Annotated in this window: 56 protein-coding genes (1 of these 56 cut by a window edge); 27 read left to right on the forward strand and 29 right to left on the reverse strand. The window is 62.2% G+C overall.

What is annotated here, in order from left to right:
* Positions 1 to 293: 293 nt before the first annotated feature.
* On the reverse strand, positions 294 to 1,244 hold the full coding sequence (locus ACIPZC_RS20430) for a LysR family transcriptional regulator (protein WP_267820911.1): 951 nt from the start codon (positions 1,242 to 1,244) through the stop codon (positions 294 to 296).
* A 132-nt stretch (positions 1,245 to 1,376) separates the two neighbouring features.
* Here ACIPZC_RS20430 and ACIPZC_RS20435 point away from each other — a divergent pair, with 132 nt between their 5' ends.
* Together ACIPZC_RS20435 and mmsB are read left to right on the forward strand one after the other, a co-directional pair.
* Positions 1,377 to 2,903 (forward strand): CoA-acylating methylmalonate-semialdehyde dehydrogenase, encoded by a 1,527-nt coding sequence (locus tag ACIPZC_RS20435; RefSeq protein WP_400629164.1) that lies wholly within the window; start codon positions 1,377 to 1,379, stop codon positions 2,901 to 2,903.
* A 10-nt stretch (positions 2,904 to 2,913) separates the two neighbouring features.
* Positions 2,914 to 3,801 (forward strand): 3-hydroxyisobutyrate dehydrogenase, encoded by an 888-nt coding sequence (gene mmsB / locus ACIPZC_RS20440; RefSeq protein ID WP_267820915.1) that lies wholly within the window; start codon positions 2,914 to 2,916, stop codon positions 3,799 to 3,801.
* Between the two features lie 92 nt (positions 3,802 to 3,893).
* On the opposite strand, the gene ACIPZC_RS20445 is transcribed toward mmsB, so the two are convergent.
* The 5 genes from ACIPZC_RS20445 to ACIPZC_RS20465 form a co-directional block, all read right to left on the reverse strand.
* Complete coding sequence (locus tag ACIPZC_RS20445) at positions 3,894 to 4,250, reverse strand: hypothetical protein (RefSeq protein WP_267820917.1); 357 nt, start codon at positions 4,248 to 4,250, stop codon at positions 3,894 to 3,896.
* A gap of 32 nt (positions 4,251 to 4,282) precedes the next feature.
* Complete coding sequence (locus ACIPZC_RS20450) at positions 4,283 to 5,260, reverse strand: hypothetical protein (protein ID WP_400629305.1); 978 nt, start codon at positions 5,258 to 5,260, stop codon at positions 4,283 to 4,285.
* Between the two features lie 10 nt (positions 5,261 to 5,270).
* Positions 5,271 to 5,759, reverse strand: coding sequence for an Hcp family type VI secretion system effector (locus ACIPZC_RS20455; protein ID WP_400629167.1), 489 nt, complete (start codon positions 5,757 to 5,759; stop codon positions 5,271 to 5,273).
* Positions 5,760 to 5,985: 226 nt separating this feature from the next.
* Positions 5,986 to 6,330 (reverse strand): cupin domain-containing protein, encoded by a 345-nt coding sequence (locus tag ACIPZC_RS20460; protein WP_241806530.1) that lies wholly within the window; start codon positions 6,328 to 6,330, stop codon positions 5,986 to 5,988.
* Positions 6,331 to 6,454: 124 nt separating this feature from the next.
* Positions 6,455 to 7,339 carry a LysR family transcriptional regulator gene (locus ACIPZC_RS20465; protein ID WP_400629169.1) on the reverse strand — a complete coding sequence of 295 codons (885 nt, stop codon included), beginning with the start codon at positions 7,337 to 7,339 and terminating at the stop codon, positions 6,455 to 6,457.
* 78 nt (positions 7,340 to 7,417) lie between these two features.
* Between ACIPZC_RS20465 and ACIPZC_RS20470 the strand changes: the two genes are divergently transcribed.
* Positions 7,418 to 8,182, forward strand: a complete 765-nt coding sequence (locus ACIPZC_RS20470; RefSeq protein WP_400629171.1) for a sulfite exporter TauE/SafE family protein — start codon at positions 7,418 to 7,420, stop codon at positions 8,180 to 8,182.
* Here the strand turns inward: ACIPZC_RS20470 and ACIPZC_RS20475 are convergent.
* The gene (locus ACIPZC_RS20475; RefSeq protein ID WP_400629173.1) at positions 8,172 to 8,486 is read right to left on the reverse strand and encodes a putative quinol monooxygenase; all 315 of its coding nucleotides are present in this window, start codon (positions 8,484 to 8,486) and stop codon (positions 8,172 to 8,174) included. The genes ACIPZC_RS20470 and ACIPZC_RS20475 overlap by 11 nt on opposite strands.
* A gap of 158 nt (positions 8,487 to 8,644) precedes the next feature.
* Here ACIPZC_RS20475 and ACIPZC_RS20480 point away from each other — a divergent pair, with 158 nt between their 5' ends.
* From ACIPZC_RS20480 to ggt, 3 genes are all read left to right on the forward strand, one after another.
* On the forward strand, positions 8,645 to 9,235 hold the full coding sequence (locus ACIPZC_RS20480; protein WP_241806534.1) for an NAD(P)H-dependent oxidoreductase: 591 nt from the start codon (positions 8,645 to 8,647) through the stop codon (positions 9,233 to 9,235).
* A gap of 227 nt (positions 9,236 to 9,462) precedes the next feature.
* A complete protein-coding gene (locus ACIPZC_RS20485; protein ID WP_400629175.1) occupies positions 9,463 to 10,359 on the forward strand; it encodes a LysR family transcriptional regulator in 897 nt (298 codons plus the stop codon).
* Positions 10,360 to 10,476: 117 nt separating this feature from the next.
* Positions 10,477 to 12,144, forward strand: coding sequence for a gamma-glutamyltransferase (gene ggt / locus ACIPZC_RS20490; protein ID WP_400629177.1), 1,668 nt, complete (start codon positions 10,477 to 10,479; stop codon positions 12,142 to 12,144).
* Between the two features lie 105 nt (positions 12,145 to 12,249).
* Here the strand turns inward: ggt and ACIPZC_RS20495 are convergent, their stop codons facing one another.
* Together ACIPZC_RS20495 and ACIPZC_RS20500 are read right to left on the reverse strand one after the other, a co-directional pair.
* Positions 12,250 to 14,169: a methyl-accepting chemotaxis protein gene (locus tag ACIPZC_RS20495; protein WP_400629179.1), complete on the reverse strand. Its 1,920-nt coding sequence runs from the start codon at positions 14,167 to 14,169 to the stop codon at positions 12,250 to 12,252.
* A gap of 187 nt (positions 14,170 to 14,356) precedes the next feature.
* Positions 14,357 to 15,241, reverse strand: coding sequence for a neutral zinc metallopeptidase (locus ACIPZC_RS20500; protein WP_400629181.1), 885 nt, complete (start codon positions 15,239 to 15,241; stop codon positions 14,357 to 14,359).
* A gap of 188 nt (positions 15,242 to 15,429) precedes the next feature.
* On the opposite strand from ACIPZC_RS20500, the gene pcaH reads away from it, so the two are divergent.
* Positions 15,430 to 16,149: a protocatechuate 3,4-dioxygenase subunit beta gene (gene pcaH / locus ACIPZC_RS20505; RefSeq protein ID WP_241806539.1), complete on the forward strand. Its 720-nt coding sequence runs from the start codon at positions 15,430 to 15,432 to the stop codon at positions 16,147 to 16,149.
* A 10-nt stretch (positions 16,150 to 16,159) separates the two neighbouring features.
* Positions 16,160 to 16,765, forward strand: coding sequence for a protocatechuate 3,4-dioxygenase subunit alpha (pcaG, locus tag ACIPZC_RS20510; protein WP_267820935.1), 606 nt, complete (start codon positions 16,160 to 16,162; stop codon positions 16,763 to 16,765).
* Between the two features lie 38 nt (positions 16,766 to 16,803).
* Here pcaG and trmA read toward each other — a convergent pair whose 3' ends face one another.
* The 3 genes from trmA to ACIPZC_RS20525 form a co-directional block, all read right to left on the reverse strand.
* Entirely contained in the window at positions 16,804 to 17,889 is a 1,086-nt protein-coding gene (gene trmA, locus ACIPZC_RS20515; protein WP_400629184.1) for a tRNA (uridine(54)-C5)-methyltransferase TrmA, read from the reverse strand.
* Entirely contained in the window at positions 17,886 to 19,181 is a 1,296-nt protein-coding gene (locus ACIPZC_RS20520) for an NCS2 family permease (RefSeq protein ID WP_241806542.1), read from the reverse strand. The genes trmA and ACIPZC_RS20520 overlap by 4 nt, the downstream gene beginning before the upstream one ends.
* A 154-nt stretch (positions 19,182 to 19,335) precedes the next feature.
* The gene (locus tag ACIPZC_RS20525) at positions 19,336 to 20,556 is read right to left on the reverse strand and encodes an MFS transporter (RefSeq protein ID WP_241806543.1); all 1,221 of its coding nucleotides are present in this window, start codon (positions 20,554 to 20,556) and stop codon (positions 19,336 to 19,338) included.
* Between the two features lie 345 nt (positions 20,557 to 20,901).
* Here ACIPZC_RS20525 and ACIPZC_RS20530 point away from each other — a divergent pair, with 345 nt between their 5' ends.
* Genes ACIPZC_RS20530 through ACIPZC_RS20540 form a run of 3 tightly spaced genes read left to right on the forward strand, consistent with a single transcriptional unit; the run spans position 20,902 to position 23,513 of the window.
* Positions 20,902 to 22,338 (forward strand): cytochrome ubiquinol oxidase subunit I, encoded by a 1,437-nt coding sequence (locus ACIPZC_RS20530; RefSeq protein ID WP_241806544.1) that lies wholly within the window; start codon positions 20,902 to 20,904, stop codon positions 22,336 to 22,338.
* Between the two features lie 3 nt (positions 22,339 to 22,341).
* Positions 22,342 to 23,349, forward strand: coding sequence for a cytochrome d ubiquinol oxidase subunit II (gene cydB, locus ACIPZC_RS20535; protein ID WP_241806545.1), 1,008 nt, complete (start codon positions 22,342 to 22,344; stop codon positions 23,347 to 23,349).
* An 8-nt stretch (positions 23,350 to 23,357) separates the two neighbouring features.
* A complete protein-coding gene (locus ACIPZC_RS20540) occupies positions 23,358 to 23,513 on the forward strand; it encodes a DUF2474 domain-containing protein (RefSeq protein WP_241806642.1) in 156 nt (51 codons plus the stop codon).
* A 31-nt stretch (positions 23,514 to 23,544) separates the two neighbouring features.
* Here the strand turns inward: ACIPZC_RS20540 and ACIPZC_RS20545 are convergent, their stop codons facing one another.
* Both ACIPZC_RS20545 and ACIPZC_RS20550 read right to left on the reverse strand, forming a co-directional pair.
* Positions 23,545 to 24,669 carry a methyltransferase gene (locus ACIPZC_RS20545; protein WP_400629187.1) on the reverse strand — a complete coding sequence of 375 codons (1,125 nt, stop codon included), beginning with the start codon at positions 24,667 to 24,669 and terminating at the stop codon, positions 23,545 to 23,547.
* 93 nt (positions 24,670 to 24,762) lie between these two features.
* The gene (locus ACIPZC_RS20550; RefSeq protein WP_241806547.1) at positions 24,763 to 25,473 is read right to left on the reverse strand and encodes an autoinducer binding domain-containing protein; all 711 of its coding nucleotides are present in this window, start codon (positions 25,471 to 25,473) and stop codon (positions 24,763 to 24,765) included.
* Positions 25,474 to 25,685: 212 nt separating this feature from the next.
* Between ACIPZC_RS20550 and ACIPZC_RS20555 the strand changes: the two genes are divergently transcribed.
* Positions 25,686 to 26,462, forward strand: a complete 777-nt coding sequence (locus ACIPZC_RS20555) for a ferredoxin--NADP reductase (RefSeq protein ID WP_241806548.1) — start codon at positions 25,686 to 25,688, stop codon at positions 26,460 to 26,462.
* Positions 26,463 to 26,628: 166 nt separating this feature from the next.
* Here ACIPZC_RS20555 and mscL read toward each other — a convergent pair whose 3' ends face one another.
* The gene (mscL, locus tag ACIPZC_RS20560) at positions 26,629 to 27,048 is read right to left on the reverse strand and encodes a large-conductance mechanosensitive channel protein MscL (RefSeq protein WP_267820948.1); all 420 of its coding nucleotides are present in this window, start codon (positions 27,046 to 27,048) and stop codon (positions 26,629 to 26,631) included.
* A 178-nt stretch (positions 27,049 to 27,226) separates the two neighbouring features.
* On the opposite strand from mscL, the gene radA reads away from it, so the two are divergent.
* On the forward strand, positions 27,227 to 28,594 hold the full coding sequence (radA, locus tag ACIPZC_RS20565; RefSeq protein WP_241806550.1) for a DNA repair protein RadA: 1,368 nt from the start codon (positions 27,227 to 27,229) through the stop codon (positions 28,592 to 28,594).
* 96 nt (positions 28,595 to 28,690) lie between these two features.
* Here the strand turns inward: radA and ACIPZC_RS20570 are convergent, their stop codons facing one another.
* Positions 28,691 to 30,208 carry a nucleobase:cation symporter-2 family protein gene (locus tag ACIPZC_RS20570; RefSeq protein WP_400629190.1) on the reverse strand — a complete coding sequence of 506 codons (1,518 nt, stop codon included), beginning with the start codon at positions 30,206 to 30,208 and terminating at the stop codon, positions 28,691 to 28,693.
* Between the two features lie 263 nt (positions 30,209 to 30,471).
* Positions 30,472 to 30,837, reverse strand: coding sequence for a PilZ domain-containing protein (locus ACIPZC_RS20575; RefSeq protein ID WP_012312725.1), 366 nt, complete (start codon positions 30,835 to 30,837; stop codon positions 30,472 to 30,474).
* A gap of 412 nt (positions 30,838 to 31,249) precedes the next feature.
* On the opposite strand from ACIPZC_RS20575, the gene ACIPZC_RS20580 reads away from it, so the two are divergent.
* From ACIPZC_RS20580 to yjiA, 3 genes are all read left to right on the forward strand, one after another.
* Positions 31,250 to 33,316, forward strand: a complete 2,067-nt coding sequence (locus ACIPZC_RS20580) for a carbon starvation CstA family protein (protein WP_400629193.1) — start codon at positions 31,250 to 31,252, stop codon at positions 33,314 to 33,316.
* 13 nt (positions 33,317 to 33,329) lie between these two features.
* Complete coding sequence (locus ACIPZC_RS20585; RefSeq protein ID WP_008094130.1) at positions 33,330 to 33,527, forward strand: YbdD/YjiX family protein; 198 nt, start codon at positions 33,330 to 33,332, stop codon at positions 33,525 to 33,527.
* Positions 33,528 to 33,599: 72 nt separating this feature from the next.
* Positions 33,600 to 34,577 carry a GTPase gene (gene yjiA / locus ACIPZC_RS20590; protein ID WP_400629195.1) on the forward strand — a complete coding sequence of 326 codons (978 nt, stop codon included), beginning with the start codon at positions 33,600 to 33,602 and terminating at the stop codon, positions 34,575 to 34,577.
* Here yjiA and ACIPZC_RS20595 read toward each other — a convergent pair.
* Together ACIPZC_RS20595 and ACIPZC_RS20600 are read right to left on the reverse strand one after the other, a co-directional pair.
* A complete protein-coding gene (locus ACIPZC_RS20595; protein ID WP_400629197.1) occupies positions 34,513 to 36,024 on the reverse strand; it encodes a methylenetetrahydrofolate reductase C-terminal domain-containing protein in 1,512 nt (503 codons plus the stop codon). The two genes, yjiA and ACIPZC_RS20595, sit on opposite strands and share 65 nt — an antisense overlap.
* A 217-nt stretch (positions 36,025 to 36,241) precedes the next feature.
* The gene (locus ACIPZC_RS20600; RefSeq protein ID WP_400629307.1) at positions 36,242 to 37,420 is read right to left on the reverse strand and encodes an acetyl-CoA C-acetyltransferase; all 1,179 of its coding nucleotides are present in this window, start codon (positions 37,418 to 37,420) and stop codon (positions 36,242 to 36,244) included.
* Between the two features lie 322 nt (positions 37,421 to 37,742).
* On the opposite strand from ACIPZC_RS20600, the gene fabV reads away from it, so the two are divergent.
* Positions 37,743 to 38,942 (forward strand): enoyl-ACP reductase FabV, encoded by a 1,200-nt coding sequence (gene fabV / locus ACIPZC_RS20605; protein WP_400629199.1) that lies wholly within the window; start codon positions 37,743 to 37,745, stop codon positions 38,940 to 38,942.
* An 87-nt stretch (positions 38,943 to 39,029) separates the two neighbouring features.
* Positions 39,030 to 39,938, forward strand: coding sequence for an alpha/beta fold hydrolase (locus ACIPZC_RS20610; protein WP_400629201.1), 909 nt, complete (start codon positions 39,030 to 39,032; stop codon positions 39,936 to 39,938).
* A 24-nt stretch (positions 39,939 to 39,962) separates the two neighbouring features.
* Here ACIPZC_RS20610 and ACIPZC_RS20615 read toward each other — a convergent pair whose 3' ends face one another.
* The 4 genes from ACIPZC_RS20615 to ACIPZC_RS20630 form a co-directional block, all read right to left on the reverse strand.
* Positions 39,963 to 40,304, reverse strand: a complete 342-nt coding sequence (locus tag ACIPZC_RS20615; RefSeq protein ID WP_241806557.1) for a HopJ type III effector protein — start codon at positions 40,302 to 40,304, stop codon at positions 39,963 to 39,965.
* The gene (locus ACIPZC_RS20620; RefSeq protein WP_241806558.1) at positions 40,297 to 40,593 is read right to left on the reverse strand and encodes a DUF1244 domain-containing protein; all 297 of its coding nucleotides are present in this window, start codon (positions 40,591 to 40,593) and stop codon (positions 40,297 to 40,299) included. The genes ACIPZC_RS20615 and ACIPZC_RS20620 overlap by 8 nt, the downstream gene beginning before the upstream one ends.
* Before the next feature lie 9 nt (positions 40,594 to 40,602).
* A complete protein-coding gene (gene folM / locus ACIPZC_RS20625; protein ID WP_267820971.1) occupies positions 40,603 to 41,295 on the reverse strand; it encodes a dihydromonapterin reductase in 693 nt (230 codons plus the stop codon).
* Positions 41,296 to 41,372: 77 nt separating this feature from the next.
* On the reverse strand, positions 41,373 to 41,933 hold the full coding sequence (locus ACIPZC_RS20630; protein ID WP_400629204.1) for an antibiotic biosynthesis monooxygenase: 561 nt from the start codon (positions 41,931 to 41,933) through the stop codon (positions 41,373 to 41,375).
* A 212-nt stretch (positions 41,934 to 42,145) separates the two neighbouring features.
* On the opposite strand from ACIPZC_RS20630, the gene ACIPZC_RS20635 reads away from it, so the two are divergent.
* Positions 42,146 to 43,084: a MerR family transcriptional regulator gene (locus tag ACIPZC_RS20635; protein ID WP_400629206.1), complete on the forward strand. Its 939-nt coding sequence runs from the start codon at positions 42,146 to 42,148 to the stop codon at positions 43,082 to 43,084.
* On the opposite strand, the gene ACIPZC_RS20640 is transcribed toward ACIPZC_RS20635, so the two are convergent.
* The gene (locus tag ACIPZC_RS20640; protein ID WP_400629208.1) at positions 43,069 to 43,686 is read right to left on the reverse strand and encodes a hypothetical protein; all 618 of its coding nucleotides are present in this window, start codon (positions 43,684 to 43,686) and stop codon (positions 43,069 to 43,071) included. The genes ACIPZC_RS20635 and ACIPZC_RS20640 overlap by 16 nt on opposite strands.
* A 46-nt stretch (positions 43,687 to 43,732) precedes the next feature.
* Positions 43,733 to 44,173, reverse strand: a complete 441-nt coding sequence (locus ACIPZC_RS20645; RefSeq protein WP_241806561.1) for a PAS domain S-box protein — start codon at positions 44,171 to 44,173, stop codon at positions 43,733 to 43,735.
* Positions 44,174 to 44,274: 101 nt separating this feature from the next.
* Here ACIPZC_RS20645 and ACIPZC_RS20650 point away from each other — a divergent pair, with 101 nt between their 5' ends.
* The 3 genes from ACIPZC_RS20650 (at position 44,275) to ACIPZC_RS20660 (ending at position 46,872) form a co-directional block, all read left to right on the forward strand.
* On the forward strand, positions 44,275 to 44,730 hold the full coding sequence (locus ACIPZC_RS20650; protein WP_241806562.1) for a flavodoxin: 456 nt from the start codon (positions 44,275 to 44,277) through the stop codon (positions 44,728 to 44,730).
* 209 nt (positions 44,731 to 44,939) lie between these two features.
* Positions 44,940 to 45,848: an alpha/beta fold hydrolase gene (locus ACIPZC_RS20655; protein ID WP_400629211.1), complete on the forward strand. Its 909-nt coding sequence runs from the start codon at positions 44,940 to 44,942 to the stop codon at positions 45,846 to 45,848.
* Positions 45,849 to 45,960: 112 nt separating this feature from the next.
* Positions 45,961 to 46,872, forward strand: coding sequence for an SDR family oxidoreductase (locus tag ACIPZC_RS20660; RefSeq protein WP_400629213.1), 912 nt, complete (start codon positions 45,961 to 45,963; stop codon positions 46,870 to 46,872).
* A 243-nt stretch (positions 46,873 to 47,115) separates the two neighbouring features.
* Here the strand turns inward: ACIPZC_RS20660 and ACIPZC_RS20665 are convergent, their stop codons facing one another.
* The gene (locus ACIPZC_RS20665) at positions 47,116 to 47,898 is read right to left on the reverse strand and encodes an IclR family transcriptional regulator (RefSeq protein WP_241806565.1); all 783 of its coding nucleotides are present in this window, start codon (positions 47,896 to 47,898) and stop codon (positions 47,116 to 47,118) included.
* Between the two features lie 114 nt (positions 47,899 to 48,012).
* Here ACIPZC_RS20665 and hmgA point away from each other — a divergent pair, with 114 nt between their 5' ends.
* Genes hmgA through maiA form a run of 3 tightly spaced genes read left to right on the forward strand, consistent with a single transcriptional unit; the run spans position 48,013 to position 51,255 of the window.
* A complete protein-coding gene (gene hmgA / locus ACIPZC_RS20670; RefSeq protein WP_400629215.1) occupies positions 48,013 to 49,314 on the forward strand; it encodes a homogentisate 1,2-dioxygenase in 1,302 nt (433 codons plus the stop codon).
* A 3-nt stretch (positions 49,315 to 49,317) separates the two neighbouring features.
* Positions 49,318 to 50,610, forward strand: coding sequence for a fumarylacetoacetase (gene fahA, locus ACIPZC_RS20675; protein ID WP_400629217.1), 1,293 nt, complete (start codon positions 49,318 to 49,320; stop codon positions 50,608 to 50,610).
* A gap of 12 nt (positions 50,611 to 50,622) precedes the next feature.
* Positions 50,623 to 51,255 (forward strand): maleylacetoacetate isomerase, encoded by a 633-nt coding sequence (gene maiA, locus ACIPZC_RS20680; RefSeq protein WP_400629219.1) that lies wholly within the window; start codon positions 50,623 to 50,625, stop codon positions 51,253 to 51,255.
* Here the strand turns inward: maiA and ACIPZC_RS20685 are convergent.
* The gene (locus ACIPZC_RS20685; RefSeq protein ID WP_400629221.1) at positions 51,249 to 52,055 is read right to left on the reverse strand and encodes a SirB1 family protein; all 807 of its coding nucleotides are present in this window, start codon (positions 52,053 to 52,055) and stop codon (positions 51,249 to 51,251) included. The genes maiA and ACIPZC_RS20685 overlap by 7 nt on opposite strands.
* A gap of 125 nt (positions 52,056 to 52,180) precedes the next feature.
* Here ACIPZC_RS20685 and ACIPZC_RS20690 point away from each other — a divergent pair, with 125 nt between their 5' ends.
* Positions 52,181 to 53,200, forward strand: coding sequence for a Glu/Leu/Phe/Val dehydrogenase dimerization domain-containing protein (locus tag ACIPZC_RS20690; RefSeq protein WP_400629222.1), 1,020 nt, complete (start codon positions 52,181 to 52,183; stop codon positions 53,198 to 53,200).
* Positions 53,201 to 53,228: 28 nt separating this feature from the next.
* On the opposite strand, the gene ACIPZC_RS20695 is transcribed toward ACIPZC_RS20690, so the two are convergent.
* Positions 53,229 to 53,492: a YebG family protein gene (locus tag ACIPZC_RS20695; protein ID WP_267820995.1), complete on the reverse strand. Its 264-nt coding sequence runs from the start codon at positions 53,490 to 53,492 to the stop codon at positions 53,229 to 53,231.
* 227 nt (positions 53,493 to 53,719) lie between these two features.
* On the opposite strand from ACIPZC_RS20695, the gene ACIPZC_RS20700 reads away from it, so the two are divergent.
* Positions 53,720 to 54,190, forward strand: coding sequence for a phosphate-starvation-inducible protein PsiE (locus ACIPZC_RS20700; RefSeq protein ID WP_039604338.1), 471 nt, complete (start codon positions 53,720 to 53,722; stop codon positions 54,188 to 54,190).
* A 3-nt stretch (positions 54,191 to 54,193) separates the two neighbouring features.
* Here ACIPZC_RS20700 and ACIPZC_RS20705 read toward each other — a convergent pair whose 3' ends face one another.
* Positions 54,194 to 54,466, reverse strand: partial view of a DUF3509 domain-containing protein gene (locus tag ACIPZC_RS20705; RefSeq protein ID WP_400629225.1) — the 3' portion only. 18 nt of this gene lie beyond the right edge of the window; only the last 273 of its 291 coding nucleotides appear in the window; its start codon lies beyond the right edge, outside the window; it ends in the stop codon at positions 54,194 to 54,196.

The following is a 54,466-nucleotide window of genomic DNA, read 5'->3' on the forward strand; positions in this document are numbered from 1 at the left end:
TAAGCTGTAATCGCTGTGAGCTTGAATTGCTCGGTGTACTTACCCATAGATCCCCCAAGGGTTGGATTGGTGTCCAACTTCTTGGGGGCAGTCCATGGATTTGCGCTGGCTTTGAGCAATTGGGCAAGACAGTTGCCTCCACAGGTAAAGCTCAGGCCTGAAGAACTGCGCGGTTGCGGTGGCTTCTAGCAATTGGGCAAGACAGTTGCTTCCACAGGTAAAGCGCAGGCCGGAAGAACTGCGCGGTCGTGGTGGGAGCCGGCTTGCCGGCGATGGGCTGCAGAGCAGCCCCTTTACTGCTGAGCGAAACGCATCTCACGCGTTTGCCCCATCAACAATGGTGCATTCGCCTCCGTCACCCCACGAATGTAATCCCACAACAGGGTAATGCGCTTGAGCTTGCGCAAATCCTCCCGGCAATACATCCAGAACTGCCGCGTCACCTCGATCTGCTCAGGTAACACCGTGACCAGGCGCGCATCCTGCGCCGCCAGAAAACACGGCAAGATCGCCAACCCTCGCCCCTGCAACGCCGCCGTGTACTGTGCGATCACACTGGTACTGCGCAGGTGCGCGCTGGCGTTGGGAATCAGATTGGCCAGGTACAGCAGCTCGGAGCTGAACGCCAGGTCATCCACATAGCTGATGAACGGATGGCCAACCAGGTCGCTGACCTGGTCGATCGGCGCATGGTTGTCCAGATAATCCTGGGTCGCATACAGCCGCAGCCGGTAGTCGCACAGCTTGCAGCACACATACGGCCCATGCTCGGGCCGCTCCAAGGCGATGACGATGTCCGCCTCGCGCTTGGACAGGCTGATGAAATGCGGCAGCGGCAGAATATCCACCGATATCGCCGGGTAGGCATCGACGAAATGGCTCAACTGCGGGGTGACGAAAAAGCTGCCGAAGCCTTCCGTACAGCCCATGCGCACATGGCCCGACAACGCCACGCCTGAACCGGACACCTGTTCGCAGGCCATGTGCAGCGTGCTTTCGATCGACTCCGCATAACCGAGCAAGCGCTGCCCCTCGGCAGTCAGGACAAAGCCATTGGTCCGGGATTTCTCGAAAAGAAGTGTACCCAACGCACCTTCCAGCGAAGTGATGCGCCGCGACACCGTGGTGTAGTCGACGCTCAGGCGTTTGGCCGCGCTGCTGGCCTTGCGGGTACGTGCCACTTCGAGGAAGAACTTCAAATCGTCCCAGTTCAGCGAACTGAGGGAGGTCAGGTCTTTTTGCATGTTGATCCGGTTTTTTTGTGCGTTCTTGTTGGATGTTTGCACATCTATACTCGAAAAAAGCCCCATGACGCCACCTCGCGTTTGCACGGCGCTGGCGATCTCGTCCTGACAATAATTCCAAGGAGAACGCAGATGAACGCACCCCAATCCCCCGACCAGACCAAGGTCGAGCAGGTCAAGCTGCTGATCGACGGCCAGTGGGTCGAGTCCAAGACCACCGAATGGCGCGACATCGTCAACCCGGCCACCCAGCAGGTGCTGGCGCGGGTGCCGTTCGCCACCGTCGAAGAAGTGAATGCCGCCGTGGCGGCTGCCGAGCGCGCCTTCAAGACCTGGCGCGACACCCCGATCGGCGCACGCATGCGCATCATGCTCAAGCTGCAGGCGTTGATCCGCGAACACAGCAAGCGCATTGCCCTGACCCTCAGCGCCGAGCAGGGCAAAACCATTGCCGATGCCGAAGGTGATATTTTCCGAGGCCTGGAAGTGGTCGAGCACGCCGCCTCCATCGGCACCTTGCAGATGGGCGAGTTCGCCGAAAACGTCGCCGGCGGCGTCGACACCTACACGCTGCGCCAACCCATCGGCGTGTGCGCCGGCATCACCCCGTTCAACTTCCCGGCGATGATCCCCCTGTGGATGTTCCCCATGGCCATCGTCTGCGGTAACACCTTCGTGCTCAAACCGTCCGAGCAGGACCCGCTGTCGACCATGATGCTGGTCGAGCTGGCGCTGGAAGCCGGGGTGCCGGCCGGTGTGCTGAACGTGGTCCACGGCGGCAAGCAGGTCGTGGATGCGATATGCACGCACAAGGATATCAAGGCGATCTCCTTCGTCGGGTCCACCGAAGTCGGCACCCATGTGTACAACCTGGGCAGCCAGCACGGCAAACGCGTGCAGTCGATGATGGGGGCCAAGAACCACGCCGTGGTCCTGCCCGATGCCAACCGTACCCAGACCATCAACGCCCTGGTCGGTGCCGCCTTCGGCGCCGCGGGCCAGCGCTGCATGGCCACCTCGGTGGCGGTGCTGGTGGGCAAGGCGCGTGAATGGCTGCCGGATATCAAGGAGGCGGCCAGCAAGCTCAGGGTCAACGCCGGCAGCGAGCCGGGCACCGATGTCGGCCCGGTGGTTTCCAAGCGTGCCAAGGAGCGTGTGCTGGGCCTGATCGAAAGCGGTATCAAGGAAGGCGCCAAGCTGGAACTCGATGGCCGCGATGTGACGGTCCCGGGTTACGAGCAAGGCAATTTCGTCGGCCCGACCCTGTTCTCCGGTGTGACAACCGATATGCAGGTCTACACCCAGGAAATCTTCGGCCCGGTTCTGGTGACCCTGGCAGTCGACACCCTCGACGAAGCCATCGCCCTGGTCAACGCCAACCCGTTCGGCAACGGCACAGGCCTGTTCACCCAGAGCGGCGCGGCGGCGCGCAAGTTCCAGAGCGAAATCGACATCGGCCAGGTCGGTATCAATATCCCGATCCCGGTACCCGTGCCGTTCTTCAGCTTCACCGGGTCGCGTGGCTCCAAGCTCGGCGACCTCGGCCCGTACGGCAAGCAGGTGGTGCAGTTCTACACGCAGACCAAGACCGTCACCGCCCGCTGGTTCGATGACGACAGCGTCAATGACGGTGTGAACACCACCATCAGCCTGCGCTAAGGAGATCGCCATGCGTATCGCATTCATCGGCCTCGGCAACATGGGCGCCCCCATGGCCCGCAACCTGATCAAGGCCGGGCACCAGTTGAACCTGTTCGACCTGAACAAGACCGTACTGGCCGAGCTCGCCGAACTGGGCGGGCAGGTCAGCGCTTCGCCCAAGGAAGCGGCAGCCAACAGCGAGCTGGTGATCACCATGCTGCCGGCTGCAGCCCATGTGCGCAGTGTCTACCTGAACGAAGACGGCGTGCTGGCGGGCGTGCGCCCGGGCACACCGACCGTGGACTGCAGCACCATCGACCCGCAGACGGCGCGTGAGGTGTGCAAGGCCGCTGCGGCCAAAGGTGTGGACATGGGCGATGCGCCGGTTTCCGGCGGCACTGGCGGCGCGGCGGCAGGCACCTTGACGTTCATGGTCGGTGCCAGCGCAGCGCTTTTTGCCACGCTCAAGCCGGTACTGGAACAGATGGGCCGCAACATCGTGCACTGCGGTGAGGTCGGCACCGGGCAGATTGCCAAGGTCTGCAACAACCTGCTGCTGGGCATCTCGATGATCGGCGTGGCCGAGGCCATGGCGCTGGGCAATGCGCTGGGGATCGACACCAAGGTACTGGCCGGCATCATCAACAGCTCGACCGGGCGTTGCTGGAGCTCCGACACCTACAACCCCTGGCCGGGCATCATCGAAACCGCCCCGGCATCCCGCGGCTATACCGGTGGCTTTGGTGCCGAGCTGATGCTCAAGGACCTGGGGCTGGCGACCGAAGCCGCGCGCCAGGTGCACCAACCCGTCATTCTCGGAGCTGTGGCCCAGCAGCTGTATCAGGCCATGAGCCTGCGCGGCGAGGGTGGCAAAGATTTCTCGGCGATCGTCGAGGGCTACCGCAAGAAGGATTGACGAGCGAGGTGGACTTCATCGCGGGCCGGCCGGCCTTCCCTCTGTAACTGCGCACCAGAGGGCAGGTTGCCCGTAACGCGATTTTTTAACCATTATTGAGGCAAGGGGGGTAAGTAATGCATGAAAATTCCTAATCCAAAAAATGCAATGGTTAATATTAAATTCGCAGCACCCAAGATGATGAGCGGTTTTTTGATTTTTGAGGGTAGACTATTTACTTCCTTGATATCCACGAGATTTTTACGCGCGTAAATTTTGGGTATGAGCAGGATGAATGAGACATTGGAAAGACGAAGGAGCTTTCCAAACAGGCCGGCATGTAGCCATATTTTCTTTTCGCCGTGTACTGCTTTGCAATTTAACAAAAAGCCTTCAATGTAATCGATTTTGCGATGTGCTATATATGTCATTATTGCAAGGCTCATGAAAATTGAGGCCGTGACAGTCATGGAGCACACTAGAAAGATTAGGTGGGTGAGTGTCATTTTGTTACAGCCTCATACAGCAATTCTCCCGCTTTGGCTCCTATTTCAGTCCCCAGTTTGCCCCCTACCATTCCCCCCGCTGTACCACCGAATATCCCGCAAGCGAATGCTCCTGTTCCACCTGATGCTACGCCAAAGACCAAGCTGCAAGCTGCACCAACAAGAAGTTTACCACCGGCTGCCCCGGCAGCCGTACCCCCTAGACCCAAGGCTAAGGAGCTAATCTCGACGTAATGCGCCTTTTTGCATTCCTCCTCGCGTCCAAGCGTACAGGCTTTATGTATCTCTAGGCCCGTAGCAGCGACGTCTAACGAAATCCCTACATACGTTCCTTTCTTGATCAGCTTAGCAGCCTTCGCTACGCCTGAGACTTTGTTGGCATATCCTGCAATCTCTCCCGTATGTAAGTAACTCTTTGTGGATATTCCCAACATCCTCTTGATCGAGCTTTTGTTCCTTAAACCTGAACCGTAAGCAGCCAGCTTGTTCATCTGCTGATCCAACTTCATGAACAAGGCTGAACGCTTCGCATAGAACTGATCGCGAGCTGTTATCGTCCCTGACCCGAGATACTGCTGATGCAGCTTCTCAATATCCATCAAGGTGGCCTCGATGGCTTTGAGGTGCTTGCTCCACCCTTCACTGACAACGCCAGCGCCCACGGATGCATGCGCGATGAGGCTCTTCAAGGTCTCGAAGTTATCTAGGAAAAAATTATCCACACCCTGGCCGTTGCGCATCAGTCCTATGTGCACAACGGCGGCCTGCTTCATCAACCAGGCTTCCTGGCTGGTACAGGAAGCGGTCGTGGGATCGCCGATGATCACCAGTTCACCGCTACGGACCACTGTATCGGCAATATGAGCGTTGAGCACATCGAACTTTTCCAGCGAATGACCGGTTAATCCAAGGTCCGTTTTGAGCCGGTGATAGTTTTGCAATTTGAAATTGAGAAACGCTCGGGCTTCTGACACGGTGCTGCCCTCACGCGTACTTTTTGTTACCGATACGGTCCCAACCTCCAGCGACATTGCCGGCGCCGGCGCCATCAAGGCGCCGCTGCTGAGTGTATGTGGTCTTGATGCGACCGTAATCGAGCTGCACCACTTCCAGCGGTACACCCGCGTCAACGCACTGCGAATATTCGGCGATAATCACTTCTTCAAGAATGATTTCGTAATATTTTAGTTTGTCGCCTCCGGCGCGACAGAGCGCCAGCTTCACTTCCTTGAGGTGTTGCCCGGTACAACTGGCCTCCATCAGTTTGCAACTGGCACTGTCAAGATATTTCCTAAAGGTGAAGTTGGTCACGGTGGTGCGCCCAGATGTAGCGCCCCCAGCGGAGCTCGCAGTGGCGGATGTGCTTTGACTGACGCCAAAGTCGTAACCGATTACTTCAATCCATTTTTTGTATTGTTCGTCCAGGGCTTCACCTGGAATGGTGTCGATCTGAATGTATGCATCAAAAGCCATCGTTACCGCTCCCTGGCAATTATTTTTACTGGGTAATGTCGCCCGTCGATATGGGCCATGAATGGAGCCTAGGCCGGCAAAAAAACGAGCGCAATACATTATGGGAGGCAACGATGCGTTTCAGAAAAGGACTACAAAGATGGAAGGTAGGCTGAGCGTATATGTCAGAGGGTGTAACTGTGGCCCTGTGGGGGGGGCGAGTTGTCCACAGGGCCGGAGTAACAGATCAGGCGAAAACGAAATACTTACGTACCGTCTCGACCACTTCCCAGGTCCCTTTCATGCCCGGTTCGATCACGAACACATCACCGGCCTTCAGGTGTTTGGGCGCTTCACCTTCCGGGGTGACGATGCAGTAACCCTCAAGAAAGTGGCAGAACTCCCACTTCTCGTAGTTGACCTCGAACTTGCCCGGCGTGCAGATCCAGGTGCCCATGATCTTGCTGCCGTCGGCCGACAGGTAAGCATTGAGGTTGACGGTGTGCGGATCGCCGCCGATGCGCTTCCACTTAGTAGCGTCCACGACCGGTGTCGGGCAAGTTTCGCGCAGGACGGTGATGAAATCGGACATGGCACAACTCCTGGTGACTGGCTGAATGACTCGACACCATAGGGCCATTGGCCGAGCCGCAGTTGCCTGGGCTCGACGTTCAGGTGCCTGACTGCGCTATGTGCATGCGCGTGGGTAAGCGCGCTCAGGGCTTGGCCAGCCGCTCGACCAACCCGGCCGCATAGCCTGGCAACCCCGCAAAATCCCGTGCGCACAGCAGCAATCGGCGATTCGCCCAGTCCTCACGCAGCGCCACCCAGTGCAGCGGCAACACGCCTTCCCAGCGCTTCACTGCCGCCAATGGCACCACGCCAACCCCGGCGCCACCTGCAACCATGCGGATCACCCCGTCAAAGCCTTCGGCGCGCACCCGTACGTGCATGCGCCGCCCTTCGCGCAGGGCCTGCTCCTCCAGATACAACGCCAGGGCGCTGTTCGTACCGAGCCCGACATGCCCGTGGGCAAGGCTGTCGATGAAGCTTGGGGCAGGGTCCGAGCTGAGCGGGTGAGCAAGCGGACTGATCAGCACCAGCGGGTCGTCGCGAAACGGCAGGGTTTGCAGGTGCGTGCTGGGCGCAGCGGTGGAGATGATGCCCACATCGGCCATGCCTTGGCTGATCGACTGCACGATCCTCAGGCTCGGCATTTCCTGCACGTCGACGCTCACGCCAGGGTTATCGGCCAGATACCCGGCCAACTGCTCCGGCAGGTATTCGGTCAGCGCCGCCGTGTTGCACAGCAGGCGCACCTGGCCCTGCTGCCCCTGAGCGTACTGGCCCAGGTCGAACTGCAGGCGTTCGACCTGCTGGCCGATCAGCCGAGCATGCTGAAGCAGCGCCTGGCCCGCTGGGGTCGGCTGTACACCGCGGCGGTTGCGTTCCAGCAACGCAGTGCCGAGCGAGGCTTCCATGGCACGGATTCGTGCACTGGCAGCCGGCAGCGACAGGTGGCTGCGGCGGGCCCCGGCGGTGATGTTGCCGCACTCCAGGGTGTGCCGAAATAGCGTGAGATCAATCAGGTCGAAATGCATCAGCCTCTGTCCTGGCGAGAGTCAGGCTGAGTATATGGCAGATTTTCAGCAGCCCCGTTGCACGCCATGATGGTGGTCATGAATGACCTGATCGCTTTCTATCAACATATCGGGCCGGCTCTGTCCCTGCTGGTAATCATGACGTTCCTGCTGGCTGGCGCGGTGAAAGGGGTGATCGGCCTGGGCCTGCCGACCATCGCGATGGGGCTTTTAGGCCTGGCTATGCCTCCGGCGCAGGCTGCCGCGTTGCTGATCGTGCCATCGACTATCACCAACCTTTGGCAGCTGGCGGCGGGAGGCCACCTGTCGGCGTTGCTGCGGCGTCTCGGGCCGATGCTCGCGATGATCTTTATGGGGACGCTGCTTGGTAGTGCCTGGCTGGGGATCGACAGTGGCCCATGGGCAGCGCATGCGTTGGGCGCGGCGCTGCTGGTGTACGCCTTGTATGGCCTGATCGGGCCTGGCCTGCGGCTGGCGGCAGGCAGAGAAGGGTGGCTTGGGCCGTTGTGCGGGATGCTGACCGGCATCGTGAGCGCCGCCACGGGGGTGTTCGTGATACCCGCAGTGCCTTACCTGCAGAGCCTTGGCCTGAGCCGCGACGAAATGATCCAGGCCTTGGGCCTGTCGTTCACCGTCTCGACCCTGGCGCTGGCTCTGGGCCTGGCTGGCCAAGACGCCTTGGGTGGCCAGGCAATGGGCGCTTCATTGCTGATGCTGGCACCCGCACTCCTGGGCATGCTGGCTGGCCAGTGGCTGCGCCAGCGTATCAGCGCCGTGCTGTTCAAACGGTGCTTCTTCATCGGCCTGGCCGCGCTGGGCGGCCACCTGCTGATCAACGGCTAGCTGAGGACGCGCTGAGCATTTCTATCAGCTGGATATCGAAGTCACGCTCAAGGTAGTCCATACGTTTTTCGAAGAACTCGACCATGTGCGGCAACGCCGAATGCACATCCAGCGCCGCTTTGTTGGCCCATACCTCGAAGAATACGAACAGGCTTGGGTCTTCCTGGTCGCGCAGCATGTGGTATTCGATGCAGCCAGGCTCACTGCGGCTCGGTTCAACGTAGGCGCGGAACAGGGTTTCGAATGCTTCGGCCATTTCCGGACGGGTCTTTGCCTTGAGAATGAAGGCGTACTGCTCGCTCATTGATCACAACTCTTTGATGATGGGATGAAGCGATTCTAAGGCAATAATGAGCTTTGGATTCGTGACTTATGGTCAATTGTATTTTGCCCCGCTCACCCTGTATCCCATGCCCCATGCTCGCTAATCTGCCGGCCATTGATTCTTGACGCGAGGTCAGCATGAAAAAGATTCTCCTGCTCAATGGCGGTAAACAGTTCGCCCACTCTGAGGGTCGCCTCAACCAGACGCTGCACGAGGCCGCCCTCGCTCATCTCGACCGAGCCGGTTTTGACGTGCAGCAAACCTTCATCGACGCCGGCTACGACGTGCAGGCCGAGGTCGAGAAATTCCTCTGGGCCGATGTGGTGATCTACCAGATGCCGGGCTGGTGGATGGGCGCACCCTGGACCGTCAAGAAATACATCGACGAAGTCTTCACTGCAGGCCACGGCAGCCTCTACGCCAACGATGGCCGGACCCGCTCGGATGCTTCGCAGAAGTACGGTAGCGGTGGCCTGGTGCAGGGCAAGCAGTACATGCTGTCGCTGACCTGGAACGCACCGCAGCAGGCCTTCGACGACCCGAGCGATTTCTTTGAGGGCAAAGGGGTGGATGCGGTGTATTTTCCGTTCCACAAGGCCAATCAGTTCCTCGGTATGACCGGCCTGCCAACCTACCTGGCAGTCGATGTGATGAAGCGCCCGGATGTGCCGGCTGCGTTGGCAGCTTACGAGGCGCATCTGAATGCCGTGTTCGGCGTCGCTCAGTGAGATAGGGCCGCTTCGCGCCCAGTCGCCGGCAAGCCGGCTCCCACCTGGATTGCGGCAACTTTTAGAAATTGAGCAAGACAGTTGCTTGCACAGGTAAAGCCCAGGCCTGAAGCACAGCGCGGTCGGGGTGGGAGCCGGCTTGCCGGCGACTGGGCGCGAAGCGGCCCCTTGCACAGGCGCCGATCACCCGCTATCAATCACGGCCTATCCATTGTGTGGTCAATCCTGTGAAAACCCGATCCGAAGAACTCCAGGTATTCGTCGCCGTCATCGACTGCGGTTCGATTTCCGCTGCCGCCGAGCAACTGGGCCAGACGCCTTCGGCGGTCAGCCGCACCTTGGCGCGCCTGGAGGCAAAGCTGGGCACTACGCTGGTCAATCGCACCACCCGGCGCATGGACCTGACCGAAGAGGGGCGCTTTTTCCTCGACCGTTCTCGGCTGGTGCTCCAGCAAATGGACGACATGGAAGAGCGCCTGTCGATGAACCGCCAGACGCCTTCCGGGCGCTTGCGCATCAATGCCGCAGCGCCGTTCATGCTGCATGCGATCCTGCCCTGGATCGGCGAATTTCGCAGCCAGTACCCCGATATCGAGTTGGAACTGAACACCGATGACCTGATCATCGACCTGTTGGAGCAGAGTACCGACGTCGCGATCCGCATCGGTGAGTTGGCCGACTCCAGCCTGCACGCCCGTTCGCTGGGCTGCAGCCCGGTGCAAATCCTTGCAAGTCCGGCTTACCTGGAGCGGCACGGTACCCCGCAGCATGTCGAAGACCTGAACCATCACTGCCTGCTCGGTTTCAGCCAGCCCGAGTCACTCAACCAGTGGCCGCTGCGCCATGCCCAAGGCGACCGTTGGGCGATTCGCCCGGCGCTGCTCGCCTCCAGCGGCGAGACCCTGCGCCAGTTGGCGCTGGCCGGGGAGGGTATCGTCAGCCTCTCGCACTTCATGACCCACGAGGACATCCGCGCCGGCCGACTGCAGGTCATTCTGAGCGCTGCCAACAACGGCTACCGCCAGCCTATCCACGCTGTTTATTACCGCAACACGCAACTGGCCCTGCGCATCCAGTGCTTCCTCGACTTCATCCAGCGCAAACTGGCGATGTACGCCTGCTGAGTTGCCTGAACGCGACAAATCCTGTCCATGGGCGGCGAAACTTCCTACAGGTGATTGCACAGTCGACAGGCTTCGGCCTTACTGGGTGATCAACAAAAACAACACCAAGGAAGTGTCATGCGTATTGTCCTGTTCCAGTCCATGGCCCTCGGCGCGGCGATCTTGAGCTGTTCATCGGCCTATGCGGTAACCCTGGAGGGTGGCGCGGTGGCCGCCCCTGATCAATATGGCGCACAGGTGGCCGCCGACATCCTGAAAAAGGGCGGCAACGCGGTGGATGCGGCGGTAGCCACCGCCTTCACCCTGGCGGTGACCTACCCAGAGGCCGGCAACATCGGTGGCGGTGGTTTCATGACCCTGTTCGTCGATGGCAAGCCGTACTTCCTCGACTACCGAGAAGTGGCGCCCAAGGCCGCGACCCGCAACATGTACCTGGACGAAAAAGGCGAGGTCATCGAGAACCTCAGCTTGGTCGGCGCACGCGCAGCCGGCGTGCCTGGCACGGTGATGGGCCTGTGGGAAGCGCACAAGAAATTCGGCAAGCTGCCCTGGAGCGAGCTGCTGACCCCCGCCATCGGCTATGCGAAAAACGGCTTCAAGATTGCCGAAAAGCAGTATCAGTACCGCAACGACGCCCAGGGCCTGTTCAAGACCGCGACCAACTTCAACGACTATTTCGGCACCATGAAGGTCGGCGAGCTGTTCAAACAGCCAGAAATGGCCCAGACCCTCGAACGTATTGCCGACAAAGGCGTGAGCGAGTTCTACCAAGGCAAGACCGCTGATCTGCTGGTGGCGCAGATGCAGGCCGACAAAGGCCTGATCACCAAAGAAGACCTCAAGAACTACAAGGCCGTCTGGCGTGAGCCCATGGCCCTGAGCTGGCGCGGCAACGTGGTTTACACCGCGCCACCGCCAAGCTCCGGCGGCGTCGCCCTGGCCCAGTTGCTGGGCATCAAGGAAGACCGTGCGGCCGACTTCAAAGGCGTTGCGCACAATTCGGCGCACTACATTCACCTGCTGGCTGAGATCGAGAAGCGTGTGTTTGCCGACCGCGCCGACTACCTGGGCGACCCGGCCTTCACCAAGGTGCCGGTCGACCAGCTGATCGCCAAGGATTATTTGGCCAAGCGCGCCGCGCAGGTCAACGTCAAGGCCATCTCCGCCACCGAGGATGTCAAACCGGGCCTTGAGCCGCACCAGACCACGCACTTCTCGATCGTCGACAAACAGGGCAACGCGGTCAGCAATACCTATACCCTCAACCTCGACTACGGCAGTGGTGTGGTGGTCAAGGGCGCGGGCTTCCTGCTCAACGACGAAATGGACGACTTCAGCGCCAAACCAGGCGCAGCCAATGCCTTCGGTGTGGTGGGCGGTGATGCCAACGCCATCGAGCCGGGCAAGCGCATGCTGTCGTCCATGAGCCCCAGCCTGATGACCCGCGATGGCAAGGTCGAACTGGTGATCGGTACACCGGGCGGCTCGCGGATCTTCACTTCGATCTTCCAGGTGATGAACAACCTGTACGACTACGGCATGCCCCTGGACAAGGCCGTCGCGGCGCAGCGGGTGCACCACCAGTTACTGCCCAAGGACACCATCTACTTCGACAGCTATGCACCGCTTACCGGCCCGGTGGCCGATGAGCTGAAGAAGATGGGGTATGTGCTCGAGGATCAGGGCTGGGAGATGGGGGATATCCAGGCGATCCGCGTCAACGGGGCGAAGCTTGAGACGGCTTCGGATCCGCGTGGGCGCGGGGTGGGGATGGTCGTTAAATAAGCGGCTGCCAGCTCTGCCAGCATCGCGGGCAAACCGGCTCCCATCGCTATCGAGGGAGCCGGCTTGGCGGCAAGGGGCCGCCAAGCGTGCCCCAACAGGCTAAGGTCAGACCCGGAACTGGCTGACCAGCGTCTGCAGGTGCCCACCCAGGCGTGCCAGTTCGACACTGGACGCCGCCGTCTCATCACTGGCTGCTGCGGTCTGCTCCGACACATCGCGCACATTCAGAATGCTGCGGCTGATCTCCTCAGCCACCGCGCTCTGCTGCTCGGCTGCCGCGGCAATCTGCTGGTTCATCGACTGGATGCTCGACACCGTGCTGGTGATGTTTTCCAGCGAAGTGCCGGCCTTGCGCGCCAGTTCGACACTGCTGTCGGTCAGGGTGCGGCTGCCTTGCATGGCGTTGGCCACTTGCTGGGTACCATGTTGCAGGCCTGCCACCAATTCTTCGATCTCTTCGGTGGATTTCTGCGTGCGCTGGGCCAAACCACGCACTTCGTCGGCGACCACGGCGAAACCACGCCCTGCCTCACCGGCACGGGCCGCTTCGATGGCAGCGTTGAGCGCCAGCAGGTTGGTCTGTTCGGCTACCGACTTGATCACATCCATGACGCTGCCGATCTTCTGGCTTTCCTGCTGCAGCAGGTTCATGGCTTCGGTAGAGCGGTGCACTTCCTCGGCCAGGCGTTCGATCTGGTTGATCGCTTCGCCAACCACGCGATCACCTGCGCGTGCTTCGTCGTCGGCACCGGTGGCTGCGTGGGAAGCCTGTTCGGCATTGCGCGCGACTTCCTGAACGGTCGCGGCCATTTCGTGCATGGCGGTAGCGACCTGATCGGTTTCGACCTTCTGGCTGTTTGCGCCAGCGCTGGTCTGCTCGGTGACCGCCGACAGCTCCTCAGCGGCGCTAGCGATCTGCGTGACACCGTCGCGGATGCCGGTGATGAGCTCGCGCAGGGTGGTGCCCATGCGGGCGATGCCCTGTTGCAGCACGCCGATCTCGTCGCGGCGGGTAACCCGCAGGTCGTGGGTGAGGTCGCCACCGGCGATGCGCTCCACCGCTTGCAATGTGTCGTGCAGCGGGCGGGTGATCTGGCGGGTGATCAGCACCGCTGCCAGCACACCGACCAGCAAGGCCAGCAACGTGGCGATGGTCTGCAGGCTGCGTGCCTGGGCGCTCTCGGCGTCGCGGCGGTCGATCTGGATCTTGTACAGCGCATCGCTGCGCTTGACGATGTCGCCGCCTTGCACGGTCATCTCGGCACGGGCGGTGGTGATTTCGGCGACTGCAGCGCGGAACTGGCGCACGGCCTCACGGTAGGTCTGTATCGATTGCTCCAACTGCTGCACCCGCGTGGCTTCGGCGGGCAGCTGACGCTTCAGGGTGTCGATCTCGGCAAGGGCCGCCTCCAGCTGGCGCAGGGCGGCTTGTTCGTTGGCCGCAGAGTTGTCGGCAATGTAACCGCGCACATCCACCCGCACTTGCAGCAGTTGCTGGCGCGCCTTGCTGATCAGTTGGTATTGAGCCAGGCGCACGCTATCGGCCTCGGGGCGGCCCATGACCTCCTCGCCCAGCAACGCCATGGCCTCGTCGGCCTTGGCTGCCGATACGTTCATCGCGTCACGTGCAGCCAGCGAGCCTTTGTAGCCTGCACGCATCTTGTTCAGCGACACTTCGTACTCGCTGATGGTCTGGCCCAGCTCTTTGAGCAGCTTGACGTTTTCCGGGCTCTTGAAAGTACTGACCAGGTATTGCTGCTGTTTGCTGAAGGCATCCAGCTTGGCCTGGGTGTTCGCTGCTGCAGCATCGTCGCCATTGGCGATCATGTACTGCAGGCGCGCGACGCGCAGGTCGGTCAGGTCTTTGTTGAGCTTGCCGATGTCGCCCATCCAGTTGCTGCGGTCGATGAGGCTGCCCAGGCTGGTCCAGCCGGTGAGGGCCAGCAGGCCGGTGAGGACCAGCACCAGGCCGAAGCCCAGGCCGAGTTTGAGGTTGACGCTGATGTTGGCAAACCAGCTGTTCATGCACGCTCTCCAGAAATGATTTCGCTCACTTGATCAATTGTCGATCGCTAGGCGTTGTTGTTCTGGATGCCCGCTGAATCGTGCAGGAGTTATCGGCAAATGGCGGGGAAGCTGAAACGCTTTTTCGACTCAATTGCGACACCGCGCACGGCAGCTGGCGTGCCATGCGCAGGGGGGGCTCGAAACGTCAAAGGTTGGGCGCACTGAACGTGTCGCAGCTGTTCACTTCGCCTTGGGCAAACCCGGCCTTGAACCACCGCACCCGCTGCGCCGAGGTCCCATGGGTAAAGGAGTCAGGGACCACACGCCCTTGGCCTTTTTGCTGCAGCCGGTCATCACCGATGGCGTTGGCTGCATTCAGCGCTTCCTCGACATCCCCCGGCTCAAGCCAGTTCAGCCGTTGCTGCGCCTGGTATGCCCATACCCCGGCCAGGCAGTCGGCCTGCAACTCCTGGCGCACCAGCAAGCCATTTTCACCCTCCAGGCGCTGGCCTGCGCGGCGCGCCGCATCGACCTTGGCCGACACGCCAAGCAACGTCTGCACGTGGTGGCCGATCTCGTGGGCGATCACGTAGGCCTGAGCGAAGTCGCCGGCAGCGGCGAAGCGGGTTTCCATTTCACGGAAGAACGACATGTCCAGGTACACCCTTTGGTCAGCAGGGCAGTAGAACGGCCCCATCGCCGCTGAAGCGAAGCCGCAGGCGGAATTGACCTGGCCGCTGAACAGTACCAGCTTGGGCTCGCGATACTGCTTGCCAGCCTGGGAGAACAACGCCTTCCAGGTGTCTTCGGTGTCGCCCAGGATCGACGCGACGAACTGGGCCTGCTCGTCGTTGGCCGCTGGGGCCTTGTTGCCCACGCTGCTTGGAGCCTGCTGCTGTTCCATTTGCCCGGTGAGCTGGCCGAGGATCTGCAGCGGGTCCTGGCCAGTGAGCCAGCCGATGCCGACGATCAGAAGGATGGCCCCGAGGCCGAGGCCCTTGCCACCGCCAAAGCGCATGCCAGCACCGCCGCCACCTTGGCCACGGGCATCGACCACGTTGTCGCTACGACGGCCTTTTCGCCATTCCATGAAGTGCACTCCAGAGCGTGAAACATGAAGACATAGGTTAGTTCACGCCAGGCAAAGGTACTAATGCATAACCATTTGGTTAAGTAACGTTCGGCGGAATTCAATATTCATCTGCTTCGACCTATCCGAAACTGCAAGTCCGCCTGCGAACCACAGGTGTTTTGATAACTCCAAGAGAGGAAAACGGCATGCCCGCCCAGGACAACAGCCGCTTCGTGATCCGTGATCGCAACTGGCACCCCAAGGCCCTGACGCCCGACTACAAGACTTCTGTTGCCCGCTCGCCGCGCCAGGCATTGGTCAGCATTCCGCAGTCGATCAGCGAAACCACCGGCCCGGATTTCACCCACCTGGGCTTCGGCGCCCACGACCATGACCTGCTGCTCAACTTCAACAACGGTGGCCTGCCGATTGGTGAGCGCATCATCGTTGCCGGCCGCGTCGTCGACCAATACGGCAAGCCAGTGCCCAATACCTTGGTAGAAATGTGGCAAGCCAACGCCGGTGGCCGTTATCGCCACAAGAACGATCGCTACCTGGCCCCGCTGGACCCGAATTTCGGCGGCGTCGGCCGCTGCCTGACCGACAGTGATGGCTACTACAGCTTCCGCACCATCAAGCCCGGCCCCTACCCATGGCGCAACGGCCCGAACGACTGGCGCCCGGCGCACATCCACTTCGGTATCAGCGGCCCGTCGATCGCCACCAAGCTGATCACCCAGCTGTACTTCGAGGGCGACCCGCTGATCCCGATGTGCCCGATCGTCAAGTCGATCGCCAACCCTGAAGCGGTGCAGCAACTGATCGCCAAGCTCGACATGAGTAACGCCAACCCCATGGATTGCCTGGCGTACCGCTTCGACATCGTGCTGCGCGGCCAGCGCAAGACCCACTTCGAAAACTGCTGAGGACCCCGCCATGCCAATCGAACTGCTGCCGGAAACCCCCTCGCAGACCGCCGGCCCCTACGTACACATCGGCCTGGCCCTGGAAGCGGCCGGTAACCCCACCCGTGACCAGGAAATCTGGAATCGCCTGGCCAAGCCAGAGGCGCCGGGTGAACACATCCTGTTGATCGGCCATGTGTACGACGGCAACGGCCACTTGATCCGCGATTCATTCCTTGAACTCTGGCAAGCCGATGCCAATGGCCAGTACCAGGATGACTACAACCTGGAAAACGCCTTCAACAGCTTCGGTCGCACTGCCACCACTTTCGATGCCGGTGAGTGGACCGTCCAGACCGTCAAACCAGGTGTGGTGAACAACGCTGCCGGTGTGCCGATGGCCCCGCACATCAACATCAGCCTGTTTGCCCGCGGCATCAACATCCACTTGCACACGCGGCTGTACTTCGAGGATGAGGCCGAGGCGAACGCCAAGTGCCCGGTGCTCAACCTGATCGAGCAGCCGCAGCGCCGTGAAACCTTGATTGCCAAGCGTTGCGAGGTGGACGGCAAGACGGCATATCGCTTCGATATCCGTGTTCAGGGGGAAGGGGAGACGGTCTTCTTCGACTTCTGATACAACTGGGGCCGCAAAGCGGCCCCAATTTCTGCTAATCAGCGTCGAACCAGCAATACCCCACTTTCCATGTGGTGGGTGTATGGGAACTGGTCAAACAGCGCACAGCGTTCAATGCGATGCGTGTCCTGCAACTGCTCGATGTTGGCCGCCAGCGTTTCCGGGTTGCACGAGATGTACAGAATCCGTTCGAAGCGCCGCGTCAGCTCGCACGTATCCGGGTCCATACCCGCACGTGGTGGGTCGACGAACACCGTACCGAAGGCATAACGCTTCAGGTCGATCCCTTCCAGCCGGCGGAACGGGCGAACCTCATTCAGCGCTTGAGTCAGCTCTTCTGCCGACAGGCGCACCAGGCGCACGTTATCCACAGCGTTCTCTTCCAGGTTGCTCAGGGCGGCATTGACCGAGGTCTTGCTGATCTCGGTGGCCAGCACCTGGCGTACCCGGGTAGCCAGCGGCAGGGTGAAGTTGCCGTTGCCGCAGTACAGCTCCAGCAGGTCGTCATCGCGCTCGCCGAGGGCGTCGTAAGCCCAGCTCAGCATCTTCTGGTTCACCGCGCCGTTGGGCTGGGTGAAGGCGCCTTCGGGCTGGCGATAGCTGAACACGCGGCCAGCCACGTCGAGTTGTTCCACGGCGTAATCACGGCCGATGACCAGCCGCTTGCCTTTGGAGCGGCCGATCAGGCTTACGCCCAGTTCTTCGGCCAGCTGCCGCGCTACCACTTCCCAGGCCTCGTCCAGCGGGCGGTGGTAGCACAGGGTGATCATCGCATCGCCGGCAAGGGTGGTGAGGAACTCCACCTGGAACAGGCGATTGCTCAGTTCTTCACTGGCCTGCCAGGCCGCCTTGAGGCGTGGCATCAGTGCATTGATGCGCTCGCTGGCAATGGGGAAATCGTCGATCAGGATGGCCTTGTGCTTCTCGCCCGGGGCGAACATCGCATAGTGGCGCTGGCCGTCCTCGCGCCACAGGCGGAACTCGGCACGCAAGCGATAATGCTCGCGCGGCGAGTCGAACACAGCGGGCTGCGGCGCACCGAAGGGGGCCAGCAGCTCGCGCAGGCGGGTAACCTTGGCCTGCAGTTGCGCGTCGTAGGCGCTTGGGTCGAAGACAGCACTCATGCGTTGAACCAGCCCAGCTTGATGACGAACAGGATGGAAAGGATCACCAGTGCCGGGTTCAGCTCGTGGCGGCGGCCGGAGATCAGTTTGACTGCAGTCCAGCAGATGAAACCGAAGGCGATGCCGTTGGCGATCGAGTAGGTCAGCGGCATGGCCAGGGCGGTGACCACTACCGGTGCGGCCTCGGTCACGTCGTCCCAGTTTATTTCCGCCAGGCCCGAAGCCATCAGCACGGCGACGAACAGCAATGCCGGTGCGGTGGCGAAGGCCGGTACGCTACCGGCCAGCGGGGCGAAGAACAGCGCCAGCAGGAACAGCACGGCCACCACGATGGCGGTCAGGCCGGTGCGGCCACCGGCGCTCACGCCTGCCGCCGACTCGATGTAGCTGGTGGTCGTCGAGGTGCCCAGCAGCGAACCGGCCATGGCCGCGGTGCTGTCGGCGATCAGGGCACGGCCCATCTTCGGCATGTGGCCGTCCTTGCCCATCAGGCCGGCGCGTTTGGCCACGGCGATCAGGGTGCCCGAGTTGTCGAACAGGTCGACGAACAGGAACGCGAAGATGACGCTGACCAGGCCCACGTCCAGGGCCCCGGCGATATCCAGCTGCAGGAAGGTCGGTGCCAGCGACGGTGGCATCGACACGATGCCGCCGAATGGTGTGACGCCCATCGCGATCGCCGCGACCGTCACTGCGAGGATGCCGATCAGCACGGCACCGCGCACCTTGAGCGATTCAAGGCCCACAATCAGGAAGAAACCGAGCGTGGCAAGAATGACCGACGGCTGCTTGAGGTCACCCATGCCCACCAGAGTGGCCGGGTTATCGACGACGATGCCGGCGTTATGCAGGGCGATCAGCGCCAGGAACAGGCCGATACCCGCGGCAATGGCCGAGCGCAGCGGCAGCGGGATGCTGTTCACGATCCACTCGCGTATGCGGAAGATCGACAGCAGGAAGAACATCACCGCCGAGAGGAACACCGCGCCCAACGCCACCTGCCAGGTGTGGCCCATGTGCAGGACCACGGTGTAGGTGAAGAACGCGTTCAAGCCCATGCCTGGCGCCAAGGCGATCGGGTAGTTGGCAATCAGGCCCATGGTCGCCGAGCCGATGGCCGCAGCCAGGCAGGTGGCGACGAAGATCGCGCCCTTGTCCATGCCGGTTTCGCCGAGAATGCTCGGGTTGACGAACAGGATGTAGGCCATCGCCAGGAAGGTGGTGACGCCCGCAAGAATCTCGGTGCGCACGTTGGTGTTGTGTGCTTTTAGTTGAAACAGCCTTTCCAGCATGCCCGCTCCCCGAGGCGCCCCCGGCGCCGTGAATGTATCGACCCCATCAGCAAAGCACAGGCCGTAGCGGCTGCCGTGGTTTTGCGTGGGGAGGAAAAAAGCCGCGCATCATACCAGCATGGCTGGCAGGGGCCTATGGCCGTTCAGGCCCCCGTCAACCATTGTGCAATCGATCCCGCGTAGCCAGTGTCGGGAACAGCTTTATCCACACGCCGGTCACCACCAAGGTGCCCACGCCCCCCAGCACCACCGCCGGCACCGTGCCGAACCAGTGCGCCGTGACCCCCGATTCGAACTCGCCGAGCTGGTTGGAGGCGCCGATGAACAGGCCGTTGACCGCGCTTACCCGGCCACGCATCTCGTCCGGTGTTTCCAGTTGCACGAACGCACCGCGTATCACCATGCTGATCATGTCTGCCGCACCCAGCACCACCAGTACCGCCAGCGAGAACCAGAACGAGGTCGACAGGCCAAAAGCGATGGTGGCCACGCCGAACACCCCGACTGCGGTGAACATGGTGCGGCCGACCTTGCGCTCTACCGGGAAGCGCGCCAGCCAGAACGACATCAGCAGCGCGCCCACCGCGGGCGCCGACCGCAACAAGCCCAGGCCCCACGGCCCTGTGAGCAGGATGTCCTTGGCGAACACTGGCAGCAGCGCGGTGGCGCCTCCCAGCAGCACGGCGAACAGGTCAAGGGAAATCGCCCCGAGAATGTCTGGCCGGCTACGGATGAAACGGATCCCGGCCAGCAACGACTCCAGGCTGGCGCGCCCTCGCTGCGGCACCTGCTGGCGCGAGTTCAGGCTCAGCATCAGCAGGCATGCAATGGCATACAGGACCACGGTAGGGCCGTACACCCAAATGCTGCCGAAGGCATAAAGAAACCCGCCCACGGCCGGGGCGACGATGGTCGCCGCCTGGGTGGCCGAGGCTGAGGCCGCGACCGCCCGAGGAAACAGCCCGGGCGGCACCACATTGGGCAGCAGCGCCTGGGTGGCGGGCATTTCGAACGAGCGGGTAGCGCCGAGCAGGAAGGCGAGGGCGAAGATCAGTTCGCGGCTGACGTTGTCGGTGGCGCTTCCCAACGCCAGCATCAGGGCGATCAGGCCCTGCAGGGTCTGGCACAGGGCCGCGACCTTGCGCCGGTCAAAGCGGTCAGCGACATGCCCGGTGTGCAGCATGAACAGCACCCGCGGGGCGAATTCGACGAGCCCGACCAGGCCCAGGTCGAGCACATTGCCAGTCAGCTGGTAGAGGTGCCAGCCAATGGCCACGGTGAGCATCTGGAAACCGCTGGCGGTGAACACACGGGCCAGCCAGAAGGCAATGAAAGGGCGGTGATGGCGCAACAACTGCGGTGCGGAATCGGACATCGGAAACCTGTGGCCTCGGCGCAGTAGACGGGGGCGGCAGATTATCATCTGTTTGTAACAAACGGTTACTGTTTGCCTGTGTCGGCACGCTTGCACCGGCTTTGGAAGCCCATGAGGCAACTGGTCACGCGGCAAACAACCGCACCGCCTGCCGGGCCATTCAGGACTATGCTTGGTAGCAATCGTTGATCTGGATCAATCGTTCCAGAAGCAACGAATTGGCCTATGGGTCGAAATCCCTGCGATCGAACAGAACAATTCCAACGTGCCGCACTCGACACTAACGCGGGGGCTGTGGGCAACGGGCCACGAGCCCGAAGCCGGATTACCTGAAGAGGAAGCATCATGTTCGGAATAGAAGCCCTTGAGCTCGCCCGAATTCAGTTTGCCTTTACCGTGTCGTTCCACATCCTGTTTCCGGCCATCACCATTGGCCTGGCCAGTTACCTGGCGGTTCTCGAAGGCCTTTGGCTGAGGACCAACGAGCAGGTCTACCGTGACCTTTACCATTTCTGGTCGAAGATCTTCGCCGTGAACTTCGGCATGGGCGTGGTTTCGGGCCTGGTCATGGCCTATCAGTTCGGTACCAACTGGAGCCGTTTTTCAGATTTCGCCGGCGCTGTCACTGGCCCACTGCTCACCTATGAGGTGCTGACGGCCTTCTTCCTGGAGGCAGGCTTCCTCGGCGTCATGCTGTTTGGCTGGAACCGTGTGGGCCGGGGCCTGCACTTTTTCTCAACGGTGATGGTGGCGTTGGGGACGCTGGTATCGACTTTCTGGATCCTGGCGTCCAACAGCTGGATGCAGACCCCGCAAGGCCACGAGATCATCGATGGCCGGGTCGTGCCGGTGGACTGGCTGGCGATCATTTTCAACCCCTCGTTCCCCTACCGCCTGATGCACATGGCCACCGCCGCGTTCGTTGCCACTGCCTTCTTCGTTGGCGCCTCGGCAGCCTGGCACCTGCTGCGCGGGCGGGATAACCCGGCGGTGCGCAAGATGCTGTCGATGGCCATGTGGATGGCGCTGATCGTTGCCCCCATTCAAGCTGTGATCGGTGATTTCCACGGGCTCAACACCCTCAAGCATCAGCCGGTGAAAATTGCCGCAATCGAAGGCCACTGGGAAAACGTCCCTGGCGAGCCAACCCCGCTGATCCTGTTCGGTATCCCGGACATGGAAGCCGAAACCACCCGCTTCAAGGTCGAAATCCCGGCGCTCGGTAGCCTGATCCTTACCCACAGCCTGGATAAACAAGTGCCTGCGATGAAGGAGTTCCCGCGCGAGGACCGTCCCAACTCGACCATTGTCTTCTGGTCGTTCCGGGTCATGGTGGGGCTTGGTTTCCTGATGATCTTCGTTGGCCTGTGGAGCCTCTGGCTGCGCAAGCGCGGCACGCTCTACACGTCGCGCCCATTCCTGTACCTGACGCTGTGGATGGGGCCATCGGGGCTGATCGCCATTCTTGCCGGCTGGTTCACGACCGAGATCGGCCGCCAGCCGTGGGTGGTGTACGGGCTGATGCGGACGTCGGAGGGCGTGTCCAACCATAGCTACGCCCAGCTGGGCTTTACCCTGATCGCATTCGTGGTGGTGTACTTCGCGCTGTTCGGCACGGGCCTGGGCTACATGATGCGCCTGGTGCGCAAAGGGCCGAAAACCGGCGAGGGCGATGAGCACACCCCAGGTGGCCCAGGCCAGAAACGCACGCCGGCACGGCCGCTGTCCGCTGCCGATGAAGGCCACAAGGCCACTGCCCCCAGCCTGAGCAAGGAGAACTGAGCCATGGGTATCGATCTTCCGCTGATCTGGGCCGTGATCATCATTTTCGGCGTCATGATGTACGTGGTGATGGACGGTTTCGACTTAGGGATCGGCATGCTCTTCCCCTTCGTCGAGGCTGAGCGGGACCGTGACGTGATGATGAACACCGTCGCCCCCGTGTGGGACGGTAACGAAACCTGGTTGATCCTGGGCGGCGCCGGGCTGTTCGGGGCCTTTCCGATGGCTTATTCGGTGGTGCTCGAAGCGCTTTATCTGCCGCTGATCCTCATGCTGATCGGCCTGATTTTCCGCGGAGTGGCGTTTGAGTTCCGCTTCAAGGCCAAGGACCACAAGCGCCACATCTGGGACAAAGCGTTCATCGGCGGTTCACTGGTGGCGACCTTCTTCCAGGGGGTGGCGCTTGGGGCGTTCATCGAGGGCTTCAAGGTCGTGGATCGGCACTACGCCGGTGGCACGCTCGACTGGCTGACCCCGTTCAGCCTGTTCAGTGGCCTGGGCCTGATCGTTGCCTACACCTTGCTTGGCTGCACCTGGCTGATCATGAAGACCGAGGGGCCGCTGCAAGCGCAGATGCACAAGCTCGGCCGGCCGCTGGCCCTGGTGTTGCTGGTGGTGATCGGCATCGTCAGCCTGTGGACGCCGATCGCTTACCCACAGATCGCCGATCGCTGGTTCAGCATGCCCAACCTGATCTGGTTCATGCCGGTACCGCTGCTGGTGCTGGTAACCTTCTACGGGTTGTTCAAGGCGGTGGCACGCAGTGCCAACTACACCCCGTTCCTGCTGACCCTGGTGCTGATCTTCTTGGGCTACAGCGGCCTGGGTATCAGCCTGTGGCCGAACATCATTCCACCGTCGATCTCGATCTGGGAGGCAGCCGCGCCGCCGCAGAGCCAGGGCTTCATGCTGGTCGGCACGTTGTTCATCCTGCCATTCATCCTGGGGTACACCTTCTGGAGCTACTACGTGTTCCGTGGCAAGGTCACCCACGAAGACGGCTATCACTAGGAGGGCCCATCATGGCTGGCAAGCATGGCCTTGAAGAGAAGAAACCCCTGTGGCAACGCCTGGGCTGGCTGGTGCTGATCTGGGCCGCGAGCGTGGCCGCCCTGGGTGTGGCGGCCTATGTGATGCGGCTGTTCATGAGCGCGGCGGGGTTGACCACCCATTGATGATCCGGGGCCGCACTGCGCGGCCCCGGCTTCATTTGCGGGCTTTGAGGATCACGAACTTCGGTGTCGCGGCCACCTGTTCAACCCCCCGGAACAGGCGCGCCAATTTGCTGTGATAGCCCAAGTGGCGATTGCCGACGATGTACAACGCACCGCCAACCACCAATGCCTCACGCGCCTGTTGGAACATGCGCCAGGCAAGGAAGTCGCCCACCACCTGCTGTTGGTGGAACGGCGGGTTGCACAGCACCACCTCCAGCGATTGCTTTTCCAGCCCGGCCAGGCCATCGCCTGCCTGCACCGTCACCGCGCGATCGCCCAGCGCCGCCTGCCAGTTTTCCTGCGCCGACTGCACCGCCATGTACGATTCATCCACCAGTGTGTAGTGCGCCTGGGGGTTGGCCAGCGCGCTGGCGATGGCCAGCACACCGTTGCCGCAACCCAGGTCGGCGACACGGGCATTGCCCAGGCCCTGTGGCAGGTGGGGGAGGAAGGCCCGTGTGCCGATGTCCAGGCCGTCGCGGCAGAATACGTTGGCATGGTTGAGCAGTTCGAGCGCCGGGGCCTCGAGGCGGTAGCGGGTCGGGTAGGGGGAGCGTGCGGCTGGGCGCTCGCTGAAGGTGGCCGTCAGCAAGCGCGCTTTTTTTTGCGCCAGCGAAGCCTGGACCGGGCCGATGTACTTCTCCAGCAGTTCACCCGCAGCCCTAGGCAAGTGTTTGATCATGGCCGCAGCGATGACCTGGGCGCCGGGCGCCAGATGGCCTTGCAAGCGGATCAGTTGCTCTTCGAGCAGTGCAAGGGTTTTAGGCACACGGACCAGCACGCGATCGAAGTGCCCCTGCCAATGCTCGCTGGCGGGCACGAAAGGTACGCTGTCGAAAGCCTTGCCGTTGCGCGCGAGGTTTTTTTCCAGGGCCATGCGGGCCAGGTGCGAATCACCGCTGCTGACCACTGGCACGTGGTCGACCAGGCTGACGGCCAGCGCGCCGAAACTGTCATTGAGGACCAGCACGCTGCTCCCGGCAGCCAGTGGCTGAGCGTGCAGTTGCTCGAGCAGGTATTCATCGGCGGCGTCAAAGGCCTGCAACGGGTCGTTGGCCTGGTCCGGGTGGCGGATCAGGTCGAGTTCGGCATAGGGTGTGATCAACAGGGGCATGGCATCTGGCTCGGGCACGGATCTGCCCGAGACGGATCGTCACGAGCTTTGGTACGCGATTCTACAGGGCTTTGCAGCGGGTCGCAGGCTGGGCTACTGGTCGATCAGGCCCCGCATCATCGCAATGGCGACGGCGCCGGCCTTGTTGGAGGCGTTGGTCTTGGTGATCACGCTGCGGATATGGAAGTTCACCGTGCTGAGCGACAGGGACAGAATGCAGGCAACGTCGGCTGCAGTCTTGCCGGCGGCCGACCACTTCAGCACCTCGAGTTCGCGATCGCTCATCTTCAGTGGCGAACTCAATTTGCCCAGGTGGTGCTCGCAAATGGTGTCATGCAGCGTGTGGCAAAGCCATTGCACCTGGCCGGCCTTGTCGTACAGTTCGTGGATGTCGATCTCGCCACAGGGCCTTGCCACACTGAGCTGTGTCTCGTTGTGCCGGAGGTCGTGCAGCGACTGAGTCCAGCCGTGGCGCAGGCCATGTTTGCAGGCCTGCTCACGAAAGTCCGGAGCTTCACGATACAACTCATCGGTCCACAGTACCGGCCCGGTCGAGGTGTGGCTCAGTGCTGCTGCCGGGTCCTGCTTGTAGAACTCATCGCGCTGATAGCGCTCGATCCAGGCCAGCGGGTAGTTGCTGTACAGGTACAGCCTGGGGGCCTGGGCCGCAAGTTGAATGCGCAGCTTGAGCCCCATGAACTCCATGCCCAGGTCCTGTGCCAGGTGTACTGCAAGGTCGAATACCTTCTGGGGCGTGCTTTCAGTGACCAGGCGATGTAAATGCTCGTGATTCCAGTGAGGCATTGGCCCCCTCCCTCGCGTCCTGAGGACTCAATCCGTTTGCATACCGGAACAATTGTAGGAAAAGACCGAGTGGCATGTTGGGTTTTTTTTGTTAAAGAGGTCTCATCTGCCCATGGAAACGGCTGAGTGGTCGTCTGTGCCCTTACAATCGAACGGTTTTTATCCTGGCCGCTTTGCGCGACACTGTGCGTACGCTATTCACGGAGCCCGTCATGACCGCCAGTGCCGAAAAGTTTACCCGCCAGACCCTGCTGGACGTCCAGCCACTGACGCCTGGCCTGTTCAGCCTGCGGGTGACTCGCGACCCGGGCTTTCGCTTCCGGGCCGGGCAATTCGCTCGGCTTGGCGTGACCAAAGCCGATGGCAGCGTGGTCTGGCGTGCCTATTCGATGGTCAGTGCGCCGCATGACGAGTATCTCGACTTCTTTTCCATCGTGGTGCCGGGCGGGGAGTTCACCAGCGAGCTCAGCCGCCTCGGCGAGGGTGATACCCTGCTGATCGACCGTCAGGCGTTTGGCTACCTGACCCTTGACCGTTTCGTCGGTGGCCGTGACCTGTGGCTGTTGGCGACCGGTACTGGCATTGCGCCTTTTATGTCGATCTTGCAGGACTTCGAGGCCTGGGAGCGTTTCGACAGCATCAAGCTGGTGTATTCGGTACGCGAGGCCAAGGAGTTGGCCTATGTGGATGACATTGCCGGGCTTGAACAGCGTGATTACCTGGCGGAGTTTGCAGGCAAGCTGCAATTCATCCCGGTGGTTACCCGTGAGCAGCATCCGGGTGCGTTGAATGCGCGTATCACCACGTTGATCGAGAACGGCGAGCTGGAAAAAGCGGCGGGGCTCGAACTGTCGCCCGAGCACTCACGGGTCATGCTTTGCGGCAACCCGCAAATGATCGATGAGACCCGCAAGGTGCTCAAGGCGCGTGACTTGCAGTTGAGCTTGAGCAAGCGGCCTGGCCAGGTGGCCGTGGAGAATTACTGGTAGCTGCAAGCTGCAAGCTACAAGCTACAAGCTGCAAGCTGCAAGCTGCAAGCTGCGAGCTGCGAGCTGCGAGCTACAAGCTGCGAGCTACAAGCTGCAAGCTACAAGCTGCGAGCGTTGCGCTGAGCGGCTTTTCTCTTGCCGCTTGCAGCTTGCCGCTTGCCGCTCCTCAGGGCAGGCGATTCTGGTTCTGGGATTTGAGCAAATCCCGGATCTCGGTCAGCAGCGTTTCCTGAGGGGTGGGTGTTGGCGGAGCGCTTGGCGCCACGGCCTCTTCGCGCTTCAGGCGGTTGATTGCCTTCACACCCATGAAGATGGCGAATGCCACGATCACGAAGTCGATCACGGTCTGGATGAACTTGCCGTAGGCCAGCACCACGGCCGGTACGTCACCTTCAGCTGCCTTCAAGGTAATCGCCAGATCACTGAAGTCCACGCCCCCGATCAGCAGCCCCAGCGGGGGCATGATGACGTCGCCGACGAAGGAGGAGACGATCTTGCCGAACGCCGCGCCGATAATGATACCGACCGCCATGTCGACGACATTTCCCTTGACCGCGAAGGCCTTGAACTCACTGATCATTCCCATGTTCGATATCCCTTATAACAAATGGTGGCGTCAACCCAGTGTAAACCAGCAAAACGCTTGATGCTTGCCGCTCAGGGGTAATGACTGCTCCGGGCAAGAATAGTTTTGTCGCATCCAGACGCGATCAAGACCGCTCTGCGTCGGCTATCATGGCCACTTTTTCCAGGAGACCCTGCCCATGGCCAAGGCCAAGCGCTTGTATGGCTGCACCGAGTGCGGCGCTACCTTTCCCAAATGGGCCGGCCAGTGTGGCGAATGCGGGGCCTGGAACACCCTGGTCGAAACCATGATCGAGAGCGGTGGCGCAGCGCCACCCAGCGGTCGCGCCGGCTGGACCGGGCAGCAGGCGCAGATCAAGACCCTGGCCGAAGTCAGCGTCGAGGAGATTCCACGCTTCACCACCAGCAGCACCGAACTCGATCGCGTGCTCGGTGGCGGCCTGGTCGATGGCTCGGTGGTGTTGATCGGTGGTGATCCGGGCATCGGCAAATCGACCATCCTGCTGCAGACCTTGTGCAACATTGCCGTTGGCATGCCGGCACTGTATGTCACCGGCGAAGAATCGCAGCAGCAGGTGGCCATGCGCTCACGCCGCCTGGGGCTGCCCCAGGACCAACTCAAGGTGATGACCGAGACGTGTATCGAAACGATCATCGCCACGGCTCGTCAGGAAAAGCCCCGGGTCATGGTCATCGATTCGATCCAGACCATCTTCACCGAGCAATTGCAATCCGCGCCCGGCGGTGTCGCCCAGGTGCGCGAAAGTGCGGCTCTGCTGGTGCGCTACGCCAAACAGAGCGGTACGGCGATCTTCCTGGTCGGCCACGTCACCAAGGAAGGCTCGCTGGCGGGGCCGCGGGTGCTGGAGCACATGGTCGACACCGTGTTGTATTTCGAGGGTGAGTCCGACGGCCGCTTGCGCTTGCTGCGTGCGGTGAAGAATCGCTTCGGTGCGGTCAATGAACTGGGCGTCTTCGGGATGACCGACCGTGGGCTCAAAGAGGTGTCCAACCCATCGGCGATCTTCCTCAACCGGGCTCAGGAAGAAGTACCAGGTAGCGTGGTCATGGCCACCTGGGAAGGTACCCGGCCGATGCTGGTAGAGGTACAGGCGCTGGTCGATGACAGCCACCTGGCCAACCCGCGGCGTGTCACCCTGGGCCTGGATCAGAACCGCTTGGCCATGTTGCTGGCGGTGCTGCACCGCCATGGTGGCATCCCCACCCATGACCAGGACGTGTTTCTCAATGTCGTCGGCGGCGTGAAGGTCCTTGAAACCGCTTCGGATCTGGCCTTGTTGGCTGCGGTCATGTCCAGCCTGCGCAACCGGCCGTTGGCCCATGGGCTGCTGGTATTTGGCGAGATCGGTTTGTCGGGCGAGGTGCGGCCGGTTCCCAGTGGGCAGGAGCGCCTCAAAGAAGCAGCGAAACACGGCTTCAAGCGGGCCATCGTGCCCAAGGGCAACGCGCCGAAGGAATCACCGGCCGGCTTGCAAGTGATCGCCGTGACCCGGCTGGAGCAGGCCTTGGACGCCTTGTTCGAGTAACCCGCTTGCGGGTAGTCCGTGGGCCGCTGCAGGCAAACAAAAAGGGGGAGCCGACGATGCGCATCGGCTCCCCCTGCTTTACCGCTCAGTCAGCGGTCAGTGCTCGGCTACCGGCGTTCGCCTGGGCGCCGTATTGCCATGCTCGTCCTGCTCCAGCACCGGCACCTCATTACCCTCGGCGTCGAACAGCTTGCCTTCCTTGAAGTAGTCGCCATCGCGCAGCGCAGAGATGTCCGAGTACTGGATGGTGCGCTCGTAGCCGGCGGCGAATACTGACTGCTGGTCCGAATTGCCTGCCGTGAAATGGTTGAAGATCAGGTTCAGCACGATGGCCATGATCGCTGCCGAGCTGATGCCGGAGTGGAAGATGGTCTCGAACCAGTTCGGGAAGTGGTGGTAGAAGTTCGGCGCGGCAATCGGGATCATGCCAAAGCCCAGCGAAGCGGCGACGATGATCAGGTTGACGTTGTTCTTGTAGTTGACCTTGGACAGGGTGCGGATGCCGCTGGCAGCCACAGTGCCGAACAGCACGATGCCTGCGCCGCCCAGTACCGGCGTCGGCACTGCTGCGATCACCCGGCCCATCACCGGCAGCAGGCCCAGCACCACCAGGATCACGCCACCGGTGGCCACCACGTAGCGGCTCTTGACCCCGGTCACGGCCACCAGGCCTACGTTCTGGGCAAAGGCGCTCTGAGTGAACGAGCCGAACACCGGTGCCAGGATGCTGGAGGCCATGTCGGCGCGCAGGCCATTACCCAGGCGCTTGGAGTCGACCTTGGTATCGATGATTTCACCTACGGCCAGGATGTCGGCCGAGGTTTCCACCAGGGTCACCATGATCACGATGCACATCGACAGGATTGCCGCGATGTGGAAAGTCGGCATGCCGAAGTGGAAAGGGGTGGGGAAGGCAAACATCGGGCCTTCGGCGACTTTGCTGAAGTCGGTCATGCCCAGCGCCCAGGCAATCAGGGTGCCGCACACCATGGCCAACAGAATCGAAAGGCGCGAAATGGTCGCGTTGCCCAGTTTGCTCAGCAGCAGCACGATGGCGAAGGTCAGCGCTGCCAGGCCGATGTTGGCCATGCTGCCGAATTCCGGCGAAGCACTGTTGCCGCCCATCACCCAGCGTGCGGCCACCGGCATCAGCGTCAGGCCGATGGTGGTGATGACGATGCCGGTGACCAGCGGCGGGAAGAACTTGGTAATGCGCGAGAACATCGGGGTGATCAGAAAGCCGATCAGCGATGCCGCCATGACTGCACCCAGCACGCCTGGCAAGCCACCACCGTCCTGGCTGCTGAGAATCGCCCCCATGGTTGCCACGCCAGCGAACGATACGCCCTGCACCAACGGCAGCTGGCATCCAAAGAATGGCAGGCCGAGCGTTTGCAGCAGCGTTGCCAGGCCTCCGGCAAACAGCGAGGCCGCGATAAGCATGCCTATCTCGGCACCGTTCAGGCCCGCAGCCTGCCCAAGGATCAGCGGTACTGCGACGATCCCTCCATACATGGTCAGCACATGCTGAAGGCCATAAGCCAAGTTGGCTCCAAGGCCGAGGTTTTCGTCCTCGGGGCGCTTGGCGGGAGACGTGCTAGGGGACGTAGTCATTGAGCAGGCTCACTGTTTATTGTTGTGCCGCTACTGTAGACACTTCCTACAAATGATTGCCACAAGAATTGTATACAATATTTTGATTGGAGCGCGAACAAGCAGGCTTGCAGGGTGTGCAAGAACACAATGCAGATCGCGTACCAACTCGTTGAATACGGTGTTAGAGGGGTGTGTACAACGTGGTGATACCCAGCTTGAAAGCTGTCTGGGTAGACAAGAAACACAAGGTGGGAAAGCTATTAGCTAGCTAAGAGATCCCATTATTCGATGAGTTGACGCAGCTCGCGCATCATTTCGGTGCTGTCGGCCACGTTCAATTCCACAAGACGGTGCAAATGGCTCATCGAATCGATGTCGATGTACAGGCAAATGAACCCCAGCCGCTTCGCCTCTTCATGGCGCAGCTCCACTTGCATCTGCACACGTGTGTGAGGGTCCAGCTGGATGATCGCATCGAAATCCTGCGTGAGGTCGGCGTTCCACGGCTCAGGGCGCTCGATCAACAGGCCCTTGAGCGAAAGATCGAGCAGTTTGACCGGCCAGCGGCGATCGCCCTGGCGCAGTTCGGTGGGGGCGTCGAAATCAATGCGCTGGAAGCGCCGGCGATCGTCGGAAGGAGTGGTCATGGCGGGCCCTCGTCATTAGCACTGACTATAGACCAGCCACGGGCACTGCTGCCGGATGACGGGTGGCCCGGATGACATATGGCCGAGTCACCTGGCTGCACCTTTATTCGGCAACGAAATCGAGGTTGAGCACCTGCACGATTTCAGCGTGACAGATGCAACAATCGTCTGTCGTCCAAGGGCAATCGAGTTGTCTGATCATTGAACGCCGATGCCCCTTTCCTGAACAACTGGCAAAAATGACAGGCCTGCCAGGGCGCGGCTTGCCTCCCAGGCATGAGGTGGTGCGGGTAGCTGCGTTCTAGAGCCTGTGCTCGCCGGTGGCTACATGCCAATTCGGGATGGTAAACCCTTCAAGCAAGCCCTAGACTCAAGGGGCTGTCTATTCCAACCACTTAGCTGGAAGCATGCCATGAACAACAATAACAGCCTGCTACGCCACATCCCGTGGCTGGCGCTGGCGGTCATCGGGGCTTGTGCGCTGGGTGTGGTCGCCCTGCGTCGAGGCGAGGCGATCAATGCCTTGTGGATCGTGGTCGCGGCAGTGGCCATCTACCTGGTCGCCTACCGTTACTACAGCCTGTTCATCGCCACCAAGGTGATGCAACTCGACCCACGCCGAGCGACCCCTGCGGTGCTCAACAACGACGGTCTGGACTACGTCCCGACCAACAAACACATTCTTTTCGGTCACCACTTCGCCGCCATCGCTGGCGCCGGCCCCCTGGTCGGTCCCGTGCTCGCTGCGCAAATGGGCTACCTGCCCGGCACGCTCTGGCTGATCGCCGGTGTGGTGCTGGCCGGTGCGGTGCAGGACTTCATGGTCCTGTTCCTGTCCACCCGCCGCAACGGCCGCTCGCTGGGCGACATGGTGCGCGAGGAGATGGGCCGCATCCCAGGCACCATCGCCCTTTTCGGCTGCTTCCTGATCATGATCATCATCCTCGCGGTGCTGGCGCTGATCGTGGTCAAGGCCCTGGCTGAAAGCCCATGGGGCATGTTCACGGTGATGGCGACCATCCCGATCGCGATGTTCATGGGCATCTACATGCGCTACATCCGCCCGGGGCGTATCGGCGAGATTTCGGTCGTCGGCGTGGTCCTGCTGCTGGCGTCGATCTGGCTGGGGGGCCAGATTGCCGCGGATCCGGTCTGGGGCCCGGCGTTCACCTTCACCGGCGTGCAGATCACCTGGATGCTGGTGGGTTACGGCTTCGTCGCCGCCGTGCTGCCTGTTTGGCTGGTGCTGGCGCCGCGTGACTACCTGTCGACCTTCCTCAAGATCGGCACCATCCTCGGCCTTGCCATCGGTATCCTGATCATCGCGCCAGAGCTGAAAATGCCTGCGCTGACCCAGTTCACCGACGGCACAGGCCCGGTGTGGAAGGGCACACTGTTCCCGTTCCTGTTCATCACCATCGCCTGTGGTGCGGTGTCCGGCTTCCACGCGCTGATTTCCTCGGGGACCACGCCGAAGCTGCTGGACAACGAAACCAACGCCCGCTACATCGGCTACGGCGGCATGCTGATGGAGTCGTTCGTCGCCATCATGGCCATGGTCGCCGCCTCGGTCATCGAGCCAGGCGTTTATTTCGCCATGAACAGCCCGGCCGCAGTGGTCGGTACCGACGTCGTGTCGGTGGCCCAGACGGTCAGCAGTTGGGGGTTCCTCATCACCCCCGAGCAGCTTGAGGCCGTAGCCCGCGACATCGGCGAGCACACCGTCCTGGCCCGTGCCGGGGGTGCGCCGACGCTGGCGGTGGGTATTGCGCAGATCCTGCACCAGGTGCTGCCGGGTGAAAACACCATGGCCTTCTGGTACCACTTCGCGATCCTGTTCGAAGCCCTGTTCATCCTGACCGCAGTGGACGCCGGTACCCGTGCCGGCCGCTTCATGCTGCAGGACCTTCTGGGCAGCTTCGTACCGGCGCTCAAGCGTACCGAGTCGTGGACCGCCAACCTGATCGGCACGGCCGGCTGCGTGGCGCTTTGGGGTTACCTGCTGTATCAGGGCGTGATCGACCCGCTGGGTGGCATCAACACCCTGTGGCCACTGTTCGGCATCTCCAACCAGATGTTGGCCGGTATCGCCCTGATGCTCGGCACCGTGGTGTTGATCAAGATGAAGCGCCAGCGCTACATGTGGGTCACCTTGCTGCCAGCGGTGTGGCTGCTGATCTGCACAACCACTGCAGGGCTGATCAAGCTGTTCGACCCGAACCCTGCGGTTGGCTTCCTGGCCCTGGCCGAGAAGTACAGCACCGCCCTGGATGCCGGTCAGGTGCTGGCCCCAGCCAAGGACATCGGGCAGATGCAGCATGTGATCTACAACGCCTACACCAACGCCGGGCTCACCGTGTTGTTCCTGGTTGTGGTGTTCAGTGTGCTGTTCTTTGCGGTCAAGGTCGGTTACGCCGCCCTCGGTCGCAAGGAACGCACCGACAAGGAAACCCCGTTCCAGGCACTGCCTGACGCTTGAGAGGAATGCTGCGATGTTCAACGACCTGGGTCGACTGGGTAAATACCTGGGGCAGGCTGCCCGCCTGATGGTCGGCATGCCCGACTACGACAACTATGTCGAGCACATGCAGACCAAGCACCCGGACAAGCCGGTGATGAGCTACGAGGCGTTCTTCCGGGAACGCCAGGAAGCCCGCTACGGTGGCAAGTCTGGCCCGAAGTGCTGCTGATTTGGCACACTGCGTGAACCTGTGGGAGCCTGTGGGCTCCCACAGTCATTTTCAGCTTCAGGAGATTTCTGCGTGCAGACGCCCATTCCCGTAACCGTGCTCACCGGTTTTCTCGGTGCCGGCAAGACCACGTTGCTCAAGCACATGCTAAAAGCCGAGCACGGCCTGAAAATCGCTGTGATCGAGAACGAGTTCAGCGAGGCAGGCATCGACAGCCAGCTGCTGGGTGACGAGCCGGTGCAGGTCATGACCCTGGCCAACGGCTGTGTATGCTGCAGCATTCACGGCGACCTGACCCGTGCCCTGTTTCTGCTGCTCGAGCGCCTGGATGCCGGGGAGATCGCTTTCGATCGCCTGGTGATCGAATGCACCGGCCTGGCCGATCCCGCGCCGGTGGCGCAGACCTTCTTCGTCGAAGAGGAACTGCGCGACCGCTATATCCTCGATGGCATCATTACCCTGGTCGATGCGGCTCATGCCGACTTGCATCTGACCCAGACCATCGCGCAGGCCCAGGTGGGCTTCGCCGACCGCCTGTTGCTGAGCAAGACCGACCTGGTCGAGCCGGCGGTGGTGGAGGCGCTGCGCGAGCGCCTGGCACGTATCAATGGCCGTGCAGCGATGCGCGTGGTCGAGCATGGCCGTATCGACCTGGCCGAACTGCTCGATGTGCGCGGGTTCAACCTCAACCCTGACCTGGGCGCCAACCTCAGGCCAACCCTGCGCCCAGTGTTCAGACCCACCACACCTGACCGCATCTCGACCCTGGTGCTGCGTACCGAGGTCCCTCTGGACATCGACCGCCTCAGCGACTTCATGAACGAGTTGCTCGAGACGCACGGCAAGCAACTGCTGCGCTATAAGGGTGTGCTCAACATTGCCGGAGAAGACCGTCGCCTGGTATTCCAGGGCGTGCTCAAACTCTACGGTTTCGATTGGGACGCCGAGTGGGCCGAAGGCGAAACGCGCGAAAGCGTGATGGTATTCATTGCCGATGAACTGCCTGAGGCGAAGATTCGGGCGGGTTTCGAAGCTTTGGCCGCGGGCTGAGCCGGCCAGGCGCCTGGGGGGCGAACCACTGCGGCCATGAGCTGCGGTGACGCGTGTGTACCTCGATGCAGGGGATCAGCCGCTCGGCGAGCACCTCGGTCTGCTGCACGGCTTTGGCAATGCGATATTTGACGCTGTGGATGCACTCGCGGTCGCCGAACTCGCAGCGGTTCAACGCAGTACCGCCACAGGGGCCATTGGCCAGGCCCTTGGGGCAGGTTTCAGGGCAGACGTACAACGTGTCTTCCAGGCGGCACCGGCCACAGGTGTCGCAGCCCAGCAACGGGCGCTTCACGCTGCGTTCCAGGCTGTGCAGCCAGCGGGCGCCGTTGTCGCTGGCCCACAGCGGCCGGCGCACGGCCCAGCCAAAGGCCTTGCTCAGCCAGTTGTTACGGCTGAACAACAGGGCATGAAACCCATGCAACAGGTGATAACGCAGTTTCTCCCTGGCGGTTGCGCTGACCTGCGACTGGCCGTGGCGCCAGGCTGCTTGTGGTGGGTGGAAGGTCACCGCCGGCAGGCCTGGCATCTGCCAGCTCTCGGCCCAGGCCGTTGCCCACTGTGCCTGTGAATGGATACGCGCTTGCCAGTCCTGGATACGCGCCTCAAGGGCGAGCAGTTGCTTGAGCTCGTGCACCCCGGAAAGGTGCACCCCGGCATACCCCATCGACTTTACGCCAATGATCTGCAGGGCCAGGCGATCGACGCTGCGTGCCTGGGCGTAGGCTTTGGAGACGGCCGCTTCAGCCTCGAGCATGTCGCGCATCGACGGCGAGACGGTAACGCCAGCGACATGCTCGAGCATCGCGGCACGGCCATGGCTCAGGCTCATCAGGCAGGCCAGCAGAGGCTTGGGTTCGGCCTGACGGCCCATCCACTGCATGGCCTCCAGATGCTTGCTGGCATCGAAACCCAATTGCAGGGTGAGGAAGTCGGCGCCCGCAGCGAGCTTCTTCTGCGCCTTGAGGTACTGCGCACCGCCTTCTTCCTCACGGTATTTGAAGGGGTTGAGTGCAGCCCCCAGCAGCCAGTGGGGGCAGGCCTCGCGTGTAATTTGTAGTGCGGCGACCGACTCCAGATAGCGCACTGGGCGCTCGCCTGGCTGGTGGCCGGACAGGCGATCGCCGGTCAGTAGCAGCAGTTGGTCGAGACCGGCGGCGTCCATGCTTTTCAGTTGCGCCAGCAGGTCATGGCGTTCACGGTCCTTGCCAGAAAAGTGCGGCAGGGCAGGGACCGGTTTACTGAAGCTGGACAGGGCGTCCAATGGCGAGAGGTCCAGCGGGCTACCGACACGGTCGCCGATGGCCACGGTCATTGGCCAGCCGCACAAGTGCCCACGGGCCATGATCGCCTCCATCGCAGCGAAGCGTTCGGCCGACGGCTTGGGCACGAATTCCATGACGCAGACGAAGGTTTTATCGCGCAGCGCCGATTTAAGCAGGCTCATGGCAGTGGGGCACCTGGATTTGTCAGGGAAGCATTGTGCGACGCGTCTCAGGCGCGGGCATGTCTGGAAGCGTACGAGGTTGCTCTGAACGAGACGTGCTCGATGCCTTCCATCATCAGCCATAGGCCAATAAATGGCATTGAACCCTACGAGCGGGTCAGAAGTGGGTGGCCACCGATTTCGGCGGCCTGGAAAAACCTCGGGCCTTGACCCAGGTTCAACGCTCGATCGCTAAAGCGACCCCCTGACCGCCACCGATGCACAGCGTGGCCAACCCCTTCCTGACGTCGCGCTTGATCATTTCATGCAGCAAGGTCACCAGCACCCGGCACCCCGAAGCACCGATCGGATGGCCAAGGGCAATCGCCCCGCCGTTGACGTTGACCCGCTCGGCATCCCACTCCAGCGCCTTGCCCACCGCCAGCGCCTGGGCAGCGAAGGCTTCGTTGGCCTCGATCAGGTCAAGCTCGCCCAATTGCCACCCAGCCTTGTCCAGGCAGCGCTGGGTCGCTGACACAGGGCCAATACCCATGATCGCCGGGTCCACCCCGGCACTGGCGTAGCCGGCAATCCTGGCCAATACCGGCAGGCCAAGGGCTTTAGCCTTGCCTGCACTCATCAGCAGCACCGCAGCAGCGCCGTCGTTGAGGCTGGAAGCGTTGCCAGCGGTGACGCTGCCGTCTTTCTTGAAGGCCGGGCGCAGCTTGGCCAAGGAGTCGGCGGTGGTGTCAGGGCGTGGCTGCTCGTCACGATCGAAGACCTTGGGGTCACCTTTTTTCTGCGGCATCACAATGGGTGTGATCTCGTCCTTGAAGCGGCCGGCATCGATGGCAGCCACCGCCTTGCGCTGCGACTGGGCAGCGAACGCATCCTGCTGTTCACGGCTGATACCGTACTTTTCCACCAGGTTCTCGGCCGTAATGCCCATGTGGTAATCGTTGAAGGCATCCCACAGCCCGTCACTGATCATGCTGTCGACCAACTGGCCATGGCCCATGCGCTGGCCGGTACGCGCCGACGGCATCACGTAGGGGGCCAGGCTCATGTTTTCCTGGCCTCCGGCGATCACTACCTCGGCGTCACCGCAACGGATGGCCTGGGCTGCCAGGTGCAAGGCCTTCAGGCCCGAGCCGCAGACTTTGTTCAGGGTCAGTGCCGGCACGCTGAAGGGCAGGCCGGCCTTGATCGCCGCCTGGCGGGCGGGGTTCTGCCCGGCGCCGGCGGTGAGTACCTGGCCGAGGATCACCTCATCGACCTGAGCCGGGTCCAGGCCGGTCTGCTCCAGCAGGCGCTTGATCACGGCAGCGCCCAGGTCTACTGCAGGCACGTTGGCCAGAGCGCCCTGGAAGCTGCCGATGGCGGTACGGGTTGCGGCGACGATGACCACATCGTTCATCTTGTTGTTCTCCGTGTGCAGGTGGTCGCCCAGCGGGCGCAGGGCCACCAGCTTCGGCGGGTTTGGCTCATTTGTTAAGTTTGTTTTTCTTTGCCATTGATGTGAAAACCCAATGAATGGCACCGGAACGGGTGTCCGGTTCTGGGTAGTTGCCACCGGTTCTTGCCAGCGCATGAGGGCTTGCCGGGGGCGCATCGTTTTGCATCCCTCTGATCACCCCGTAATATGTGTCGGATAACCTGTGGGGGTAGTCTCACCCTCTGATCAATCGGAATCGCCCGAGGCGGCGCTTCCCCGGCATAAACCTGACGAGGTACAGACATTGGCCATCATTCATCCTAAGGTTCGCGGTTTCATCTGCACCACGACCCACCCCAAGGGCTGCGAGCTGAACGTCCGTGACCAGATCGAAGCCACCCGCAAGCTGGGCGTGCGCGAGGATGGCCCGAAGAAGGTCCTGGTCATTGGTGCATCCAGCGGCTACGGCCTGGCGGCACGCATTACCGCAGCCTTCGGCTTCAAGGCCGATACGCTGGGCGTATTCTTCGAGAAGCCAGGCACCGAGACCAAGGCTGGCACTGCCGGCTGGTACAACGCTGCTGCCTTCGACAAGTTCGCCAAGGCCGAGGGCCTGTACAGCAAGTCGATCAACGGTGACGCTTTTTCCGATGAAGCACGCGCCAAGGTCATCGAGCTGATCAAGAACGAAATGGGCGGTCAGGTCGACCTGGTCATCTACTCCCTGGCCTCGCCCGTGCGCAAGCTGCCGCAGACCGGCGAAGTGATCCGCTCCGCCCTCAAGCCGATCGGCCAGCCGTACAAGTCGACCGCCATCGACACCAACAAGGACACCATCATCGAGGCCAGCATCGAGCCGGCCACCGAGCAGGAAATCGCAGACACCGTCACGGTCATGGGCGGCCAGGACTGGGAGCTGTGGATCGATGCCCTGAACGCCGCTGGCGTGCTGGCGCCACAGGCTCGCACCGTAGCCTTCAGCTACATCGGTAGCGACATCACCTGGCCGATCTACTGGCATGGCGCCCTGGGCAAGGCCAAGCAGGACCTGGACGAAACCGCCCAGCGCCTGGCCGGCAAGGTCGGTGGCAGCGCCAACGTGGCGGTGCTCAAGTCGGTGGTCACCCAGGCCAGTTCGGCCATTCCGGTGATGCCGCTGTACCTGTCGATGGTCTTCAAGATCATGCAGGAGAAGGGCGTTCACGAGGGCACCCAGGACCAGCTGGACCGCATGTTCCGTGACCGTATGTACCGTGCTGACGGCGCCCCGGCGGAGCTGGACGAGAAGGGCCGCCTGCGCCTGGACGACTGGGAACTGCGCGAAGACGTGCAGGGCGCCTGCAAGGCCCTGTGGCCGCAAGTGACCACCGAGAACCTGTTCGAACTGACCGACTACGCCGGTTACAAGAAGCAGTTCCTCAACCTGTTCGGTTTCGAGCGCGCTGACGTCAACTACGACGAAGATGTGGCCACCGAGGTGAAGTTCGACTGCGTCGAGCTGTAAGCCCTTGGCTTGTACCGGCCCCGCGAAAGGGCCGGTACAGTCCCGAATTTTTTGCTAGCGTTGGCGCACGACAACAGGAAGCGCGCCATGAGCAGCCTCACCCAGCCGGCCACGCCTTTTCGCCAGACCACAGCCGACGGCTATAGCCTTGGTGGTTTCTGCTGGCGCCACGCCCAAGCCAATCCCCAGCGCCCGCTGGTGATCATCAACGCCGCCACGTCCGTGCGCTGCCGCTACTACACCCGCTTTGCCGATTACCTGTTCGCCCAAGGCTGCGATGTGTTGACCTACGACTACCGCGGCATCGGCGAATCCCGGCCGCCTTCCTTGCGTGGGTTCCAGGCCTCCTGGAGCGACTGGGGCAGGCTGGATTTCGAAGCGATGCTGGTGCACGCCAGCCAGGCATTTCCCTGCCAGCCGGTGGATGTCGTGGGGCACAGCTTCGGTGGTTGCGCCGTGGGGCTGGCGCCGTCTGCCGGGCGGATCAGGCGGGTGCTGATGGTTGGGGCGCAGTTCGCCTATTGGCGCGACTACGCAGCCGATCAGCGATGGCGGCTGTTTGGCAAGTGGCACGTGGCGATGCCCTTGCTGACCCGCGTGTTCGGTTACTTCCCCGGCAAGCGCCTGGGCTGGATGGAAGACACGCCTGCAGGTGTGGTGCAGGACTGGACTACCGCTACTGCACGCTACGAGCAAAGGCCCAGCGGGCGCCAGTTGCAGCATGTGCCGTTTGCTCAGGTGCGGGCTGCAACCTTGGCGATCAGCCTGACCGATGACCCGTTTGGCACGGTGGCCGCTACGGAGCGATTGCTAGGTTATCTGCAGGGCGCAGAGCGTCGGCATCTGCGGATCGCCCCTGCGGATATCGCGGTCGAGGAGATTGGTCACTTCGCGTTCTTCCATGACCGGTTCCGCGAGAGCCTGTGGCCGATTGCGCTGGCGTGGGTGCAGCGCGGCGGGTTGCCGGCCGGTGGGCCAGGGCAGGTCATCAGCTGATGCGGCCTGCCCGGCCCGGCAATATCAGGCGTTGCGCGAAAGCGGCTGCGCGGTGAATTTCACCCCCGCCAGGCCATGCGAGATCAGCGCACGGATGTTGCCATGGTCGGTGCCTTGGGGCGTGGCCACCACGTCGCGGTAGTGTTCGCCGAAGGCCAGCAACGCCTCCTGGTCGCTCAGCCCCTCCAGCAGGGCCAGGCCCAGCGTCTTGCACGAGCCTTCGTTCTGCCCGGCGGCGTTTTCCACGCCACCGTTGGTGAAGGCCTGTGGTTGGTAGCTGTAGTTGGCGGCGATGAACGCCAAGGTGTCGGCAAAGGCGTGTTCGCCGCTGGCCAGGCTGGCGCGCAGGGTGTTCAGATCAGTCACGAGGTTTTCCTTTTTCAAACGCCGCTTGCTGGTCGGCGCTGGCTTCTTTCTGGTACTGGCTTTTCCATTCGGCGTAGGGCATGCCATACACCGCTTCACGGGCGTCATCCAGGCTGATGTCGACCTGGCGTTCGTCGGCCGCGGCCTTGTACCACTTGGACAGGCAGTTGCGGCAGAAACCGGAAAGGTTCATCAGGTCGATGTTCTGCACGTCGGTGCGGTTCTGCAGGTGTGCGACCAGGCGCCGGAAGGCGGCGGCCTCGAGTTCGAGTTGTTCTTGCGCTGTCATGGGGTTCTCTCAAATCATGCGATTCTTCAGGTGGCGGCCACCGTTGATGACCACCTGGCTGCCGGTGCTGTATTGGCTGTCGAGCAGGTATTTGACCGTCTCGATCAGCGGGCCTGGGCCGGGTTCGAATTCCAGCAGGGCCTTTTTCAGGGTCTGCTGGCGATAGGCTTCGTCGCCCCCTTCCTTGAGGATCAGCAGCCCGGGCAGGATACCGTTGACGTGCACCTTGGGCGCATATTTTTCGGCAAACGACAGCACCATGTTCTGCAGCGCTGCCTTGGTGGCGGCGTAGCCGATATGGCTCTTGCTGCCACGCGAGGACGTTTCGTCGCAGATGTGGATGATATCGGCCTTGTCGACCTTGTTCAGCAAATCACCCAGCGCCAGGTTCAGGTGGTAGGGCGCCTCGACGTGGAGGCGGAACATGGTCTGCAGGTTGTCCAGGCCATCGTCGAGCCACAAGGAGGCATTGTGGATGATCGCGCGCAGGCCATCGTAGTGCTGCTGCAGGTAGTCGATCAGCGCCTGGCGTTCGGCCGCCAGGCAAAGGTCGGCCTGGAACTGCACGATGTTCGGGTGCGCAGGCTGGGGCTGCACGCTGCGGCTGGCACTGACCACGGTATGGCCGGCCTCTGCCAGCTCGAGGGCCAAGGCCAGCCCGACGCGCTGGCTGGCTCCGGTAACGAGAATTGGGCTGTTCATGTGCGGGCGGTCAACTTGTCTTTCCTGTCGTTGCCGCCCAGCATACCCGAACTGTTTCCCTCGTGTGCGGCCTCGCCTCAGCGGCTGCGCAGAGCGGCGCCAGAGGCAGGCGAAGCATGCAGCCAGCTGGCCAGCAGGCGGGTGGAGAGCGGGATGAACAGGTACACCATCAGTGGCGTGAGTGCCAAGGTGCTGAGCATCACCCGCGGCAGCAGTTCCAGTGCGTTCAGCCAGTGGCCGAACAGCACGTTGAACAACAGCGACACGGGAAAGAATGCCAACCAGATCGCTACCGCCTGTTTCCAACGGGGTGGTTTTTGCACTGTATTGCTGCCAAACCAGTCATCGATGCCGCTGACGCGCCTCTCTTTGGGGCGCTCGAACAGGCCGTTGCCGCGCTGCAGCCAGGCGCGGCGCGACGCCGAATGCTCCCAGGCGTGCAGGGTGGGCTCGTCGCTGAAGCGGAAAATGATCTGGAATTCATCGCTGTCGTGGGGCGGCGCGAGGATGCCCGAACCGAGGTAGCCGGGGAAGTCGGTGGCCAGCTGCTCGCCTTCGTGCAGCCAAGCCAGCAGGTCCTGGTAGCGGCCGTGGGCGGCGCGGCGCGACACCATCAGGGTGACGGGTGGGGTAGACATCGTGTATCTCCTGGCGACGGGGCTGGCGGGTAGCCGGCCCCTTGGCTGTGTGGCCCGGGGTGGTGGGCGACACAAGCGTCTATGCAAGAATCGGGCGCGGATTATGGCTGATTGAACGTCATTGGCAACTGCCTGCTGCTGTGGCTGGGTAACCTGCGATCTTTCCTCCCGTAGTAGACTGCACCTCCAATTTATTGCGCACAGGTCATTCAGTGCAGATCGACAATCAGGGACTTACAGCGGAAGTCGAAGCAGGCCTGCAGCATCAGGACCTGTTCCCCATACGTGAAGTTTCCCGGCTCACCGGGGTCAATGTCGTGACCCTGCGTGCCTGGGAGCGGCGCTATGGGCTGATCCAGCCAACCCGCACCGACAGCGGCCACCGCCTGTATTCGCTGGCGGACATCGACGATATCCGGCGCATCCTCGGGTGGCTCGAGCGCGGCGTGGCGGTCAGCAAGGTAGGCAGTATTCTGGCGCGTGATCAGGCGAGCGCGAGTGACGCGTTCGCAGCCGACTCTGCCCTGCGCTGGCAGGCGCAAGTGCGCGAGGCAGTGCAACGCTTCGATGCCGCAAGCCTTGATCGGTTGTTCGACCAGGTGTTTGCCTGCATCAGCCAGGACCAGGTTTTCGCTGATGTATTCATGCCCGTCTGGCATGACCTGGCGGCGGGTCAAGGTGCGTTCGGCCAGGCCAGCGAGTGGCTGTTCCTCGATCAGTTTTTGCGTGCCCGAGTGTTCTCGCGCCTGCAACTCACGCGTCGGCAGCACAGCCGCTGCGTGCTTCTGGCGCCGCTATCGGGGCAGTGCCTGGAGCTGGAGCTGCTGGTCACCGGCCTGCTGTTGTGCAGCGATGATATCGGCGTGACGCTGTTGGCGCCTGGGCAACCGCTGGATGAGTTGGCAGTCGTCTCTGCAAAGCTCAGGCCCGACGCTTTGGTGCTGTTCTCCAACCAGGCGCCCACCGCTGAGCTGAGCAAGCGCTTGAGCCGGATGGCTGTTGGGCTCGAGTGTCCATTGGTACTGGCGGGGGAAGCTGCCGAATTGGCCCAGGAAAGCCTGGCGGGCAGCCCGGTGGCGTGCTTGGGGGCAGAGGTGAGCGTGATGCGGCGGCGCCTGCGGCAATACCTGGCCGGTCAGCTCGACAGCTGAGCGTGCAGCTCCGGGTGGGCCTGACGATGGGCCTGCAGAATGTATTCACGCAAGCGCTCGGTTTCTTGCGCCAGGCTGCGGCTGAGGTCGTAGGCAGCGAGATCCGAGCCGATACGCCGGCGTAGCCTGCCGTGCAGTGTGATAGCCGGGATGCCCGCTGGCGCGAAGCGCAGGTCGAAGCGTGAAGGCGCTTCAGGCAGGCCGCGAATTTCCAGCAGCGCCCCTTTGAAAGATATCTCGCGCACGAACAGCCCGCTGACCTTGCCCTGCCCATCCAGCAGCGCAGTGGGCAGGTCCATCGACAGGCGCCAAGGGCGCAGCATCGGGCCGTCTTCGTAGATTTCCGGCGAACCGATCTGCAGATGCACGGCGTGGAACTCGTCCTCCACCAGTTGCAGGGGGAAATTGATCTGCTGGTTGTTGAACTGGGCCTGCAGGGTCACTTGCTCGTTGGCTACCAGGCGAGCCAGCAACGATTGGATGCGCCGATCGCCATTGACCAGCAGGCTCGACATCGGGTCGGTCTGGTTCAATTGCGGGGAATGCTGCATGTCCTGGATGAAATCCAGTTCGTCCTGGGTCAAAAGCGCATTGGCGTGCATGATCAAGCTCGGAGTTGGCGACTTCTTCAACGGGATTGACCCTGCCTTAGGCGCTTGGTTCCGGGCGCTCGTCGAAATCCCGACGAACGTGCATCTGCGCCAGTTCACGCTCCAGTTCGACCTGGCGGCTGACATCTTTCTGGATGCCGATGAAATACGTGCGGTTATCGGCATCGCATGTCACCGGCGTGATCGACAACTCGTTCCAGAAGGCGCTGCCGTCCTTGCGGTAGTTGCGCAGTACCTCGCGGCAGGGGCGGCCGTCGGCCAGCGCCTTGCGAATGCGTGCACGGGCAAGCTGGTCGCGGTCATCGGCCTGCAGAAAACGGCAGTCCTGGTAAAGAATCTCGTCGCGGCTGTAGCCGGTCAGGCGCTCGAACGCCGGGTTGACGTAGATCAGAATGGTGTCATCGCCTTCCTGTTCGGCTACCACGATGCCGTCGTTGGACGCATCGACCATCGATTGCAGCAGTTGTGCGTTGATCATGTCCGGGCCAGTAGGCAAGAGGGCGTAGGGGTAGGCGGCCTTTTGCCACCGTCGGATGCTAGTATCCTACGTTTTCACTCAGTTTCGGAATCCATCTCCCGATGAAAATCGCCATAATTTCCGGCTCCGTGTACGGTACTGCCGAAGAAGTTGCCCGTCACGCCGAGTCGCTGCTCAAAGCTGCAGGCCATGACGCCTGGCACGCAGCCCGCGCCACCCAGCAGGATCTCGAAGGCTTTGCCCCAGAAGCCTTGCTGGCAGTGACCTCCACCACCGGCATGGGTGAGCTGCCGGACAACCTCATGCCGCTGTACAGCAGCATCCGCGACACCCTGCCCGCTGCCTGGCGTGGCCTGCCGGGGGCGGTCATCGCGCTGGGCGATTCCAGTTATGGCGATACTTACTGCGGCGGTGGTGAGCAGATGCGAGAGTTGTTCGCCGAACTGGGTGTGCGTGAAGTGCAGCCGATGCTCACGCTCGATGCCAGCGAGACAGTAACCCCGGAGACTGACGCCGAACCGTGGTTGGCGGCATTTGCCCAGGCCCTGGAGGCTTGAGGCTGTAGTGGCGACGCCCATGGGCCATGACCGTTCGTGCCACTGACTCGCTCGGTCATCAAGCTGGCTGTCAACGCAAGTTTCACCGAGTTGGTGGCTGACTAGACTCAGCCTCGACATAGAGAGCACATGTATGTGCCGAGGTGACATGCAATGAACGCAGCCTTGCCCTATAACCACCACAACCGTTGCATACCGGGACGAATCTGATGCCTTTGGCCGAGATACCATTGTGCGTCTGGCGTACCCGGAGTCAGAAATTTTCATTCCGGGGCCAGAGCATAAGCTACTGGACCGCAGGGCAAGGAGAGCCTCTGCTGCTGTTGCATGGATTCCCGACCGCAAGTTGGGATTGGCATTACCTCTGGGCGCCGCTGGCCCAGCGCTTTCGCGTCATCGCCTGCGACATGCTCGGCTTTGGCGATTCGGCCAAGCCGCTCAACCATGGCTACAGCCTGATCGAGCAAGCCGACCTGCAGCAGGCGTTGCTGGCCCACCTCAAGGTCGACCAGCCCGTGCACCTGCTGGCACACGATTACGGCGGCAGTGTGGCCCAGGAGTTGCTGGCGCGGCACCATGAACAGCAGGGTGCGGACATCGCCAGTTGCGTGTTTCTCAACAGCGGTCTGTTTCCTGAAAGCTGCCGGGTACTGTTGATACAGAAACTGCTGCTCAGCCGCCTGGGTTGGCTGGTGGCGCGCTCGTTCGGGCGCGACGACCTGGTGCGCAACGTCAGCCAGGTCTACGGGCCGTGCACTCACCCCAGCGAAAGCGCACTGGATGATTTCTGGAGCCTGATCGCGGCCAACAGCGGCACTCGCATCCTGCACAAGCTGGTAGGTTTCGTGACCGAGCGCAGGCTGCATCGCGAGCGCTGGGTGGGGGCGCTGCAGCGTGACGGCGTGCCGCTGCGCTTGATCAACGGTGTGGTCGATCCGCTGAGCGGCGCGCAGATGGTCGAGCGTTACGGGCAACTGGTGCCCAACCCGGACATCGTGCAATTGCAAGGCATAGGCCATTACCCGCACACCGAAGCCCCTGTGCAGGTACTGCGCCATTATCTGGCGTTTCGCGAACAGCCGCTGCGCTACGTCCCGCAAAAAGTGGCCTGGTCCTGAGCGACTGACATCGTTGCGCGTTATCGCCTGGCATTCAGCCTGAGTGAGCTTGATTGTCCGCCGGCAGAGGCTGGTGGACACTCGAGCCTTCAACCTATCTGGAGCCAGGAGCATGAGCGAGCCGGTACGTCTGCAAGACCGTGTAGTGATCGTCACCGGAGCCGGTGGTGGCTTGGGCCGCGCCCATGCCCTGCTGTTCGCCGCGCGTGGCGCCAAGGTGGTGGTCAACGATCTTGGTGGCTCTACCCATGGGGAAGGTGCCAGTGCTTCGGCGGCTGACCGGGTTGTCGAGCAGATCCGCGCCGCGGGAGGCATGGCCGTGGCCAACCACGACTCCGTCAGTGACGGCGCACGCATCGTCGAACAGGCGCTGGACAGCTTTGGTCGGGTCGATGTGCTGGTCAACAATGCCGGCATCCTGCGCGACAAGACCTTCCACAAGATGGACGACAGTGACTGGGATCAGGTCTACCGGGTCCATGTCGAGGGCGCTTATAAGGTTACCCGGGCTGCCTGGCCCCATTTACGCGAGCAGAACTGGGGGCGGGTGATCTTCACCGCTTCGACCTCTGGTATTTATGGCAACTTCGGCCAGGCCAATTACGGCATGGCCAAGCTTGGGTTGTATGGCTTGACCCGCACCCTGGCCATCGAGGGGCGCAAGCACGGCGTGCTGGTCAATGCCATCGCCCCCACCGGTGGCACGCGCATGACCGAAGGGCTGATCCCGGCGCAGGTGTTCGAGCGCCTCAAGCCTGAACTGGTCAGCCCCTTGGTGGTTTACCTGGGCAGCGAGCAGTGCCAGAGCAGCGGTGAGCTGTTCGAGGTGGGCGGAGGCTGGATAGGCAAGGTGCGCTGGGAGCGTAGCCTGGGTGTCGGCTTCGACCCGAGGGAAGGGTTCAGCCCTGAGCAGGTGGCCGACAGCTGGAACCAGATGGGTGATTTCGCTGACGCGGTACACCCGCAGGACAGCCTGCAGGCGTTGCAGCAGATGATGGCGAACCTGCAGCGCTATCCGCTGTAGCGTGCGTCCGCCACGCCCCAAACGCCCTATAAATAAAAAAGGCCGCTGCAAGCGCAGCGGCCAATCGAGACGTCAGATCAAGGAGCTTCAAAATCAACGTCGGTGAACCTAGCAGGCCTGAAAGGCGGGGGGAGGGCCCTTCATGCCGGCCAGTGATCCTAGAATAAGCGCTTGATCAGGCAGGAAAAATAGCCCCTTGCGACATTCACCTTTACGTTCCAGGCAACAGTGCCATCGCCCCGCTCAGGCCTTCGGCGAGTAACCCATGCGCCAGCTGGTATTGCCCGCTGCTGCCAGCAGGCGCTGCGCCGCCGGCCCATGTTCATCGGCGTGAAAGATCGAGGTCGGCCCGACTACGGTCATCACCGCAGCGATCTGCCCCATGGCATTGAAAACGGGCGCCGAGAGCGCATCCACGCCCGGCATCAGCAAACCGTGCACATGGTGCAGGCCCCGTTCGCGAATGCCTGCCAGCAGCCGCTCGTAATCGCCCGCGCTCTGCTGCAGCACGGCAAGTTCCTTGTCGCGCAGTTCCAGGGTTTCGCGCTCAGGCAGATAGGCCGCAAACACCAGCCCGGTTGACGAACTGAGCAGCGGCAGCACCGAACCGATCTGGGTCACCACCGTGACCGCCCGCACAGCAGGCTCGATGCTGACCACCGTGGCTCCCTGATTGCCCCACACGGCGATGAAGCAGCTTTCGTTGAGCTCGTCGCGCAACTGCGACAAGGGCAGCGCCGCCAGCTTCAGCACATCGATGCTACCCAACGCTGCCAACCCCACGCGCAATGCTTCGCGGCCCAGCCCGTAGTGGTTGGTGGCCGCATCCTGTTCGGCAAAGCCACTGGCAATGAGCGCTTGCAGGTAACGGTGCACTTTGCTCGCGGGCATCTGCACGTGCTCGGCCAACCGCGACAGGGAGGTAGACGGGGAGAGCTCGGCGAGGGCTTTGAGGATGTCGGTGCCGACTTCCGCCGAGCGGACCTTCTGCTTGCCGTTGTCGGTGGGGGGGCTGGCTTTGGCCATGGGTTACGGGTTTCCGGATTCGTCGAGTCGCGCCTTTATAGCTTGACGCATGACACGGAGCAAATTACGTTATTCGTAATCTGATTACGATAAATATAAAATCCGGAGGCATCGATGAACCGCGACACGTCGCCCGACCTTCAGTACCTGAGCGGCTTCGGCAATGAATTCGCCAGTGAAGCACTGCCCGGGGCCCTACCCATCGGGCAGAATTCTCCGCAGAAGGCCCCCTATGGCCTGTATGCCGAGCTGCTGTCGGGTACGGCGTTCACCATGGCGCGCAGCGAACTGCGCCGGACCTGGTTGTATCGCATCCGCCCATCCGCCCTGCACCCGCGCTTCGAACGGCTGGCGCGTCAGCCACTGAACGGGCCGCTGGGCGCCGTCACCCCCAATCGCCTGCGTTGGAACCCTCAACCGCTCCCCGCTGAAGCAACCGACTTCATCGAAGGCTGGCTGCCGATGGTAGCCAATTCGGCTGCGGACAAACCGGCGGGGGTGAGTGTCTACATCTACTGCGCCAACCGCTCGATGGATCGGGTGTTCTTCAATGCTGACGGTGAACTGCTGATCGTGCCGGAGCAGGGCCGCCTGCGCATCGCCACTGAGCTGGGGCTGCTGGAGGTCGAGCCGCAGGAGATCGCGGTGATACCGCGCGGCATGAAGTTTCGCGTCGAACTGCCTGATGGCCAGGCCCGTGGCTACATTGCCGAGAACCACGGCGCGCCATTGCGCTTGCCGGACCTGGGCCCGATCGGCAGCAATGGCCTGGCCAACCCCCGAGACTTCCTGGCCCCGGTCGCGCACTACGAGGAGGCTCAAGGCCCGGTGCAACTGGTGCAGAAGTTCCTGGGCGAACACTGGGCCTGCGAGCTGCAGCATTCGCCACTGGACGTGGTGGCCTGGCACGGCAGCAACGTGCCCTACAAATACGACCTGCGCCGTTTCAACACCCTCGGCACGGTCAGCTTCGATCACCCCGACCCTTCGATCTTCACCGTATTGACTTCACCGACCAGCGTGCACGGTCTGGCCAACATGGACTTCGTGATTTTCCCACCGCGCTGGATGGTGGCCGAGAATACTTTCCGTCCACCGTGGTTCCACCGCAACCTGATGAACGAGTTCATGGGGCTGATCAGCGGTGCCTACGATGCCAAGGCCGAAGGTTTCCTGCCCGGCGGCGCGTCGCTGCACGGGGTGATGAGCGCCCACGGGCCCGATGCCGAGACCTGCGAGAAAGCCATCGCCGCTGACCTCGCGCCGCACAAGATCGACAACACCATGGCCTTCATGTTCGAGACCAGCCAGGTGCTGCGCCCGAGCCTGCAGGCCCTCGAATGCCCGCAGTTGCAGGCCGACTACGATAGTTGCTGGGCCACCTTGCCGAGCACCTTCAACCCGAACCGGAGATAACCCATGAACCAGTCCGCCATTGCCCGTAGTTGGGTAGAGCACGCCAACGGGCACAGCGACTTCCCGCTGCAGAACCTGCCGCTGGGCATCTTCAGCCGCCCAGGTGAAACGCCGCGCTGCGGCGTTGCCATCGGTGATGCGGTTCTCGACCTGGAGGCCGTACTGGCTGCCGGGCTGTTCGAGGGCCAGGCCAAGGCTGCGGTGGAGGCTACCCGTGGTGGTGCGCTGAACGCCTTTTTCGCCCTCGGCCGTGAGGCCCGCGTGGCGCTGCGCGAGCGATTGCTGGCGTTGTTGGGCGAACACAGCGAGCACCAGGCGGCGCTCAAAGGGGCGCTGCATCCTGCCAGTGATTGCCAGTTGCACCTGCCAGCCAAGGTCGGCGACTACACCGATTTCTATGTCGGCATTCAGCACGCCACCAACGTCGGCAAGCTGTTCCGCCCCGATAACCCGCTGCTGCCCAACTACAAGTACGTGCCGATCGGTTACCACGGCCGCGCCTCGACCCTGCGCCCGTCCGGCACCGATGTACGCCGCCCCAAGGGCCAGACGCTGCCCGCCGGGCACACCGAACCGACCTTCGGCCCGTGCGCGCGCCTGGATTACGAACTTGAGCTGGGTATCTGGATTGCCCAGGGGAACGAGATGGGGCAGGCGATTCCGATCGCGCAAGCCGATCAGCACCTGGCTGGCCTGTGCCTGCTCAACGATTGGTCGGCGCGTGATATCCAGGCCTGGGAATACCAGCCGCTGGGGCCGTTCCTGTCCAAGAGCTTCATCACCACGCTGTCGCCCTGGGTGGTAACCGCCGAGGCCCTGGAGCCGTTCCGTTGCGCCCAGCCGGCACGCCCGCAAGGTGATCCGCAACCGTTGCCCTACCTGCTCGACCCGCGTGACCAGGCCCACGGTGCCTTCGACATCGAACTGGAAGTGCTGCTGCTGACCGAGCGCATGCGTGAACAGGGCTTGCCGGCCCACCGCCTGGCGCTGAGCAACACCCTGAACATGTACTGGACCGTGGCACAGCTGATCGCCCATCACAGTGTCAACGGCTGCCAGTTGCAGCCAGGCGACCTGTTCGGTTCGGGCACGCTGTCCGGTGCTTCGCCCGATGCTTACGGCAGCCTGCTGGAGACTACCTTGGGTGGCAAGCAGCCGGTGGAGCTGGCCAGTGGCGAGCAGCGCAAGTTCCTCGAGGACGGCGATGAAATCATCCTGCGTGCCCGTTGCAAGCGGGATGGCGTGGCCAGCATCGGCTTTGGTGAGTGCCGCAGCAAGGTCATTGCCGCCAACTGAGGGAGCAGGGTAATGGAGCTGTACACCTACTACCGTTCCACCTCTTCCTACCGGGTGCGTATCGCGTTGGCGCTCAAGGGCCTGGATTACCAGGCCCTGCCGGTCAACCTGCTCAAGGGCGAGCAGCGCGGCACCGAGTATGCGGCGGTGAACCCGCAGGGCCGGGTACCGGCGCTGCGTACCGACGATGCCCAGCTGCTGGTGCAGTCGCCGGCGATCATCGAGTACCTGGAAGAGGTTTATCCACAGCCTGCGCTGTTGCCCAGTGGCGCTGCAGCGAGGGCCAAGGTGCGCGGTGTGGCGGCCATCATCGGTTGCGACATCCACCCGTTGCACAACGTCAGTGTGCTCAACCAGTTACGCCAGTTGGGCCATGACGAGGCCCAGGTCAACCAGTGGATCGCCCACTGGGTTGGCCAAGGCCTGGCGGCTGTAGAGCAACTGATCGGCGACGATGGCTACTGCTTTGGTGAGGCGCCGGGGCTGGCGGACGTCTATCTGGTGCCGCAACTGTATGCGGCCGAGCGGTTCAATGTCGACCTTGGCAGCTATCCGCGCATCCGCCGGGTCATGGCATTGGCCGCCAGGCATGCTGCATTCGCCATGGCGCACCCGTCCTGCCAGGCGGATACACCGGCTCAATGAATCGAACGCTTCGCCACCGGTAACTGGCCGATACGTTCGGTCAGTTTCAGGCGCTGCACCGGATCCTCGGTGAGCAGCAAGGCATGCTCCAGGTCGAAGCGTTCTGCCTGGGGGCAATCGAGGTGCTGGTAGAGCGAGGCGCGGGTCATGTAGTCGCTCACTTGCACCGGGCCCAATTGCATGACCCGTTCGGCGTCGATCAGCGCGGCCAGGTGGTTGTCATTGCTGATATGCAACTGGCGCAAATTACGCGAAAGGCGCTGCAGCATCTGGGCCGGGGTAGCCGTTCGCAGGTGCTCGGCTGTCAGTGGCACGTGCGGGCCAAACTGGCGGGCCAGCAACTCGCGGCAATCATTAGGGTACAGGCGCCGGCCACCGCAAGGGTCGAGCAGGTGATCGGCACCGGGTACGCGCAGCAGAAAGTGCCCTGGGAATGCCACACCCTCCAGCGCTATGGACAGGCGCCGGGCCAGTTCCAGGGTGATGATGGCCAGCGCCAGCGGTTGACCCCGGCGGCGTTGCAAAACCTTGTCCATCAGTGCTGCCTGCGGGCGCAGAGGGTGGTATTCATCCTGCTGGAAGCCCAGCGCATTGAGTTGGCGCAGCAGTGGCTGAGCCAGCTCGCACACCGGCAGCATCGGCAGGCTGGCACTGATTTCGGCTTGCAGGTGGTGCAGGCTGGCAAGGCTGGTGGCAGGCTCGACCTGGTGATCGTGCTCGGCGGCCATCCACAAGGCAGCCTCCAGCAAGGCGACCGGTTCGCGTTCCAGGCAGGCCAGGCAGGCTTGGCGTGGGTTCATCGGGGCATCTCCACATACCCTTGAGTAATAGCGCTGGCGGGCTGATTCGTCCAGTGGTCCGGTAGCAGCTTGGCCTGCATGCGGATGCCTATACTGCTAGGAGCACCTCGCAGGGGAGCCCGCCGATGTTCGCGCTGATGCAAAGCACCCGCACCCAGTCACTGCACCTGTTCAATGACCCCCAAACCGGCCTGAAGGCGGTTCTGGCCATTCATAACGAGATTCGCGGCCCGGCGCTGGGTGGTTGCCGCTACCTGCCCTATGCAGACGACGAGAGTGCCATGGCCGATGCCATTCGGCTGGCGCAAGGCATGAGCTACAAGGCGGCGCTGGCCGGGCTGGCATTGGGGGGTGGCAAGGCGGTGGTCATGCGCAACCCGCACGTGGAAAACCGCGCGGCACTGTTCGAAGCGCTGGGGCACTGCATCGATACCCTGCAGGGGCGTTTCATCGTCGCTGTGGACAGCGGCACCTCCACGCTGGACATGGATTGCATCGCCCAGAGCACGCCCCATGTGACCAGCACAACGGCCTCGGGTGACCCCTCGCCGCATGCGGCGCTGGGCGTGTTTGCCGGCATCCGTGCAACCTGCCTGGCCCGCCTGGGCAGCAGCGACCTCAAAGGCTTGCGCATTGCAGTGCAAGGCCTGGGCAATGTGGGTTATGCACTGGCCGAGCAATTGTACGCAGCAGGTGCCGAGTTGCTGGTGAGTGACCTGGACCCCGGTCGGGTGCGGCTGGCCGTGGAGCAGTTCAACGCCCATCCGGTGACCAACGACGCCTTGATCAGTACGCCCTGCGACATTTTTGCGCCGTGTGGCGTGGGCCCGGTACTCAATGGCCAGACGGTGATGCAACTGCGCTGTGCTGCGGTGGCGGGGGCGGCAAACAACCAGCTGACCACCTTGCAGGTGGCTGACCAGTTGGAGTCCCGCGGGATTCTTTATGCCCCGGACTACGTGATCAATGCCGGTGGTTTGATCTACGTGGCAATGAAGCACCGCGGCGAGGAGCTGGGTACCATCACCGCGCACCTGGCGCGCATCCCGACGCGCCTGACCGAGGTGTTTGCCCACGCCCAGGCCGAGAAGCGCTCACCAGCGCGCGTGGCGCAGATGCTGGCCGAGCGGTTGCTATACGGCTGAAGCTGCACGGCGGCCCAGCCGCCGTAGATCATTGGGCAGCGTCAGTGTCCAACAACTCACTCAAGGCGTCCGGCTGGCTCTTGAATGCCCGCGCGAACACGTCGCGGTTCTTCGCCATGTAAATGCCAGCTTCCTCGACCTGCTGCTCGGAAAGCGAAGGCACCGCCTTCTGCAGCACCTCGGCCAGGCGCTCGGCCAGTTCGAGCATCTTGTCGTGACGATCTGCTTCGGCCTTATCCATGAACAAGCGCTCCGGGTCGCGGCTGCTGCGGTACACCACTTCGACGGCCATTCATCACCTCTGTGCCTTTTTGCGGTTGGTTTATCGATTACTGTATGCGCATACAGTAATGGCAATCGCACCTCAGGTGCAACCCTTGCCGCAAAAAAGCGTAGCCCACAGGTGCCTTGCGGCAATTGGCCGCCTTCCAAAGCAGGGGCCTGGCCCTTTAACTGCATGGCACAAGCGTCACATGCGTGACGCACCATCCTTCATGTCGTATCGGGGAATCGCACATCGTGAACATCAAATGGGCAGAAAAGCTGCGCAAGGGCCTGCACGGCTCGGCCGACTCGCTGGGCAATCTGTGTGTAGAAGGGTTCCACTACCTTGCCCTGTTCGGCATCGGCGCCATTACCGCCTACGCGGCGGTGATGACGTTCCTGGACATGCTCGGCAAGGGTGGCATCAGCGTCGATGACATTCTGTTGCTGTTCATCTACCTGGAGCTCGGGGCGATGGTCGGGATCTATTTCAAGACCAACCACATGCCTATCCGCTTCCTGCTGTATGTGGCGATCACCGCGCTGACGCGCCTGCTGATCGGTGATGTGTCGCACCACAAGGCGCCGGATGAGGGGCTGCTGTACCTGTGCGGGGGCATCCTGCTGCTGGCGTTTTCGATCCTGGTGGTGCGCTACGCCTCTTACCGTTACCCCTCGACCAAGGTGCTGGACGCCAATGGCAAGGCAGTGGAAGACGGCAAGTAGCCGTCAGTTGGCGATGGCCTGACTTGGCTGCTGGCGCGGGTCGCGGGTGAGGGCGGCCAGCACCTGCAAAGGGTTCTGCCCCAGTTCGATGGCCAGGCCCAGGCGGATGCTGTCGATCACCCGCTGCAGGCGCACCGGGTCGTTGCGCTGGGCCTGGGTGATCAGGCGCTTGGCGACCACGCCGGCATCATCGGACAAGGTCAGCATGATGCTGCCGTCCAGGCGCTCGATGCTCAGGTTGACGCGGTACTCGGGGGCGAAGGCGGCGCTGATCTG

Source organism: Pseudomonas sp. NPDC089743 (genome assembly GCF_044748785.1).
Classification (GTDB): Bacteria; Pseudomonadota; Gammaproteobacteria; order Pseudomonadales; family Pseudomonadaceae; genus Aquipseudomonas; species Aquipseudomonas putida_X.

Excerpts from the sequence above, each read along its gene's own strand:
- ACIPZC_RS20430 (WP_267820911.1), bottom strand. The coding sequence starts at position 1,244 with ATGCAAAAAGACCTGACCTCCCTCAGTTCGCTGAACTGGGACGATTTG.
- ACIPZC_RS20435 (WP_400629164.1), top strand. The coding sequence starts at position 1,377 with ATGAACGCACCCCAATCCCCCGACCAGACCAAGGTCGAGCAGGTCAAG.
- mmsB (WP_267820915.1), top strand. The coding sequence starts at position 2,914 with ATGCGTATCGCATTCATCGGCCTCGGCAACATGGGCGCCCCCATGGCC.
- ACIPZC_RS20445 (WP_267820917.1), bottom strand. The coding sequence starts at position 4,250 with ATGACTGTCACGGCCTCAATTTTCATGAGCCTTGCAATAATGACATAT.
- ACIPZC_RS20455 (WP_400629167.1), bottom strand. The coding sequence starts at position 5,759 with ATGGCTTTTGATGCATACATTCAGATCGACACCATTCCAGGTGAAGCC.
- ACIPZC_RS20460 (WP_241806530.1), bottom strand. The coding sequence starts at position 6,330 with ATGTCCGATTTCATCACCGTCCTGCGCGAAACTTGCCCGACACCGGTC.
- ACIPZC_RS20465 (WP_400629169.1), bottom strand. The coding sequence starts at position 7,339 with ATGCATTTCGACCTGATTGATCTCACGCTATTTCGGCACACCCTGGAG.
- ACIPZC_RS20470 (WP_400629171.1), top strand. The coding sequence starts at position 7,418 with ATGAATGACCTGATCGCTTTCTATCAACATATCGGGCCGGCTCTGTCC.
- ACIPZC_RS20475 (WP_400629173.1), bottom strand. The coding sequence starts at position 8,486 with ATGAGCGAGCAGTACGCCTTCATTCTCAAGGCAAAGACCCGTCCGGAA.
- ACIPZC_RS20480 (WP_241806534.1), top strand. The coding sequence starts at position 8,645 with ATGAAAAAGATTCTCCTGCTCAATGGCGGTAAACAGTTCGCCCACTCT.
- ggt (WP_400629177.1), top strand. The coding sequence starts at position 10,477 with ATGCGTATTGTCCTGTTCCAGTCCATGGCCCTCGGCGCGGCGATCTTG.
- ACIPZC_RS20495 (WP_400629179.1), bottom strand. The coding sequence starts at position 14,169 with ATGAACAGCTGGTTTGCCAACATCAGCGTCAACCTCAAACTCGGCCTG.
- ACIPZC_RS20500 (WP_400629181.1), bottom strand. The coding sequence starts at position 15,241 with ATGGAATGGCGAAAAGGCCGTCGTAGCGACAACGTGGTCGATGCCCGT.
- pcaH (WP_241806539.1), top strand. The coding sequence starts at position 15,430 with ATGCCCGCCCAGGACAACAGCCGCTTCGTGATCCGTGATCGCAACTGG.
- pcaG (WP_267820935.1), top strand. The coding sequence starts at position 16,160 with ATGCCAATCGAACTGCTGCCGGAAACCCCCTCGCAGACCGCCGGCCCC.
- trmA (WP_400629184.1), bottom strand. The coding sequence starts at position 17,889 with ATGAGTGCTGTCTTCGACCCAAGCGCCTACGACGCGCAACTGCAGGCC.
- ACIPZC_RS20520 (WP_241806542.1), bottom strand. The coding sequence starts at position 19,181 with ATGCTGGAAAGGCTGTTTCAACTAAAAGCACACAACACCAACGTGCGC.
- ACIPZC_RS20525 (WP_241806543.1), bottom strand. The coding sequence starts at position 20,556 with ATGTCCGATTCCGCACCGCAGTTGTTGCGCCATCACCGCCCTTTCATT.
- ACIPZC_RS20530 (WP_241806544.1), top strand. The coding sequence starts at position 20,902 with ATGTTCGGAATAGAAGCCCTTGAGCTCGCCCGAATTCAGTTTGCCTTT.
- cydB (WP_241806545.1), top strand. The coding sequence starts at position 22,342 with ATGGGTATCGATCTTCCGCTGATCTGGGCCGTGATCATCATTTTCGGC.
- ACIPZC_RS20545 (WP_400629187.1), bottom strand. The coding sequence starts at position 24,669 with ATGCCCCTGTTGATCACACCCTATGCCGAACTCGACCTGATCCGCCAC.
- ACIPZC_RS20550 (WP_241806547.1), bottom strand. The coding sequence starts at position 25,473 with ATGCCTCACTGGAATCACGAGCATTTACATCGCCTGGTCACTGAAAGC.
- ACIPZC_RS20555 (WP_241806548.1), top strand. The coding sequence starts at position 25,686 with ATGACCGCCAGTGCCGAAAAGTTTACCCGCCAGACCCTGCTGGACGTC.
- mscL (WP_267820948.1), bottom strand. The coding sequence starts at position 27,048 with ATGGGAATGATCAGTGAGTTCAAGGCCTTCGCGGTCAAGGGAAATGTC.
- radA (WP_241806550.1), top strand. The coding sequence starts at position 27,227 with ATGGCCAAGGCCAAGCGCTTGTATGGCTGCACCGAGTGCGGCGCTACC.
- ACIPZC_RS20570 (WP_400629190.1), bottom strand. The coding sequence starts at position 30,208 with ATGACTACGTCCCCTAGCACGTCTCCCGCCAAGCGCCCCGAGGACGAA.
- ACIPZC_RS20575 (WP_012312725.1), bottom strand. The coding sequence starts at position 30,837 with ATGACCACTCCTTCCGACGATCGCCGGCGCTTCCAGCGCATTGATTTC.
- ACIPZC_RS20580 (WP_400629193.1), top strand. The coding sequence starts at position 31,250 with ATGAACAACAATAACAGCCTGCTACGCCACATCCCGTGGCTGGCGCTG.
- ACIPZC_RS20585 (WP_008094130.1), top strand. The coding sequence starts at position 33,330 with ATGTTCAACGACCTGGGTCGACTGGGTAAATACCTGGGGCAGGCTGCC.
- ACIPZC_RS20595 (WP_400629197.1), bottom strand. The coding sequence starts at position 36,024 with ATGAGCCTGCTTAAATCGGCGCTGCGCGATAAAACCTTCGTCTGCGTC.
- ACIPZC_RS20600 (WP_400629307.1), bottom strand. The coding sequence starts at position 37,420 with ATGAACGATGTGGTCATCGTCGCCGCAACCCGTACCGCCATCGGCAGC.
- ACIPZC_RS20610 (WP_400629201.1), top strand. The coding sequence starts at position 39,030 with ATGAGCAGCCTCACCCAGCCGGCCACGCCTTTTCGCCAGACCACAGCC.
- ACIPZC_RS20620 (WP_241806558.1), bottom strand. The coding sequence starts at position 40,593 with ATGACAGCGCAAGAACAACTCGAACTCGAGGCCGCCGCCTTCCGGCGC.
- folM (WP_267820971.1), bottom strand. The coding sequence starts at position 41,295 with ATGAACAGCCCAATTCTCGTTACCGGAGCCAGCCAGCGCGTCGGGCTG.
- ACIPZC_RS20630 (WP_400629204.1), bottom strand. The coding sequence starts at position 41,933 with ATGTCTACCCCACCCGTCACCCTGATGGTGTCGCGCCGCGCCGCCCAC.
- ACIPZC_RS20640 (WP_400629208.1), bottom strand. The coding sequence starts at position 43,686 with ATGCACGCCAATGCGCTTTTGACCCAGGACGAACTGGATTTCATCCAG.
- ACIPZC_RS20645 (WP_241806561.1), bottom strand. The coding sequence starts at position 44,173 with ATGATCAACGCACAACTGCTGCAATCGATGGTCGATGCGTCCAACGAC.
- ACIPZC_RS20650 (WP_241806562.1), top strand. The coding sequence starts at position 44,275 with ATGAAAATCGCCATAATTTCCGGCTCCGTGTACGGTACTGCCGAAGAA.
- ACIPZC_RS20655 (WP_400629211.1), top strand. The coding sequence starts at position 44,940 with ATGCCTTTGGCCGAGATACCATTGTGCGTCTGGCGTACCCGGAGTCAG.
- ACIPZC_RS20660 (WP_400629213.1), top strand. The coding sequence starts at position 45,961 with ATGAGCGAGCCGGTACGTCTGCAAGACCGTGTAGTGATCGTCACCGGA.
- ACIPZC_RS20665 (WP_241806565.1), bottom strand. The coding sequence starts at position 47,898 with ATGGCCAAAGCCAGCCCCCCCACCGACAACGGCAAGCAGAAGGTCCGC.
- hmgA (WP_400629215.1), top strand. The coding sequence starts at position 48,013 with ATGAACCGCGACACGTCGCCCGACCTTCAGTACCTGAGCGGCTTCGGC.
- fahA (WP_400629217.1), top strand. The coding sequence starts at position 49,318 with ATGAACCAGTCCGCCATTGCCCGTAGTTGGGTAGAGCACGCCAACGGG.
- maiA (WP_400629219.1), top strand. The coding sequence starts at position 50,623 with ATGGAGCTGTACACCTACTACCGTTCCACCTCTTCCTACCGGGTGCGT.
- ACIPZC_RS20685 (WP_400629221.1), bottom strand. The coding sequence starts at position 52,055 with ATGAACCCACGCCAAGCCTGCCTGGCCTGCCTGGAACGCGAACCGGTC.
- ACIPZC_RS20690 (WP_400629222.1), top strand. The coding sequence starts at position 52,181 with ATGTTCGCGCTGATGCAAAGCACCCGCACCCAGTCACTGCACCTGTTC.
- ACIPZC_RS20695 (WP_267820995.1), bottom strand. The coding sequence starts at position 53,492 with ATGGCCGTCGAAGTGGTGTACCGCAGCAGCCGCGACCCGGAGCGCTTG.